The 57,671-nt window shown below is 40.9% G+C and carries 42 protein-coding genes, 2 tRNA genes, 2 pseudogenes and 1 riboswitch (1 of these 47 running past the window's edge); of the genes and pseudogenes, 9 read left to right on the top strand and 37 right to left on the bottom strand.

What is annotated here, in order from left to right; all coding sequences use genetic code 11:
- Positions 1 to 370 precede the first annotated feature (370 nt).
- From HFM85_RS12345 to HFM85_RS12425, 17 genes and pseudogenes are all read right to left on the bottom strand, one after another.
- Positions 371 to 742 carry a TnpV protein gene (locus tag HFM85_RS12345; RefSeq protein ID WP_173738477.1) on the bottom strand — a complete coding sequence of 124 codons (372 nt, stop codon included), beginning with the start codon at positions 740 to 742 and terminating at the stop codon, positions 371 to 373.
- A gap of 31 nt (positions 743 to 773) precedes the next feature.
- Positions 774 to 1,082 (bottom strand): annotated as a pseudogene (locus tag HFM85_RS12350) (hypothetical protein); the annotation flags it as partial.
- Between the two features lie 113 nt (positions 1,083 to 1,195).
- Positions 1,196 to 5,968, bottom strand: a complete 4,773-nt coding sequence (locus HFM85_RS12355; RefSeq protein WP_173738478.1) for an SMEK domain-containing protein — start codon at positions 5,966 to 5,968, stop codon at positions 1,196 to 1,198.
- A 40-nt stretch (positions 5,969 to 6,008) separates the two neighbouring features.
- Positions 6,009 to 7,115: pseudogene (locus HFM85_RS16705) on the bottom strand (PDDEXK nuclease domain-containing protein).
- 11 nt (positions 7,116 to 7,126) lie between these two features.
- Complete coding sequence (locus HFM85_RS12365) at positions 7,127 to 7,399, bottom strand: hypothetical protein (protein ID WP_173738479.1); 273 nt, start codon at positions 7,397 to 7,399, stop codon at positions 7,127 to 7,129.
- A gap of 89 nt (positions 7,400 to 7,488) precedes the next feature.
- The gene (locus HFM85_RS12370; RefSeq protein ID WP_173738480.1) at positions 7,489 to 9,549 is read right to left on the bottom strand and encodes a recombinase family protein; all 2,061 of its coding nucleotides are present in this window, start codon (positions 9,547 to 9,549) and stop codon (positions 7,489 to 7,491) included.
- Between the two features lie 253 nt (positions 9,550 to 9,802).
- Positions 9,803 to 10,366: a recombinase family protein gene (locus HFM85_RS12375; RefSeq protein WP_173738481.1), complete on the bottom strand. Its 564-nt coding sequence runs from the start codon at positions 10,364 to 10,366 to the stop codon at positions 9,803 to 9,805.
- 189 nt (positions 10,367 to 10,555) lie between these two features.
- Positions 10,556 to 12,313: a hypothetical protein gene (locus tag HFM85_RS12380; protein ID WP_173738482.1), complete on the bottom strand. Its 1,758-nt coding sequence runs from the start codon at positions 12,311 to 12,313 to the stop codon at positions 10,556 to 10,558.
- A gap of 182 nt (positions 12,314 to 12,495) precedes the next feature.
- The gene (locus HFM85_RS12385) at positions 12,496 to 12,831 is read right to left on the bottom strand and encodes a hypothetical protein (protein WP_173738483.1); all 336 of its coding nucleotides are present in this window, start codon (positions 12,829 to 12,831) and stop codon (positions 12,496 to 12,498) included.
- Positions 12,832 to 13,017: 186 nt separating this feature from the next.
- The gene (locus HFM85_RS12390; protein ID WP_173738484.1) at positions 13,018 to 14,124 is read right to left on the bottom strand and encodes a restriction endonuclease subunit S; all 1,107 of its coding nucleotides are present in this window, start codon (positions 14,122 to 14,124) and stop codon (positions 13,018 to 13,020) included.
- The gene (locus tag HFM85_RS12395; protein WP_173738485.1) at positions 14,114 to 16,039 is read right to left on the bottom strand and encodes an HsdM family class I SAM-dependent methyltransferase; all 1,926 of its coding nucleotides are present in this window, start codon (positions 16,037 to 16,039) and stop codon (positions 14,114 to 14,116) included. Before HFM85_RS12395 ends, HFM85_RS12390 begins: the two co-directional genes overlap by 11 nt.
- A 146-nt stretch (positions 16,040 to 16,185) precedes the next feature.
- Positions 16,186 to 16,482, bottom strand: coding sequence for a hypothetical protein (locus tag HFM85_RS12400; RefSeq protein ID WP_173738486.1), 297 nt, complete (start codon positions 16,480 to 16,482; stop codon positions 16,186 to 16,188).
- Positions 16,483 to 16,539: 57 nt separating this feature from the next.
- Positions 16,540 to 17,100, bottom strand: a complete 561-nt coding sequence (locus HFM85_RS12405; RefSeq protein WP_173738487.1) for a ParA family protein — start codon at positions 17,098 to 17,100, stop codon at positions 16,540 to 16,542.
- Between the two features lie 817 nt (positions 17,101 to 17,917).
- Complete coding sequence (locus HFM85_RS12410; protein WP_173738488.1) at positions 17,918 to 19,516, bottom strand: DNA primase family protein; 1,599 nt, start codon at positions 19,514 to 19,516, stop codon at positions 17,918 to 17,920.
- Positions 19,517 to 19,708: 192 nt separating this feature from the next.
- Positions 19,709 to 19,924, bottom strand: a complete 216-nt coding sequence (locus tag HFM85_RS12415) for an excisionase (RefSeq protein WP_173738489.1) — start codon at positions 19,922 to 19,924, stop codon at positions 19,709 to 19,711.
- Between the two features lie 235 nt (positions 19,925 to 20,159).
- Complete coding sequence (rlmD, locus tag HFM85_RS12420) at positions 20,160 to 21,809, bottom strand: 23S rRNA (uracil(1939)-C(5))-methyltransferase RlmD (RefSeq protein WP_173738490.1); 1,650 nt, start codon at positions 21,807 to 21,809, stop codon at positions 20,160 to 20,162.
- A gap of 3 nt (positions 21,810 to 21,812) precedes the next feature.
- Positions 21,813 to 22,760: a 3'-5' exoribonuclease YhaM family protein gene (locus HFM85_RS12425; RefSeq protein ID WP_173738491.1), complete on the bottom strand. Its 948-nt coding sequence runs from the start codon at positions 22,758 to 22,760 to the stop codon at positions 21,813 to 21,815.
- Between the two features lie 306 nt (positions 22,761 to 23,066).
- On the opposite strand from HFM85_RS12425, the gene HFM85_RS12430 reads away from it, so the two are divergent.
- The 3 genes from HFM85_RS12430 to HFM85_RS12440 are packed head-to-tail and all read left to right on the top strand — an operon-like array spanning position 23,067 to position 27,573.
- Positions 23,067 to 25,448: an endonuclease MutS2 gene (locus HFM85_RS12430; RefSeq protein WP_173738492.1), complete on the top strand. Its 2,382-nt coding sequence runs from the start codon at positions 23,067 to 23,069 to the stop codon at positions 25,446 to 25,448.
- A gap of 17 nt (positions 25,449 to 25,465) precedes the next feature.
- Complete coding sequence (locus tag HFM85_RS12435; RefSeq protein WP_119239529.1) at positions 25,466 to 26,164, top strand: response regulator transcription factor; 699 nt, start codon at positions 25,466 to 25,468, stop codon at positions 26,162 to 26,164.
- The gene (locus HFM85_RS12440; protein WP_173738493.1) at positions 26,164 to 27,573 is read left to right on the top strand and encodes a sensor histidine kinase; all 1,410 of its coding nucleotides are present in this window, start codon (positions 26,164 to 26,166) and stop codon (positions 27,571 to 27,573) included. The genes HFM85_RS12435 and HFM85_RS12440 overlap by 1 nt, the downstream gene beginning before the upstream one ends.
- Positions 27,574 to 27,701: 128 nt before the next feature.
- On the opposite strand, the gene trmL is transcribed toward HFM85_RS12440, so the two are convergent.
- From trmL to HFM85_RS12455, 3 genes are all read right to left on the bottom strand, one after another.
- Positions 27,702 to 28,202 (bottom strand): tRNA (uridine(34)/cytosine(34)/5-carboxymethylaminomethyluridine(34)-2'-O)-methyltransferase TrmL, encoded by a 501-nt coding sequence (gene trmL, locus HFM85_RS12445; protein WP_119239531.1) that lies wholly within the window; start codon positions 28,200 to 28,202, stop codon positions 27,702 to 27,704.
- Entirely contained in the window at positions 28,203 to 28,811 is a 609-nt protein-coding gene (locus HFM85_RS12450; protein WP_173738494.1) for an AIR synthase-related protein, read from the bottom strand.
- Positions 28,812 to 28,917: 106 nt separating this feature from the next.
- Complete coding sequence (locus HFM85_RS12455; protein WP_243097230.1) at positions 28,918 to 30,603, bottom strand: B12-binding domain-containing radical SAM protein; 1,686 nt, start codon at positions 30,601 to 30,603, stop codon at positions 28,918 to 28,920.
- Positions 30,604 to 30,869: 266 nt separating this feature from the next.
- On the opposite strand from HFM85_RS12455, the gene HFM85_RS12460 reads away from it, so the two are divergent.
- Positions 30,870 to 31,550: a Crp/Fnr family transcriptional regulator gene (locus tag HFM85_RS12460; protein ID WP_173738495.1), complete on the top strand. Its 681-nt coding sequence runs from the start codon at positions 30,870 to 30,872 to the stop codon at positions 31,548 to 31,550.
- Between the two features lie 7 nt (positions 31,551 to 31,557).
- Here HFM85_RS12460 and trxA read toward each other — a convergent pair whose 3' ends face one another.
- Together trxA and HFM85_RS12470 are read right to left on the bottom strand one after the other, a co-directional pair.
- On the bottom strand, positions 31,558 to 31,857 hold the full coding sequence (trxA, locus tag HFM85_RS12465; RefSeq protein ID WP_173738496.1) for a thioredoxin: 300 nt from the start codon (positions 31,855 to 31,857) through the stop codon (positions 31,558 to 31,560).
- Between the two features lie 105 nt (positions 31,858 to 31,962).
- Positions 31,963 to 32,880: an NAD(P)/FAD-dependent oxidoreductase gene (locus HFM85_RS12470; protein ID WP_334297459.1), complete on the bottom strand. Its 918-nt coding sequence runs from the start codon at positions 32,878 to 32,880 to the stop codon at positions 31,963 to 31,965.
- 283 nt (positions 32,881 to 33,163) lie between these two features.
- On the opposite strand from HFM85_RS12470, the gene HFM85_RS12475 reads away from it, so the two are divergent.
- Together HFM85_RS12475 and HFM85_RS12480 are read left to right on the top strand one after the other, a co-directional pair.
- Entirely contained in the window at positions 33,164 to 34,348 is a 1,185-nt protein-coding gene (locus HFM85_RS12475) for an iron-containing alcohol dehydrogenase (RefSeq protein WP_173738498.1), read from the top strand.
- A gap of 182 nt (positions 34,349 to 34,530) precedes the next feature.
- Positions 34,531 to 34,603 (top strand) — tRNA-Phe (locus HFM85_RS12480).
- 130 nt (positions 34,604 to 34,733) lie between these two features.
- Here the strand turns inward: HFM85_RS12480 and HFM85_RS12485 are convergent.
- Entirely contained in the window at positions 34,734 to 35,864 is a 1,131-nt protein-coding gene (locus HFM85_RS12485; RefSeq protein WP_243873886.1) for a 3D domain-containing protein, read from the bottom strand.
- Positions 35,865 to 35,975: 111 nt separating this feature from the next.
- Here HFM85_RS12485 and HFM85_RS12490 point away from each other — a divergent pair, with 111 nt between their 5' ends.
- Together HFM85_RS12490 and HFM85_RS12495 are read left to right on the top strand one after the other, a co-directional pair.
- Positions 35,976 to 36,665, top strand: a complete 690-nt coding sequence (locus HFM85_RS12490) for a lysozyme family protein (RefSeq protein ID WP_173738499.1) — start codon at positions 35,976 to 35,978, stop codon at positions 36,663 to 36,665.
- 171 nt (positions 36,666 to 36,836) lie between these two features.
- Positions 36,837 to 36,909, top strand: a tRNA-Gly gene (locus tag HFM85_RS12495).
- A gap of 288 nt (positions 36,910 to 37,197) precedes the next feature.
- Here the strand turns inward: HFM85_RS12495 and HFM85_RS12500 are convergent.
- The 11 genes from HFM85_RS12500 to HFM85_RS12550 form a co-directional block, all read right to left on the bottom strand.
- The gene (locus HFM85_RS12500; protein ID WP_173738500.1) at positions 37,198 to 38,382 is read right to left on the bottom strand and encodes a phosphoribosylaminoimidazolecarboxamide formyltransferase; all 1,185 of its coding nucleotides are present in this window, start codon (positions 38,380 to 38,382) and stop codon (positions 37,198 to 37,200) included.
- 61 nt (positions 38,383 to 38,443) lie between these two features.
- Entirely contained in the window at positions 38,444 to 39,157 is a 714-nt protein-coding gene (locus HFM85_RS12505; RefSeq protein WP_119239540.1) for an IMP cyclohydrolase, read from the bottom strand.
- A gap of 87 nt (positions 39,158 to 39,244) precedes the next feature.
- Positions 39,245 to 39,327: riboswitch (ZMP/ZTP riboswitch) on the bottom strand.
- A gap of 66 nt (positions 39,328 to 39,393) precedes the next feature.
- Positions 39,394 to 40,254 (bottom strand): peptidoglycan recognition protein family protein, encoded by an 861-nt coding sequence (locus HFM85_RS12510; RefSeq protein WP_243873887.1) that lies wholly within the window; start codon positions 40,252 to 40,254, stop codon positions 39,394 to 39,396.
- The gene (gene guaB, locus HFM85_RS12515; protein WP_119239541.1) at positions 40,247 to 41,701 is read right to left on the bottom strand and encodes an IMP dehydrogenase; all 1,455 of its coding nucleotides are present in this window, start codon (positions 41,699 to 41,701) and stop codon (positions 40,247 to 40,249) included. The genes HFM85_RS12510 and guaB overlap by 8 nt, the downstream gene beginning before the upstream one ends.
- Positions 41,702 to 41,768: 67 nt before the next feature.
- Positions 41,769 to 42,272 carry a DUF6106 family protein gene (locus tag HFM85_RS12520; RefSeq protein WP_173738501.1) on the bottom strand — a complete coding sequence of 168 codons (504 nt, stop codon included), beginning with the start codon at positions 42,270 to 42,272 and terminating at the stop codon, positions 41,769 to 41,771.
- Between the two features lie 115 nt (positions 42,273 to 42,387).
- Positions 42,388 to 44,007: a chaperonin GroEL gene (gene groL, locus HFM85_RS12525; protein WP_119239543.1), complete on the bottom strand. Its 1,620-nt coding sequence runs from the start codon at positions 44,005 to 44,007 to the stop codon at positions 42,388 to 42,390.
- 47 nt (positions 44,008 to 44,054) lie between these two features.
- The gene (groES, locus tag HFM85_RS12530) at positions 44,055 to 44,339 is read right to left on the bottom strand and encodes a co-chaperone GroES (protein WP_119239544.1); all 285 of its coding nucleotides are present in this window, start codon (positions 44,337 to 44,339) and stop codon (positions 44,055 to 44,057) included.
- Positions 44,340 to 44,637: 298 nt separating this feature from the next.
- Entirely contained in the window at positions 44,638 to 45,423 is a 786-nt protein-coding gene (gene codY, locus HFM85_RS12535; protein ID WP_021975897.1) for a GTP-sensing pleiotropic transcriptional regulator CodY, read from the bottom strand.
- Positions 45,424 to 45,570: 147 nt separating this feature from the next.
- Positions 45,571 to 47,643 carry a type I DNA topoisomerase gene (gene topA / locus HFM85_RS12540; protein WP_173738502.1) on the bottom strand — a complete coding sequence of 691 codons (2,073 nt, stop codon included), beginning with the start codon at positions 47,641 to 47,643 and terminating at the stop codon, positions 45,571 to 45,573.
- Positions 47,644 to 47,732: 89 nt separating this feature from the next.
- Positions 47,733 to 48,620, bottom strand: a complete 888-nt coding sequence (dprA, locus tag HFM85_RS12545; RefSeq protein ID WP_173738503.1) for a DNA-processing protein DprA — start codon at positions 48,618 to 48,620, stop codon at positions 47,733 to 47,735.
- A gap of 26 nt (positions 48,621 to 48,646) precedes the next feature.
- Entirely contained in the window at positions 48,647 to 50,176 is a 1,530-nt protein-coding gene (locus HFM85_RS12550) for a YifB family Mg chelatase-like AAA ATPase (protein WP_173738504.1), read from the bottom strand.
- A 195-nt stretch (positions 50,177 to 50,371) separates the two neighbouring features.
- Here HFM85_RS12550 and HFM85_RS12555 point away from each other — a divergent pair, with 195 nt between their 5' ends.
- The gene (locus HFM85_RS12555; RefSeq protein WP_119239547.1) at positions 50,372 to 50,587 is read left to right on the top strand and encodes a helix-turn-helix domain-containing protein; all 216 of its coding nucleotides are present in this window, start codon (positions 50,372 to 50,374) and stop codon (positions 50,585 to 50,587) included.
- 94 nt (positions 50,588 to 50,681) lie between these two features.
- On the opposite strand, the gene HFM85_RS12560 is transcribed toward HFM85_RS12555, so the two are convergent.
- The 3 genes in view from HFM85_RS12560 to HFM85_RS12570 are tightly spaced (at most 60 nt apart) and all read right to left on the bottom strand, a layout consistent with a single transcriptional unit that may run on beyond the window.
- Complete coding sequence (locus HFM85_RS12560; protein ID WP_173738505.1) at positions 50,682 to 51,377, bottom strand: hypothetical protein; 696 nt, start codon at positions 51,375 to 51,377, stop codon at positions 50,682 to 50,684.
- Positions 51,378 to 51,437: 60 nt separating this feature from the next.
- Positions 51,438 to 53,396, bottom strand: coding sequence for a fructose-1,6-bisphosphatase (locus tag HFM85_RS12565; RefSeq protein ID WP_173738506.1), 1,959 nt, complete (start codon positions 53,394 to 53,396; stop codon positions 51,438 to 51,440).
- Between the two features lie 60 nt (positions 53,397 to 53,456).
- A protein-coding gene (locus tag HFM85_RS12570) for a PolC-type DNA polymerase III (RefSeq protein WP_173738507.1) crosses the window boundary here: on the bottom strand, positions 53,457 to 57,671 show its 3' portion. It continues 276 nt past the right edge of the window; only the last 4,215 of its 4,491 coding nucleotides appear in the window; its start codon lies beyond the right edge, outside the window; it ends in the stop codon at positions 53,457 to 53,459.

The following is a 57,671-nucleotide window of genomic DNA, read 5'->3' on the forward strand; positions in this document are numbered from 1 at the left end:
AGTCTTACCAGACTGGATTCCCACCAGTTATATATTTGGCACCGAACTGGCGCACACCTCCTGCACACATATTATAATGGGAGTACGCATAAATCAATCGACTAGCAGTAGAATTGCAGAATATTAGCACAAATATATCAAATAATCTCCCCATTATAATTATTTCTGTGAAGTTATATTCGGATATTTTTTAAGCCATACTATGGAATAATTAAATCTGTGTAACTTATAACCATGGCAGAAAAAACAACCTTCCGGAACTTAGAAAAGGTCACCTGATATGGAATTGTAATTTGATTCTTCTTTGAACCCTTACAAATGCAGAAGCTGAACAAATAGGATTTTTCTTCCTACCTGTTCAGCTCTTTGTTTACCTGTAAATCAATTCATTTAACACAATCTCTTCCGCCATATTACGAATACCATTTATCGCTCTGACCCATTTCATCTGATCACGAACTTTCAATTCTTCCGTAATGCCCTGCCTATCCATCATCTGACGCACAAGAATATCCATTCTCTCCTGTGCTTCATCGTCCACAGTATTCAGATGTTCTGTCAGTCTGTCTTCCAGCATATACAGTGAATACATTGCCGGACGATACTCTTTCAGATATGTTTTCCGCATCATTCCATATTTCCCATAATGCGGTTCTTCATCTGTACTGACAAGATTCGGATAGTAAATTCCGTCTGCGCCAAGTGTGTAGGTTCCACCCATTTTTTCAAATGTACTTTTCATGTGTTATTCCTCCTTGAAATCAGCGATGTCCTTAGATCATCGCATAATATTTCAGGGCAGCCTTGATAGCATCTTCTTTCTCTTTCGGGCATTTCGGAACTCTTGCATTTTCTGATTTTGGAAGATTATAGTTTTCTCCCACTTCAATTCCACATTTGCGTTTTACCTGAGAAATATATAAACTTGAAACCTTCAAGCCAAATTCTTTCAGCACATAATCTTTGATTTCCTGATAGGTTGCTTTCAACTCGGCACTGGTGGCATCCAGCTCGTCCAGGTCTAAGTCGATCTCTATCGTGTCATCTGGTTTTTGTTGGGACAAAAGAACAACCGTCTCAACTGTATTACCACTTTCCCACAAAATCTAACCTTGACGATACCATCCACAAATATCATTTAGCGAACGTGCATCTCTTATTATATTTATTTCAGATGAATAATAACCTGCATCCATTAATGAATCCTAAACTCATCCAAAATAACAGCCGCCTGCTCATAATTTAAATTGATCAATATTTCAAGTATATCTTCATATGCTTCAATAAGTTCTTGATCCTGTTTAATTTTATCACTATATGTAATAAAGGATTTAAGGATAATCAACTGTACTATTGCTTCTTGTTCTCTTATTGATTTTTTAAATTTATTTACCTCAGATTTTGCATTTTGAAAGCTATTTCTAATAGAAATTAATATTTCTGGCAGCAATTCATCCATATGCATTTGGTAAATCGTTCTCAACAGTTCCTTTATGTGATATTTTCCATACTTTGTAAATTGCTTATTCAAAAATTGCTTATCTACGTATGAATAATTTGTTTTGATTTTACTCCAGTCTCCCGTGCAATATCTCGTTACAGAAAGCATAAGAGATTTATATAACTGTATTCGAACATACTCCTCATCAATGTCATTTACTTTTTTCTCAATATATAGAATTTTCTTTTTACATATATTTCTTCTTTTTGAGTCAACATATGAGTCAAAAAATTCACATAAAAAATTGCCAAAGATATCTTGATAGAACTCAATTGTATCTGTTGTAAATTTTGTAAAATCAATCTCTTCAAATAATATATCGATTGCCATTTTTGCATCATCTTGGGTTTGAATCATTTCCCGCTGAAACAGCTCTATGATTTCATGTTCTTGGTAAACATCAAAAATTTCGTGAGCATTATAATTTCTTTTAGTATATTTCCAAATATCAATCACACATAGCAAAATTTCATGAATAACTATTCTAAAAGATTCATTCGTAAAATTTAGGCCGCAATTTGCAACATAGCATATTGTAGATATATCATAGTTACTCATATCAAAAACATCTATCTCTAAAGATTCTTCCTGCAGCAGATACCTATCTATTATCTCCTCTTCGCGACTAGTATAACAATTTCCATCATCATCTTTGATATAACGATCTATTCCTGACAACTTAGGTTGCATATTAGGATTAAATATAAACTCCTTATCTTTCTTACTCACTTTCAAATAATTAGCATTATATTTTTGATGTTCCATCTGATCTTCAGATAATTTAATAATTGTATTAAATACCGCTTGTGCCAAAGTCTCGTGATTAGCTAAATATCTCTTCACGTATTTAGCCATTTCATCAATAACACCATGTTGCCCCTTATACATCAAACAATCCAACACAATTTTCTTTATTTTATTTTTTATCCCAATAGCAACGTCATTTTCCAATTGATTCAATAAAACTGGCATAAGTGCAATATCTGCCAAAAAGCTTCCATTAGAAAACAATTTCTCTATTCCGTTAATCCATATTGTGCAAAACTTTTCCCTTTTCTCATTTTCTAATTCTTGATGATTTATTGCACTAGCAATTAAAAGTATCAAAAGATTTTCATATTGAAATGCCATATCAGTATCCTTCATCAATTCTAAAATAACTTTAATTGCATCAAGAGTTGATGGCAAGTCAATCTGCCCAGACACCATATTATCATTACACTTTTTAATCGCCGCATTTAATCTCTGCTTAGGTTTATTGAATTCTTCTTGTCTTAGAACAATTTTTTCTGCTTCCCCTGATATTTGGGGTTCTAACATAATTATATTGTCGGTTATCTTGGTTGCTTTTGCACCACGCATATCCATTTTTTGAATCTGTAAATAGTCCTGTGCATTTTCTGCATCATTTTTTATAATTGAATATAAATAATCAAGAATTCCATAGCATTTATCCTGAACCATTGAATCAAAATATATCTGTGTATGAGATACATATTCTTGTATACTCAAATCACATTTTTTATCCAACTCATATCTATCTTTAAGCTCAGGTATCCCCATGGTCTTAAGAATTTGCCTTTCGAGCAACTCTTTTGTCGGATTTTTTTTGTACAACATATATCTTGTGGTATCCCAATGAACAAGTTCTATGCTTGTAGCCAAATCCAAAGCATAACCCGGTAATTCGTTTTCAAAGTGCATTCCTATACTCTCAATGATTGTAAGCAATACTATATTATTTGATTTTGAATAAATAGTTTCTTTGACATAATTTGCAAATGCAACAGTGAATTCATGATCCTTTTTACAAATCTCCAAACTGCTTATTATAGCCTCTTTAAGACAAAAAATAACATCTCCTATTAAGGTAGGTACATTGTGATCTCTACTCCCTGCAAGCCACATGTTTCCATTTCCCCAATATTCCTTTATTGCATTACTCTCACTAATTTTTACTTTGATTTTTATTACATATTCAGGATTATTAGTTGCATATTCTAATATTACCCTATTTATAAATTGAATTGCCCAATGAAATCCCACTTTAAAATTCAATCGAAACAGATTCCATAAAAATGCATTCTCGTACACTGTTCTATATAAATAATTATAATGTTCAGCTTTCTCACTTAATCCATATTCAAAACCCTTAGACAGTCTATCGGCTCTATAGAAATCAAATTCCTCTGCATCTACTTTTCCACGTAACCATAGTATATCAGCTATCGAACACAATTCGCTTGCTAATCCAGTTACCAAAGCAGGATAAGCATTCTTCAATGTCCATTCCATAATATCTTCTGACTTACGCATACTTTTTCTATTTCCATTAATATAATTATTAATCAATGTATTAAAAAACTTTTTTAACCACTCTTCTGAGTTATCTGCCATTCGATAAAGTGCTTCCAAGCAAGACGATATTTCATCTATGATTTTATAATAGTTTTCTTGCTCAGATTCCTGCAACGAATATTCCACATAATATTCCATCATAGCGCATGCATCTGAAGCAATAACTGCCACTTTATCTTCTTGTTTCGCATAATCCAAGCATAACTTAACTATATCATCTCTTCCGATTATATTTTTCTTATATATTTCTTCGTTTTTCAAAAGTCGAATAATACATGGTCTTCCATTACCAATTGGGGACAATTTCATTTGTGGTGATTCTTGTCTAATATGTAATAACTCACCTTCAAATGCGAACAAATTAATATTCTTCACAAAGTCGAACAACATGCCTTGTTCCAGAATCTCCGACCCTTGTTCTTCGAAATAATTATCACAAAACCTTGACTTAACAATTCCAATTTCTGTTTGCCTTTTCCAACTTTGCGGAATCTCATCAGAAAAAGTAAGGCTATATAAAAACTTATCTCTATTTACCTGTATAAACATTTTATTTGAAATCCAAATCTGATACCGTCTATACACACATCGCCCAAGATTTTCTATTTCATCATAGAAGGTCTTATACTTCCCTTTGCACAAATCAAAAGCTTTATCAAAATAATGTTCAAAGCAAATATCTTCGAAAATATCATATTTCAGTCTAATATAATCTCCTTGTTGAGCAATTACACCTTCTGAAAGCAATGCATGCATTATGTCTCTATCTATATCGTCCTTATGAATACCCAACATAAATTTTCTAGCTCTTTCAAACACAATCTTCTCAACAGTTTCAATAACTTTGTTACTGAGTATGCCATACATTCGAGATTTTTCCTCCAAACATATTATGTTTTTCCAAATATATTCTCTTAGAGAATTTTCATCACCTATATTATCAATATCCATCGAATTACTAACTATCAAGTTTATATAAAAGGGCGATTTTAATAAATCAACATATGAATTTGTTTTATACATTTTATGAATAATCGGATATTGCTTCATAAGCAATGCAAGTTCATCTTCTGTTATATCGCCAACTTCATAAATTTTTATTGAAAAATTTGTTTCCAGTTTAATAAAAGCATTTTTATCACTCGTTCTACAAGATGTTACTATGTACACATTTTGATATTCTGCCGCCATATCATACAAATACTGTAATAATTCAAATTTTGTTTCGGCACAGTCCGCAATAAACTCGAGAGCATCAATAAAGAATATTAATTTCTTTCCATTAATACACTCTAAAACGTCTTGGATACAGCAACCCCAAATGTCGTCAATATGACTTTCTTCCAAAAATCTTTCAGCACGAGCATATAAAACCAATTTTTCATTTTCAACATATTTTTTGCATAAAACAGATTTACCGCTACCAGCTCCACCTTGTATTGAAATATATCGCTCATTGTCTTTTGTTATTTTTTCAAGAAATTCATTTCTATCGATTTCATACTCTCCGTTAATCAATCCTTCAATATTTTTCAACCCTGAATTACTAAGTTCCAATGCACCTTTAAATTTTCTGATATTAATATTAAAGTTCTCATACTCATCCTTTAATACCTTGTATAATTTCTTCTGAAAATTAAGATCATTTTGTGCTTTAGTTATAATATCATTTGTAGTAATCAAATTATCTTTAATAGTAAATGAAATACTCCCAATTTGATTATCCCCACTATACTCTCTCACCTTATCAATACTATTATTACTAAGTACAAAAAATACAATATTCTTTAAGTCCGAGCATTTTTTATCTTTTGAATCCCTTATCTTTTCCAATGTAGTTTTTATTTTTGTTGGTACATCTTGTACAGTACTTACCTGCACTAAAAGTTCTCTGTTTTCTGATATCAAATCTACATATGGATAAGTTGCCGTCTCGTCATTCAGATTACTAAACTTCTGTCCGAACCATACATTACATACCTCAATCGCAAATAACTCAAACATTTTTGCAGCATCAAATAATCCGTTTTTATTTGCCATTTTGATTTTTTCATCATATGAAGACATATATTCAATTATGAAACCCATTCTTTCGTTTGAATTCAACATATATTCAATGCTCCTTATCCGTTAGTTTCTTTTAAAATATTTACCTGAGTTCATTCTCAATTTCTTCTATCGTTGGCATAGAAGCTCTATATTCCACAGGCAATAAATTTGACAACTTATACTCAGATATTCCTATCGGTTCTTTTGAACTATTTACCGCATATTTTGCAAGGATATTATTTTTGCTTTTGCATATAATCAGACCAATTGTTTTTGCATCAAAATCTGTCTTGACCAAATCATCCACAATATTCACATATGTACCAATCTGTCCAATGTCTTGACAACTGAACCACTATACTCGATGTAAAAGCTACTATTTTAACTTCAACAACAACGTAACAATGCAAATACAGATGATAAAATAAAAGATCTATTTTTTCCTCTGTTCCTTCAATCGGTATTGTATATTCTCTTCCAACAAAAGCAAACCCTTTTCCAAGTTCCATAAGAAATTTTGTGATGTTGTCCATCAATGCGTCTTTTAACTCTTTCTCACTATAATCTTCTCTGATTGCTACGAAGTCAAAATTATATGGATCCTTTGTTATTTCCTGTGCAAGGTCGCTTTGTGGTTCAGGCAATGCGTATTCAAAGTTTGAAATTGCATTTCCCTGACGCTCATATAAATCGGTATCAAGAAAATTTAAAAGTACTGCCCTTGACCAATTATTTAAAATCGTTTTCTTCACAAAAAATATTGATTTTTCCCTGTCCAATTTACATTTATCAATGATAGCTCTATGATGTCCCCACGGAATCGAAAACAATTCTTTATCCGATAAATCTCCCACAAGTTGTGGAACATTTATTGAATCCTCTTTGCTCTTCAATTCTTCCACAAATTGTGGAAGAATTGGATCACTGTACAATTCATAAAATTTCTTCATATATCTGAGATTCGAACTTGATAAGCCTTGAACCCCTGGCAAAATTGTTCTCATATCTTTACTTAAATTAACAAAAAATCCACTGCCCACTTACTTTCAGCCGACTTTTCTACAATATCTCTTCCTATAGACCAATAGAAACCAATCATTTCCTGATTAACAGAAACAGATGCCTTAATCTGTCTCTGTTTATAGCGTTTTCCTATGTCCTCAATCCACTTCCTATACTCTTCATCCATTTTTATAAGTTGATTCATGTAAACCCCTTTCAGAATTCTGTTTTTTCCCACATCTCTTTATAGGCATTGACATAAAAATTTATACATCCAGGATATGTGTATACAAATCTTCTGCACAACTTTTTATACAATTCCAGCATACTCGCATCATCTGCGAAATCTAATAAGTAATCGAGACAATGAGACAATTCTTCTGATACCTCTCTGTTGCACAATTCCTCCACTATGGGTAAGTATATTTCATATGCCTGCTGTCTAATCTTGTTGAGCTCAATTACCGCGCTAAATATATCATTTCCCATTCCATTTGACCTCCAAATAACTGATATAATTTCTTCAATAGTTATTATAATCAAAGCTCACAGTAAATAACATATAAATAACGCTCATATTAAATCACCCCAAAATGTTTTAATGCATCCTTTATCGCTTCTACTTTCTCCGCCGTCGGATGCCTTCTCGGCTGTTTCAACTCTTCTACCATATTAGGTGCATCATACATCGGCAATCCTAAATTTCTTTTTACCTCTGCGATATATGCCGTATGTACTTTGAAGCCATATTTTTCTTCAATATATTCTTGTATCATTTTATATGTAACCCTTGGAGCCGGCTGATATTGCTTTGCCCGCTCCGCAATTTTATCTAAAGGTACCTTTTCTTCACCTTCTCCAAATTCAACTTTCACATCTATATGGCTATCTGGTGACTTGTGGGACAAGAGCACGATGCTTTCAACATGTTCTTCATTGGATAGGGAATCATCATCGCCCTGCTGATATGATTCTAATGGCTCTATTTCAAGCGTATCAACGATTTCATCACCTATCTTCATAGGAATCTTGAACTGTACAGACTTGACCCATCTGCCGTCTTCCTGCTTCTCTGTGAATATCTCGATTTTCTCAATCATCATCTTTGCAAGAATCTTTTTCTGTTCATCCGTCAGACTGTCAATATTCTGTATAAACTCTTCTGCAATACGTTTATATACCTCTGCTGATAGATTTACACCTTGTGCATTATCAATCTTCATCTCAACGTTATACAGCAAATTATCTGTATTTGCTATCTGCTCATTGATTTCTGATAAATGTGCCCTGTATGACTTCATCAGGTCATCATATAAATCATCATCAATATCAAGGTCATTGATTCTGCGTAACTGCTTTTCCTTCTTTGCAAACAGCTTCTCACGCTCTTTCTCAATACGCTCCTTTTCTGCCTGCAAATCATCAATATTGCTGCGAGAACCCATCTTTTCTTCAAACATACCTTTGAGTTCTGAATTGTCTATCGTGAATTTCAATATCTGCATGATTTCTGTATTCACTTCATCCTGTCTGATATGCTTCTTGTAGTCGCATAAGTGCCCTGATACCATTTTTCTGTTCTTGCAGATGTAATACCACATATCTGTGTAAAATTCATCAGAACCCTTCTTTTTCTTGCGATTCACTACACCGTACATCGGTGCACCACAGACAGGACATCTCAGCAATCCAGATAATATATGTTCGTGCATCAGACTATGTGTCTTCTCACGCTTAAAAGCGTTCTTTGCACGTTTCACCTGTACCCTGTACCATGTGTCTTCGTCAATGATAGCTTCGTGCTGACCATCATACAGCTTGTAATCATCTTTATCCTGTTTCACCACATGGAACTCATTCCTTGTACCTTCGATTTTCTCCGTCTTCCTGCGTCCATACGCAATCTTTCCAGCGTACACAGGATTATCCAGAACGCCTTTTACAAAATGAGCACTTATCAGTGGCACTGTACCGTTCTGACGTACAGTCTTTGTATATCCGTTCTCATTGAGCCATTTTGCCACAGCTCCAACACCCATACCGCCTAAATACTTCTTGTATATCAATTTTATCAGCTCTGCTTCTGCGTCATTGATAACAAGCATCTTTGACTTCTGACCGTCCACAGGCACCAATTTATAGCCGTATGGTGCAAAACCACCGTTCCATAAACCGTCACGTGCTTTTTGCTGCCTTCCTGCCATCGTCTGCTCCTGTATGTTGGAACGCTCTATCTCTGCAACAGATGCCAGTACACTGATTATCAGTTTTCCTGATGCTCCTGCACTATCAATGCCATCTTCTACGCATAAAAGATTTACTCCGTAATCTTCCATGTATTGCAATGAATTAAGCGTATCAGCCGCATTACGTCCAAATCTCGACAATTTGAATACAAGCACATAATCAACATCATCCTTGCTACTCTTGATGTCTTGTAACATCTTTTTGAACTCTGGACGACCTGTAATATTCTTACCGCTTCGTCCCTCGTCACTGTATTCACCTACTACTTTCATACCTCTGTGAGCCGCTTCTCGTCTCAATCGCTCTTTCTGAGCTTCCAGACTGTATCCATCGACCTGAACTTCTGTGGAAACACGTGTGTATATATAACAATTCATCTTTTTCCTTGCCATGTCCCTACCCGCTTTCTTGATTTTCAATTTTCATCGTGCTTCCATTATATATCATTGATATATTTCTTTCAACATTTATCTACATGATTGCCAAGTATATTAAAAAAGTGAGCTTAACACCCACTTTTTACAATACATCATATTTGACACCGTATGACCTCACCACGCACGTTTTATATAAAAACACACAATCTTACGGAAAACACATTTCACACCCCTTCACGAGGTCATACAGTGCATAAAACGCTATATTTTACTTTTCCAACTGCTGATACTCTTTAATAAGCCTGTCAAGAGTTGGTCTTGAAATATTTAATTCCTCAGCCAGCTCTTTTTTCGTGTATTCTCTACGCAAATATCTATCATAATATTTGCCGAAATCTTTCACCCGTACAGCCTTACGACCTTTGTATGCTCCTCTCTGCTTTGCAAGAGCGATACCCTCACGCTGTCTTTCCAGAATGTTCTCACGCTCAAACTCATTGATTGCAGCAATCATTGTGAGCATCAATTTTCCTGTGGCAGTCGATGTATCAAGATTCTCTTTCAATGATACAAGATGTATATTCTTCTCTTTGAATCTCTCAACCAGTTCCAGCAAATCCTTTGTACTACGTGCAAGCCTGCTGAAATCTTTGACATACACTGTATCACCTTCACGAGCAAACTCTAATAATCGTTGCAGCTCTGGTCTGTTCATATCTTTTCCAGATACTTTTTCAACAAACCACTTTTCAATATCATATTTTTTCAATGCTTCGACCTGTCTGGCTTCGTTCTGGTCAGCCGAACTGACACGTACATATGCAATTTTCATCTTAAAATCTCCTTTCGTGTAAAAATAGAGAGTATTTATATTACTATTTGTAAATAAATTCGATTATAACTCTATTTTTACACATATTATCCAATAATACAACCCATCACAATAAATTTAAAATAGGGTACGCTCTATTTTTACACGTAATACAAGAAAAAACACTCCCATATAAGGGAGTGTCTTCCTTCACTTACTTCTATCAAATTCATCCTGTTGCTCATCTGTATCAAAATACACACCTTGCTTAATCTGTTCACGCTTCGTTCTAATTTCATCAACTTGCATCTGATATTTTTGATTCAAAGAATCAGAATTTCTATCAATAATACCAATAAACTTATTCGCATAACGTTGTCCTTCTGCGGTCATGGATTCTTTCAAAATATTCAGAACGTGTTTCGCAATATCAACAGGTGATTTATAAGATTCTGCATCTGCAATCAGTGTATCAATCGCATTTGCTTTTTTATCAAGCTCTGCATCTCTCTGATTGAGTTTTGTTTCTTTCGTTTCATTCTCAAGTTTCTGTTTTTCAACTTCCGCTTCTTTCGTCTCATTTACAAGTTTCTGAGCCTCAAGAGCATCTTCCTTGACCTGAAATGCAGCTTCATCCTCTTCCTGCTTCTTTTTCCTTTCATCCAAATCCAACTTAACATCGTCAAGAGCAGTTTCACGCAATGAAATAGTTTCTAATCGCAAATCCATTTCATCTTGTGATTTTTTCAGTTCCTCTTTTTCAGTTGCAAGATTCTCTTTTTCAGTCTTGATTTTCTGTTTATCTGCTTCAATGGATTTCACTTTTTTATCGAAAAGTGTTTGCAATTCATATAAATCATTTTCATCTTCTGCATCTAATAAAGTCTGCAATGCTTTCACTGTATCCTCTCGCACAAGCTTAATATTTTTCTGCTGTGCATCCAAACTTTTTTCTTTTCGCTCTAATGCAAAAGATTCTATTTGCTGTGCAATAACAGAATCAATAATTGAATCTGTATCTTCTCTATTTTTTTGAGCGTCTTCTTCATTCGCAAGTTTCTGTTTTTCATTTGCCTTCTTGACTTCTTCAACATCCTGTCTTTCAGCAGCCAACAATCTAAATTCTCCGACAGTAGAATGTTTTCTATGCTCACCTGAATCCGGTGCTCTTTGAATCGCTTCGTAACCATATTCAAGTGCATCCGCAACCATTTCTTCTGCAATGATTTCTTTAAATCTTTCATGTAACTGCGTGATTCCATATTCTTTGTCAGGAGTTTTTTCAAACCCCATTTGTTTCAATGCTGTTACACTTCCAACTCTCGCATCCATTCCTTTTTCATAGCCTGTTGCTCTCAAAACATATGCAATATGACCATGACCTGTTCCGCATGGTTCATCACCATGATAGTCAGCACGAATGACAACAAGATGTTCAGGGTCTAAGTTTGCAATTCTGTCAACGGCACGATGTAAAATTCTTTTAGTTCTTTCTGTATTTTCACTTTTGTTCAAGTGTGCAAGTGCGTATTCACTTGCTTCTTTTTCGTGACCGGACTTCTTTAACACTTTCCACTGTTCCATATCGAAATCAGTATCAGTTACACCATTGTCATCTTTGTTTCCAACCTGTAATACAGCTTCATGGATTGCTGTTTCTTGCATATCCCCTTTGCCATAGCAAAATGTTCCATCAACAATTCCATCATAATAGCTTTTTTGTCGTTCGGGCTTTGTAGATTCCATTCCCATTTTTCGAGAAGGTCTTGTCTGCTTCGCATTAAATTTATCAACTGATTCCTGAAAAATTGCATTGAACTTGTCTGCATCTGTTGTATTCTTGTCACCAATCCAATGTTCATTTCTATTTTCAAGAGCCTTATCTGCATTTGTTGGTGTAGTCAATCGCTGGTCATGCCACTCGGCTGGTCTGCCTTGCGATGATGATACTGTCATTACTTCTGCCATTGTATCTCACCCCTCTCTACCATTTTATTTGTTTCTACATTCTTCCCAATATTTGTACCATGTACAAATATTGCTCAATACAACCTTTGACGCTTCGCATCAAAGGCTTCCTTTCGCCAGTGGGGGCTGTCTGCCCCCATTCTGGACTTTCCCCCGACCCTGCGGGGCTTGCAAAAATGTTTTTACTGCTCCTGTCTAAAGAAAGGATTCGCACCATTTTCTCTTTCCTGTACATTCACATTTTCAACATGAACCTGCTGTTCATGATTTACATTTTGTGACTGTACAGGCTGTGCTGTCTGCTGTGCATTTCTCTCTTTTCTCTTTTCGAGAATATGCTGATACACTTCGTCTTCACGTTCATCAACTTCTTTCCAGAAATTGATTTCCTTTTTCTGACGTTTCACAGCAACATCACGTTTTGCTTTCAACTTTGCTTCAAATTCTTCATAGACTTTTCTTTCGTCTTCACTCAAAAACTCTAACAATTCATTTTCTTTTTTACTACGTTTACTCATAAAAAATTACCTCAACTTTCTATCTGAAATTTTTAATTTTATTTATTCCATACTTGAAATATAACACATAAAAATCATTTTTCCTATCCCAGGTTATGATTTTGTTTTTATCGTGTTCACCTTTTGAAAAGTGCAAAAAAAGAACAGGTGATGTACAGCATCTATACACCATCTGTTCTTTTAAATTTACAATCTATCACCATACGGTAACGACTTAATATAGTCTTCCATGAACTGCCAATCTGGTACATACCCATCTTCTGAATATGTATGTTCATCATCAATAAAGATTGTTCCGTCTGCATTATGTTTAACAGGTAACGTGAATCCAAAATCTGTTCTGATATGCGTATTTAATTCTCTACCAAATGGAAAATATTTATATTTACTTTCATTCATAATAAGACAAGAAATAAATAATTTTGCAGCATCAGAGACTTCATCTTCAAACTCCAAAACAGATACATTCTGTGAAGTATAAAATGCTTCATTTTGTAAATACGAAGACCCTAAACTTCCACCTAATGCAACTGTAACACATCCTGCTTTATACGGTTCTACATCATCCACAATATCAACTTTTCCAGCCACACCATTATCATCTGCGGAACGACCTACAAAATTTATTTCTGGATTATCCATTGTCATCGCCGACCAATCCATTTTATTTCCCATTGTAATATCACAAATATTTTTTAAGTAAAAATATTTCCATTCTCCAACATCAAACTTCAATGTATTTTCAACTTTATTTTGTGTCGTCAACGGCTTATGCTTTAATGATTTTATATAATCTTCCATGAACTTCCAATCTGGCACATACCCATCATCAGAATATTTTTTATCTGCATCAATAAATGGTGTTCCATCTGCGTTATGCTGGATAGGAAGATTGATTTTTGTATCAGCCAAATGAGTTTTCCATTTTCTCCCAAATGAATATTTTGGTCTTTCTTGCGAATATATAGTCGCTAAAAACAAACCTGTATATTGATTCAAATTATCATTATATCCTGCAACAATATCTGTTGTTCCTATAAAATCCACATCCATATAATTTGCATATCCTACAGAACCTTGTCCGTTGCAAATGAATATAATACAATTACCCTTTGTCATCAAGCTTTCATCTTTAACACAATGCAGCATAACTCCATTGTCATCTTTTTTTGCCCCTACATAAAAACATTCATTTCCATCTTCAAGCATTTGTTGATTTGCTTTACCATTTTGCATATCATAAAACAATTTTGATGTTTTAAACTCTTTCCAATCGTCAACATTAAGATTCATAAATCTTGCCCTCCTTCATTAAGTATGCAAGATAATTATTCAATGTCTGTTGAAAATCTTCTTCACAAAGTTTTGTGTAATCAGTTTTCATATATGCTTCGCAAAGCCATTCATCTTTTCCAGATACTTCTGCTGTTGCTGATAAACCATCCACTGTTTTATGATTACGGAATAAACGAAGCCATTCTTCTTCAATAACTTTCCATTTACTATTTCCATCATCATCAAACTGTTCCACACGTCCAAGATTTTTCTTTTTCTTGAACCCATCTTCTTTATAATAGCCAAAAAATGTTTCCTTCATAGTTCCATCAGCTTTAATATGCGGTTCACCTAACGTAAACACCATACAACACGCAGAAACCGAAGCTCCCGGATAAAAAACTTCATTTGGCAATGTAAATACCGCTTCTAATGTATTATTTTCTAACATTGATATTTTTTCATTTTGAATAATAGCTTTTGTTCCTATTGCTGTTGCAACAGGAAGTAATACAGCCATTTTCACAGTCTTACGTGGTTGACCATCTTCTTCTCTTTTGTCATTCATTTCCTTGATTACATCAGACAAATAATGAATAAACACCAATCCCTTTGTTGGGTCTTCCTTACCATCTTTTGCTTTTCCCCAATCTTTTTTATATTTATCTGGTATTCCAATAGGTTTTGCATTATACGGTGGATTCATAAGAATAATATCTGGGTCTGCATCTTTAATAAAATCCTTACAATCAAAGCAGCTTCCGAATTTGATATTACTGTTTCCGTCTCCATGAATCAGCATATTTGTTGTAGAAAGACCATAGGCTTTTTCTTCCACTTCAATGCCATAAATGTGTTCTTCTTTCACCTTACACATAAGGTCTTTTGCTTCTTCCTCACGTTTACCACGTCTACAATCAGCAAGCTCTTTTACCATTGCTTGTACAAGGAAAGAACCACTTCCACAAGTCGCATCCAGCACACGCTTTGTTCTATCTACACCTGTAACACGACACATAAACTCTGTAATATGGTCAGGCGTAAATGCCTGATTCTTGTCTGCTTTTCCTGTGTATTTATTAAATGCAATAAAGAACATATTCAGAATATCCTGCCCTTCTGAGCTATCAGTATCAATATATCTGTATATATCCAACATGATTTTTTCAAGAATATCTACCCAATCAGTTGTTTTCAAAGCTCTAACTTTCTGATTTCCCAGAACATTCTTTTGAAGCAACTCAACCTTTTTAGCCTTATTATCCGAACCATCCAATAAATCAGATAACACACCTTCAATAGCACCTCTGATGCCTTTTGGTGTCATCAGATTCCAGAACTCTTTCATTGAATCGACAAATTCTTTTGTAATCAAAACAGCACCTTTCTTTTTCACAAGGTCTTTAATATACAAAAGGCTTGTTCCTACAAACTGACTGCGAAGATTCTCGTCAATATCTTTTTTATGTAAAAGCTCATTCAATGAATATGTATTTCTAAGCACCGTTTCTCGGTCATTAGATTTATTGATTCTGAACAACCTTACATAATGAGCCATTCTATCCAGCATAGCTTCATCTTTCAATACGTGTTCATCATCAACGAATGACTTCCACACCTTAATTTTATCGTTATTTGTATTAGCAAGAATACAAATAGCTTTCTTGCCCGGATGAATTGCACGTTCTTCTTCCAGATACTCACGCAACTGTTTTTCATCATCATCAACATAGTTCTGCTTCGTCTCAATCAAAACTACTACATCGTCCATTTCAAATCGAATATCCAATTTGAAATGTGATACAGGATGACCAACCTTTGCTTCTAACTGTGCTTTTCCACCTGCTGCCTGAACATAGCTATATTCTCCGGCTTCTATATTGCTTGTCAGAAATTCCTTTCCAACAGTTTCAACCATATCATGTCTAAGCATAATAGCTGTCTCTCCTTTGTTCTTCCTCTTTATTTTGTGGATATATGGATAACTCTCAGAGTTACCCACATACCCACAAAATCTGCTACTACGGCTACTAATTCCGTAATTATATATTTACATATTTATATATTTATATAAATATGTTATTTGCAATTTTCATCAATCCACTGCATGAACAATTCACTTACAGTCGTATGATTCTGCATTGCATACAGCTTAATCTTGTCTCTATGATTTGCTGTAATTGCAAGTGTCATTGTTGCTCTTGGATTGTTCTTTGTATATTTCGCAGGTCTGCCTACACGTGATGTCTTTTCATCATCTTCCGCTTTTGCAACATACGCTGTACCGCTACTTGCAGCCGCTTTCTTTGCAGCCTGTTCTTTTTCGCTTTTATTTGCAAGTCCGCCCAATAATGCAGACATATCTTTCTTTGCCACAATCATTCCACCTTTCATAATTATGTACTTTTGTATTTATATAATTATAACATACAACTATTCCTGTGGCAATCCAATCTGTAAGCGAATTTCATTCATTGTCTTACGTGTCAACAACGCTGCATTAGAGCGTGGTGCATAATCTACAACCGACTTTCCATACATACCAGCTTTCGCAAATTCTTCTGATTGCGGAATAATTGATACATGACGACCGTTCCTTACAGTCTTGAACCAGTCTTCAAATGCTGCTGCCGCATTGAATCTATTCCAAGCATTGAAAATGAACATTGTATCACTTGATTTTCCATTCTGTTCAATCAGCTCTAACATTGTCTGCAACGTTGGAATATCTTTGTATGTTGTTCTTGTAGGAATGATAATCAGGTCTGCACCCTGAATCAGCTCACCAAGATTATCAGAGATATATCCCGGCGTGTCTACAATGGCATAATCAGCATCATCAATCACTTTAGGCTCATGAATGATACCGCCCTGACCATCCAAATCATACAAAGAATATTTTACGCCTGTTCTATCGAAACTAAATGCAAGCTCATCAGCAACCAATGTCTTACCACAACCGCCTTTTTGATTCGCAATTAAAATTGTCTTCATAATCATTCTCCTTTGCTGTATTTTGTAATTACATAATTATTTATTTACATAATTATATCATTATGTAATTATAAATTCAAGAGTGTTTCAGAAATTTTCAGCCTTGATACAGGAAAAATAGCAGAAAATCATGGAAAATAAGCATGGGAAATTTATGTCACATATTTTGGTCATAAATTGGGCAATTTATGGTGTATAAATTGGACATCGTAAAAAAATGGGGAAAATTTTGCGATTTTACAGAGAAAACAGGGTACAGAAAAAAGCGTGACACAAGCTGAAAAACGTGACACAAACGTGGAACAAGCTGTATTGTACATCAGTCATACAACAGAGCATTTTTAACCCAAAATCGTGTGTCACGAAAGAAAAAACGTGACACAGCTTAAAACATACATCAGGGCTAACACAGAGCAAATTTGTGTCACTGTTCCACGCTTTTCTCATATTCTTTATAGAACAACACCCAAAATACACTCAAAAATCATAAAATGTAGTATTTATCGGTATTACAGACAATTTACACATAATATCAAAATGATACAAAGTAATACAGTGGAAATATATGATAACTTAGTATCAAAATGATACATTGAAAAACGTTGATAAATCAAGGTTTTTGGTATTTTCTGTTTTTTCTCACGTTTGACTTAAAAAAACGTGGAACAGTGACACAAATATGATGAATCATAGTACTGGCGTGTATTACAGGTGTGTCACGAAAAATAAAAACGTGACACAAACGTGGAACCGTGACACACTTATGTAAAAAACTTCAAAAAAAATATAGTGGCACATTCACTGTACCACTATCTTTCTATGCTCTTACAATTCCTCTGTAATATGTCTTTAACGCTGGATGACAAATTTTATTAACATCTCCACCTTTGTAATTCGGATTGTACCAGTCTTCCAGCTTATAATCCCAAATCAAAGGTTCTGGTTTGTCCATTGTATTTCCTGGTCTATATTTTTTCGTCTTATCTTCACACATCCATTCAGGATATTCAGACAAGATATTCAAAACATCTCTAATAAATACCTGTGATGACTTTGTATCTTTATCACCAACATTTCTCTTGTACCATGCTTTATATAAATCATACAGGAATGTAAACGGAACCAAGTCCCATGTAAGCTGTTCCATGATTTCATCCATAAACTGTCTTACAGGGTCATTGAATGACTTATACTCAGCCAGTGCGTTCTTACAAGCCTGTGGTGTAGAAAGTTCGTAATAATTCATATTCAGAACCTTATACAGAATATATTCCAGCACTTCTTTTCTCTTGAGATAATCCTGTTTGATGTACTTTCTTTCTGCTCCTGTAAAACACTTCGTAAACGGAATAAACAGCTGTCTACGGAAGAAAGAATCACTCTTATCTTTCACACGTGGCATTTCGTTCAGACACTGTACCATAAAACCTTTAAACTGATATGGAATTGGTGTCTTGAACTTACGGTTAATCTGAATCACATCACCTGTAACAATCGCCTTTAAATTCGCAGCTTTATCAATATATGTACCTACATCGTTTTCATCCACAATGATTGCAACAGAATACAGCATAGGTTCCAACATGAAATCCTTTCCCATGTTAGACAGTGAAATTGAACAATGTGAACCATCTCCCAACAAATTACGGAACATAGAGCACAATGTACCTTTACCATTGTTACCCGATTCACTGTAAAACCATGCAGCCTTACCCCATGGTACGTTAGGTCTTACAACAGCTCCTGTTACTTCCCAAAGTGTATTGACAATCTCAGGGTCATCAGACAGCTCATTCATCCAACTTTCTACATCCCAGTCTGTACCATCATCATCATTATGGATAGTGATGTTCTGAGCCATCGAGTTGTAATCAATCCTTGATTTACTCATAAAGACTAAATCTGGTGTAAATGGTAAGAGCTGCTTTGTATCATAATCGAAAATACCATTGTTGACAGCAATTAAATTTGGCTCTCTGCAAGGCTGTACACGTGGTGCAAAACTTCTGATATTATTAAACACCTCATCCAGTTCTCTTAACGTAGTACCATAATAATACTCTCGTGCAAGTTTGAAAAATGCCTTATCATCAGTAACATAAATACCTTCATCTTTTCCTTCTGTCTGATAAAGACCGAGCAATGTCAAATCTGCATCGCAATTTGTGCTACCTGTTTCAATAGCTACAACTGGATGTAATGCAACGATAATATCTCCAATCTGAGCCGGAATCAATCTGTCAGGAACCTTCCATTTTGCATCTCGCTGTACTACTGAATTGTGAATATCAAACTGATTTTTAATATTCAACAAAATACTGGCAGCAACTTCCTTCGGTTCAGGTAAATTCGATTTATCTACCGATGCTAAATATTCATGTGTAACTTCTCTAATAATTGAATCTCTTGTGTCCATAAATTAACACGTCCTTTCTTAATTAAAACTTTATTTCATGATTTCATGAAATTTTGCAACGTTTTTCTTGAAGTTCGTGCCAATTTATGCTAAGATTAACTCATAAATCAAAGGAATATAGAAGTTTTGGTACGAACTTCTTGATAGCAACAGTGATTCCCGTCACAGTTGCTATTTTTTTATTCTATTTTTTTAAATATAACCTTTTTCTTCAATCCACTGTTCAAAAGCTGCTCTATCAATCATAACTTTCCCTTGCTTTCCAACAGTGATATAGGCTGTAAATTCCCCATCCTTCTTAATCTGTTTCATTCTATTTAAGCCAATTCCCATGTACTGACCCATCTCTTTCATGGACAAATATTTTCTTTCAGAATATGGTAAAGGATTATTTGCTGTTCTTGACATATCTTAAAGACCTCCTATTTTTTGCTGTATTTACAAGCATCTTACCTGTTTAGGCTAAGTTTAGCATATAAAATTTTGCATTGCAAGATATTCCTACACAAGAGAAACACGTTTTTCGCAAATCTGTTCATTTATCAGGCTTTTTAGCTCAAAAAAATTTTTTTCACACATACAAAAAAAGAGAAGACAGAAACAATCTCCATCTTCTCTCATAATTTTTATACTGTATTACAATTTATATCATCCTGAAATGCTTAAATGCTTCCATAATCAGCTCACGCTTTTCATCAGGACATTGTGGCACCTTGTGCCCTTCTGCACCTGTATTATAGTTCTCTCGCTTCTCAAATCCGCATGAATCTTTCACCTGTGCAATATACAGATTCGATACAGAAACATTATACTGTTCCTTTATCCATGATTTTATCTCTGCATACGTTGCTGAACCCTTTGTATTACGCATATATTCGTTATCTTTAGGCTCATAATCAACATACTCATATTCAATATTTCTATCATCGACCATTTTCCTACCCAAAAGGACTACCGTCTCCACATGTGTGCTCTGCGGAAACATATCAGTAGTAGATACCCGTTTCAACTCATACTCCTCTGCACAAAGTATCTTCAGATCCCTGGCCAATGTCGCACTGTCGCAGCTTACATATACAACTCTCTCCGGTTTCATCTTAAGTATCGTATTCAACAGTGCTTCATCACAGCCCTTTCGCGGCGGATCTACCACGATAACATCTGCGTAGATACCGTTCTTGTCATATTCTCTCGGCAATACTTCTTCTGCCTTTCCAACAAAGAACTCCACATTCTCAATTCCGTTGATCTTCGCATTTTCTCTTGCGTTGTCAATGGCCTGTGGAACGATCTCCACACCGCGGACAAATTTTGCTCTCTGTGCCAGGAACAGAGAGATGGTTCCGATTCCGCAGTACAAATCCCAGACAGTTTCATTTCCGGTAAGGCCTGCATATTCCAGAGCTTTTCCATACAGTTTTTCGGTCTGGATAGGATTGACCTGGAAAAAGGACAGCGGAGAAATCTGATATGATACATTTCCAATACTGTCCGTTATATAGGACTGTCCCCAGAGAAGGCGAAGCTGGTTTCCCAGAATCACATTATTACGTTTCTTATTTACATTAATAGTAATACTGGTCATTCCCGGAATTTCACAAAGAGACTCCACCAGAGCTTTTTCCGCAGGAAGCTTATCTCCATTGAGAATCAGGCAGACCATGATCTGATCTGTATGGAATCCATAGCGAATCATAATGTGACGCACAAGGCCTTTGCCAGTGGTCTCATCATAAGGCTGAATATGATACTTTTCCATATGTCCAATTACACAGTCCAAAACATCTTTATTCTGTTTTACACCCAAGATACAATCCCGGTTCTCAATAATAGAATGCGTTCTTCCTGCGTAAAAACCGGTAATGATCTTTCCGTCTTTATTTTTTCCTACGGGGAACTGAGCTTTGTTGCGGTAATGGTATGGTTCTTCCATTCCCATGATCGGTTCCATTTCAAGATCTTTAAAACCTCCGATCCGCTCCAGATGACCGCGAACCTTTTTCTCCTTAAATTTCAGCTGTTCTTCATAAGACAGTGCCTGGATCTGGCAGCCGCCACATTGACGTGCTATGGAGCAGGCTGGTTTCACACGGTATGGGGACGGTGTGATCACCTCCATCAGACGGCCATAGCCGTAGTTCTTTTTTGCCTTGATGATCTTAGCTTTGATCCTGTCACCGATCACGGCATCTTTCACAAAAACGGTGAAGCCATCGGCTTTCCCGATACCTTCACCGTCAACTCCGCAATCTTCTATATCCAGGGTTAATATATCATTTTTACGGAATTCCATTAATTAAATATCTCCTGTTCTTCTTAAATTGGACTCAAAAAAACGGTTGTAGCCAAGCCATTCTTTTTTTCCTTTGTCTGCATGGAAGATCTCTGTCAGCGTCTCCATTCTTGCATCTGTATTATCTGCAAGATTCAAAGCAACTGCCTCTGCAAGTGCAGGTTTTTTCGGAGATCCGTACTCCAGCTCACCATGATGGGCAAGGATACAATGGATCACCTGATTCTCAATCTTCTCCGGAAAATCCGGAATTTCTTTTACCAGGTCGTGTACCATCTGTGCTCCAATCATAATATGTCCCAGAAGCTGTCCCTCATCTGTATAATCATTCATCGGAAAAGCAGAAAGCTCCCTGGTTTTTCCAACATCATGAAGAAGTGCTGTTGTGATCAGAAGATCTCTATTCAACAGAGGATACGCATTCGCCATATAGTCGCAGAGACGTGTCACTCCAAGAGTATGCTCCATCAGACCGCCGATGAATCCGTGATGCACAGTTTTCGCTGCTGAATGTCCCTCGAACACTTTCATAAATTCCTTATCTTCTACAAAAAGCTTCTTCAGAAGCTGGGAAAGATACGGATTCTTCACACTGTCGATCAATGCATGAAGCTGGCTCTGCATATCGTCCACGCTGTTCTCGCTGACCGGAAGATAGTCTGCCGGGTCATATTCACCCTCTCCTGCCTTGCGCGCTCTCTTGATATTCAGCTGCATAGCACCTGCAAAGCTTGTCACATCTCCCATGATCTCAATATAATCTAGGGCATCAAAATCATCGATTCCCAGGGAATTCGGATCCCAGATCTTACCATCGATCACACCTGTTTTATCCTGAAGGATCAGATTCTCATAGGGCTTGCCGTTCTTGGTGGTAGCCGGCTGTTTCTGTTTGCAGAGATAGATCCCGTTTACTCTGTCTCCCTCATGTAACTCATTTAAAAAACGCATAAAATCTTTGCCTTTCTATTCACACTTTATTTTTTTACACTATTCAGAGCAGCTATCCTTTACGCTCATAGCCTTACTCCAAAACACACTTTTTAACCATAAGCCGGTAATTCCTTCCGGTTCGCTCCGCAAGTCATATCATGCTTCCGGCGCATTTTGGCTTTATTTAGTATCATAACACATTTTACTTTCCTTTGCTACGGAAATCATGTAAAATAGGAAACGAAGTGTTTTTTTGTATACCCTGTATCACACAGAAAAACACGGAATCAACAGAAGTAACAAAAAGGAGTAACAATAGCAACAATGAACAAAAAAGCATACAAAGCACTTGAATACTATAAAATCATAGATCTGCTCACAGACAAGGCCTCTTCCCCAATGGGAAAAGATCTCTGCAGGAAGCTTACCCCTTCCACGGATATCGAAGAGATCCGTTCCATGCAGCTGCAGACTCACGATGCACTTGCCCGCCTCTTTAAAAAAGGCAGCATTTCCTTTGGCAGTGTCAAAGATATCCGCGGCACCCTGAAGCGTCTTACTATAGGCAGTTCCTTAAATGCGCCGGAACTTCTCTCTGTGTGCAGCCTTCTGGAAAATACCGGCCGTGTAAAAGCTTATTCCAGAAGCGACCGCGATGACGGAATGACCGATTCCCTTGACGGCATGTTCTCAGCCCTAGAACCATTGACACCGCTTAGCACGGAGATCCGACGCTGTATCCTTTCCGAAGATGAGATCAGTGACGATGCCAGCAGCACTCTCCGTCAGATCCGCCGCAGCATCAAGATCACCAACGACCGCATCCATTCCCAGCTTTCCTCTCTGGTTGCAGGAAGCGCAAGGAATTATCTTCAGGATTCTGTTATCACCATGCGAGATGGTCGCTACTGTATCCCGGTAAAAGCTGAGTACAAAGGCCAGGTTCCAGGTATGATACACGATCAGTCAGCAACAGGTTCCACTCTTTTCATTGAACCCATGGCCGTTGTCAAACTGAACAATGACATCCGTGAACTGGAGCTGAAAGAACAGAAAGAGATCGAAGTGATCCTTGCAGACTTAAGCCAGAAGGTAGCCGCAGAACTGGAAGCAATCCATGCAGACCTTTCCATCATGGTCCAGCTGGACTTTATTTTTGCCAGAGCTGCTCTTGCCATGGATATGAATGCCAGCGAACCCATCTTTAATACCGAAGGACGCATCCGTCTCCGTCAGGCCCGCCACCCGCTTATTGACAAAAAGAAAGCCGTTCCCATTGACATTCGCCTTGGAGATGAATTTGACCTCCTTGTTGTCACAGGACCGAACACCGGCGGTAAAACTGTCTCCCTGAAAACCGTGGGTCTTCTCACTCTCATGGGTCAGGCAGGTCTTCATATCCCGGCACTGGACCGCTCCGAACTTGCACTTTTCCGCGAAGTTTACGCAGATATCGGTGATGAGCAGAGCATCGAGCAGTCATTAAGCACCTTCTCCTCACACATGACAAACGTAGTCTCCTTCCTCAAGTCCGCAGATCAGGACTCCCTTGTCCTCTTTGATGAGCTTGGCGCAGGAACAGACCCGACAGAAGGTGCAGCACTGGCCATTGCAATTCTTTCCCATCTTCATGAACAGGGAATCCGCACCATGGCCACCACCCATTACAGCGAACTGAAAATTTACGCGCTTTCCACTCCAGGCGTAGAAAATGCCTGCTGCGAATTTGATGTGGAAACCTTACGTCCAACCTATCGCCTTCTCATCGGTGTCCCTGGAAAAAGTAATGCTTTCGCCATTTCTTCCAAACTGGGACTTCCTGATTTTATCATTGATAAGGCAAAAGAGCAGATCAGTGAGCAGGATGAATCCTTCGAGGATGTTCTGACTTCTCTGGAGCAGAGCCGTGTCACCATTGAAAATGAGCGCGCAGAGATCGCCCGCTATAAAGAACAGGTAGCTGAACTTAAGAAATCCCTCCAGGAAAAAGAAGAAAAACTGGATGAACGCAAAGAACGCATCCTCCGTGAAGCCAACGAACAGGCACACGCGATTCTCCGCGATACCAAAGAATACGCAGATCAGACCATGAAGCTTTTCCATAAATTCCAGAAAGATCACGTGGATACAGCCTCTGTGGAAAAAGAACGACAGAACTTGAAGAAGCGTATGTCAAAAGCAGAAAAAGGCATGTCTTCCAAACAGCAGAAACAGAAACCAACGAAGCTGCTGAAGCCATCCGATCTTTCTCTTGGAGATACTGTAAAAGTCTTAAGCCTGAATCTCAAGGGAACAGTTTCCAGCCATCCGGATTCCAAAGGATATCTCTTTGTACAGATGGGCATCATCCGTTCCAAAGTACATATCTCTGACCTGGAGCTTGTGGATGAACCTGTGATCACCACCCCGTCCATGCAGCGTACAGGCGCAGGAAAAATCCGCATGTCAAAAGCAGCCAGCATTTCCACTGAGATCAATCTCCTGGGAAAAACCGTTGACGAAGCTGTTGCAGAACTGGACAAATATCTGGATGATGCTTACATTGCACATATGAAGTCTGTCCGCATTGTGCATGGCAAAGGTACCGGCGCGCTGCGCAAAGGTGTCCACAATTACCTGAAACGCCAGAAACATGTAGCTTCCTTCCGTCTCGGTGAATTCGGAGAAGGCGATGCCGGTGTAACCATCGTAGAATTCAAGAAATAAAAAAGGAGCTGAAACTAATGGCTACAAAACAGAAAATCCTCATTGTTGACGATGACAATAATATTGCAGAGCTGGTAGCTCTCTACCTTACAAAAGAATGCTTTGAGACTAAAATCGTAAATGATGGCGAGGAAGCCCTGAAGCAGTTCCATATTTTTCACCCGGATCTGATCCTTCTGGATCTGATGCTTCCGGGAATCGACGGATATCAGGTATGTCGTGAGATCCGCCATACCTCCGATGTACCGATCATCATGCTCTCCGCAAAAGGAGAGACTTTTGACAAAGTTCTCGGCCTTGAGCTTGGAGCTGACGACTACATTATCAAACCATTTGATTCCAAGGAACTGGTGGCACGTGTCCGCGCAGTGCTCCGCAGATTCCATGTGAAATCTCCATCTTCTGCTCCGAAAGAAAAATGTGTTTCCTACCCGGATCTGGTGATCAACCTCACCAATTATTCAGTAACATATATGGGACACCAGATAGATATGCCTCCAAAAGAACTGGAACTTCTTTATTTCCTGGCTTCTTCTCCGAATCAGGTTTTTACAAGGGAGCAGCTTCTGGATCATATCTGGGGATATGAATACATCGGCGACACCCGCACCGTAGACGTACATATCAAACGTCTCCGCGAAAAGATCAAGGATAATCCAAACTGGTCACTTTCCACAGTCTGGGGCATCGGCTACAAATTCGAGGTAAAGGCCTGATGAAACAGCATCTTTACCGCAAATTGCTGATACTCTATTTTGCCATCGGAGGAATCTGCTTTCTGCTGCTTTCCTCCGGAGGATCTTACCTTGTAGAAAAAAAGCTGGAAAAAACTACCGGTGCTTCTCTTTACCGCACAGCCAGCCATATCGCATCCCAGGAGGAGATCCGGCAGGCTGTAAAAAATCCGGACAATGATCAGATTTCCCTGGCTCTGAATTCTGCAGCTGCTTTTCAGAATGCAGACTTCTGGATCATGGATACAGATGGAACTGTTCTTATCAATACCAGTAAGAATACTTCTGATTCCGTTGAGATTACTGTTAAAAATTTCCGGCCTTCCGATTACAAAGATACCGATTATTCTTCCGGTACCTTTTATGGGGCATTTAAAGAAACGCATTTAAGCACTGTTGTCCCTGTCAAAGATACAGATCAGATCATCGGATATCTTGCAATCCATTATCCAATGAAAAACCTCTACGAAAGCCGCAGCAATATCGTAGAGGTCATGATCGTAATCTTTATTGTTATTTATGCACTGTTTTTCAGCTTCCTGCTGGTCTATTTCTTCCGGGTACATAAACCTTTAAAGGAAATCCTGAAAGGTGCTCTGGAATTTGCCAACGGAAATCTTTCCTATACGATCCCTGTAGATTCTGAAGATGAGATGGGATATCTCTCCCACTCCCTCAACTACATGGCAGACAAGCTGAACAAAAACGGCGAGTACCAGAGACAGTTTATCTCTAATGTGTCCCACGATTTCCGTTCTCCGCTGACCTCCATCAAAGGTTACGTGGAAGCCATGCTGGATGGCACTATCCCGCCGGAAATGCAGGAGCGTTATCTTAAAATTATCGCTTTTGAATCCACCCGCCTGGAGAAACTTACCAGAAGTCTTCTTACCTTAAATGAGCTGGATGTGAAAAAGCGAATGATGCACATGCGCCGCTTTGATATTAATGAAACCATCCGGACCACTGCTGCATCTTTTGAGGGCACCTGCTCAGAACGGAATATCCGGCTGGAACTTCCCCTTGCAGGAAAAGAACTCTTTGTCCGTGCGGATATGGAACAGATCCAGCAGGTACTGTACAATTTACTGGACAACGCCGTAAAATTCAGCAATGATAATTCATCTATCACACTGGAAACCACTGTCAACCATGGAAAAGTTTTTGTCTCTGTAAAAGACCACGGAACCGGAATCCCCAAAGAGAGTCTTTCCAAAATATGGGACCGCTTTTACAAAATCGATGCCTCCCGCGGAAAAGACCGCAAAGGAACCGGCCTTGGACTTGCAATTGTAAAAGAGATCATCAATGCACATAAGCAGAACATTAATGTGATCAGTACAGTAGGTGTTGGAACTGAATTTATCTTTACACTTGAAAAGGCCAAATAAGCAGAAAACCTCTGATTCAAATAACTGTAAAATATACTTTTTTACATTTTTACAGTTCATTCGAAACAGAGGTTTTTTGTTTCCCTGCACTCTATTATTTCTATAAGATTCTCACAAGTCCGCTTTATCTACTTCCATTCATAATTCCGAAGATGACCTTCCAGATTCATATGTGCAAAATTATGCTGACGCAGTGCCTCGTAAAGCACAATAGCAACAGAATTACTTAAGTTCAATGATCGGATATCCCCGATCATCGGAATCCGCACACATGTCTCCTGATTATTCACCAGGATATTCTCCGGAATACCTGCACTTTCTTTTCCAAACATAATAAAGCAGTCATCCTCATACTGCACATCTGTATAAGTCTGGGGAGCTTTGGTTGTTGCGTAATAAATCTTCGCTCCCGGATTCTTTTTAAGAAAATCCTCATAATCCAGATATCTTGTCACATCCAGATGCTCCCAGTAATCCATACCTGCACGCTTGATAGCCTTCTCATTGAGCCGGAATCCAAGCGGCTCGATCAGGTGCAGCCTGGTTCCTGTTGCCACACAGGTTCTTCCGATATTTCCTGTATTCGCCGGTATCTCCGGCTCATGGAGTACAATGTTTAAAACTCCCATTTATTTTCCTCTTTTCTGCATAACATCATTTCCCGGCCGTTCCAGATATCTTGCATTTCCGCCACTGTAAAGAAGCCTGTCATTTCCGGAATTCGTCTGTCCGATCACAGCGGCCATGATTCCTTCTCTTCTCAGCTCCTGCACAAAAGCATCTCCGCCCTGGATTCCCAGAAGCACGCTTCCTCCTGACATAAGCTTATAAGGATTCACATCAAATATCTCACAGATTTCTATGGTCTCCTGCCGGATCGGCACACTGCGAAGGTCCACTTCAAGTCCCACACCGGAAGCCTCTGCCATCTTCCAGAGAGCAGCCAGAAAACCGCCCTCACCCATGAGATATCTGGCACTGGCTCCTGCTTTCGCTGCCATTTCCCAGACTTTATTGTTCTCTTCTTTCATTCCTGTGCCGTAAACTTCCGGAAGTCTTCTGGCATCCTCCAGAAACCGTTCTGCAAAAACCGCTCTCAGTCTGTTACGATTATTTTCCGTGATCCACGCTGTTCCCTCTGCTGCCACAGGCCCTGCCACGATCAGCTCATCGCCGGGATTAAGCCTCCCATCAATTTCTGCCCGCAAAGCCTCTAGGGCTTTTTCCCCAAGTTTCATAAATAACCATCCTTAGTAAATGATCAGCGAAAGTACAGTCGGAACTACCATTGCAAGTACCAGAATAACTGCGATGATCGCTGTGATCACTTTTCTTTTTTTTGGATCAAACATTCCCATAATTTTTATTCACCTCGTCTGTGATATCTGTTAATCTCGCGTTGTTTGTCAGTGGATCTCTGTCTGTATAATCAAAAAGCGTGATCTTTCCATCCCGGAATACTTCGATGTGTGCTGTTTTCGGAATCTTCTTCTCTTTGCGGTAAGCCCAGATCATACGCTCATATGGTTTCTGATCCGATGCAAAAGCTGGCCTGCTCTTCAGATTCTCTCTGAGATAAAGATCCAGAAGCATAACATCCGAAAGCTTCTCCAGAGGGATCTCACTGTGTTCTCCGGCAAATTCCATAAGGATCTCATAGCGTCTCATCCTGGAATGAGAGATCTCAGAATAACCTCTCTTCTCATAAAATCTGCCAAGTACCTCATACATCCGGAACGGATCTTCGAAATATCTTTCCAGAAATACAAGAGTATTTTTGAACTGACCACTATTATAATACACTTCCACCATACTTTCCACCATTTTCAGTCTTAAAATTTCGCCGTAAGTAAGCCACGCTGTAGAAAGCACCTCATATGGCTCCCTGTCTTTATAAAGAATTTTGTACTCTTCCGTCATCTCCATCATATGGGAACCCTTGAGTACTTTCAGGAAGCCAAGCTGAAACTGTTCCGGATGCAGAGCATATACATCGCAGAAAGATTTATGAAAACTCTCATATCCCTCATAAGGAAGCCCTGCAATAAGATCCAGGTGCTGATGAATATTGCCAAAACTGTGAATCTGATCTACGATCCCTTTCAGTTTCTGAAAATCCATAGTCCTGCGAATGGCCCTGATCGTCTGCGGATTGGTAGACTGCACCCCGATTTCCAGCTGGATCAGTCCCGGACGCATGGTTTTCATCAGTGCAAGTTCTTCTTCCCGCAAAAGATCTGCTGAGATCTCAAAATGGAAATTGGTGACTCCATTATCATGTTCTGTGATATAACGCCAGATCGTCATTGCATGATCATGCTTGCAGTTAAATGTACGATCTACAAATTTCACCTGCGGGACCTTATTATCAATAAAAAACTGCAGCTCTTTTTTTACAATTTCAATATCACGGAATCGAAGTTTCTTATCAATAGACGAAAGACAGTAACTGCAGGAAAAGGGGCAGCCTCTGCTGCTTTCATAATAAATGATCCTGTTTTTGAACTCTTTAAGATCCTGATATGCAAAAGGAACTTTACTGAGATCCATCAGTTCTCTCCATCCTGTGTGTACGATATCCGGGACTTTGTCCTCATTTCGGAAAGCCACTCCTCTGATTTCTTTCAGATTTTCCGGTTTTCCTTCTATATAATGGCCTGCCAGTTCCTGAAAAGTCTCTTCGCCTTCTCCGACCATTACACCAGAAAAAGCAGGATTACTTCTCAAAAACTTCTCCGCGTCATAAGACACCTCCGGACCTCCTGCCCAGAAATCTGCATCTGGAAGGATCTTCATCAGATCCGGAACCAGTTCTTTTACAAAAGACACATTCCAGATATAGCAGGAAAAGCAAATGACATCCGGCTGTTCCAGATAGATATCTTTCAGGATCTCATCCCTGATCTGATTGATCGTATATTCCTTGATTACAACCTGCGGACTGTATTTACCAGAACAGGATTTTAAGTTGTACACCGCCAGATTGGAATGGATATATTTCGCATTGCATGCTGCAAGTAATATCTTCAAATTTATGTTCTCCTCGTCTCTGCTGAAACATGCATCTGTCAAGCAGACAAGATCATCTGCATTCGGTTAAAATGGGCATGTTAAGCTTTTTTTCATTTTTACACTCTGATAGATTATACCGTTCCTGTTTCCATATGTAAATAGTTATGCCTCACATTACTATTGCGTTTCCTACCAAATCAGAGTAAAATCACAGTAATTGCCAACACCTCAATTCAGCATGGTACACAGCTGAAAATATCATTTCATAAGGAGAGTGCTATTTAATGGACAGAAACAGTTGTCTGAATTATTTTCAGGCTTTTCCTTTCTGGGAACATATGACTGCTGAAGATCAGAATTTTCTTCTTGATAATATCCGGGAACTTCATTATCCTGCCGGTGCTGCCGTGCAGTCTGAGGAACGCCAGTGCCTGGGAACTCTTTTTCTCCTGAATGGAGTTCTCCGTGTTTATCTGCTTTCCGCTCAGGGAAAAGAGGCCACTCTGTACCGTTTAAGGGACAATGATATCTGTACCCTCTCTGCTTCCTGCATGCTTTCTGCCATTACTTTTGATGTTCAGATCGATGCAGAGACAGACTGTGACCTACTGCTCCTCCCGGCTGTGCCTTTTTCCAGACTGATAAAGAACAATATCTATCTGGAAAACTTCATCTACAAACTGACAACCGAACATTTTTCTGATGTGATATCCGGAATTGAACGAACTTTTTTTCTTACACTTCCTCAGCGCATTGCCGCATTTCTTCTGGATGAAGCTGCTGACACCGGATCTGATGAACTCAGTCTCACCCAGGAAGCAATTGCCCGGTCTATTGGAAGTGCAAGAGAGGCTGTCAGCCGCAGCCTGAAAAAAATGAACAAAGACGGCTCCATCCAGATCTCGCGGGGATCGATCCGCATTCTGGATAAGAGCCGTCTCTATAAAATGATGAATACTTATTGATCTTTCCTTACTGAAGTGCTGCCTCAAGTTCTGCTTTCGCTGTCAGTCCTACATAACGTGCAGCCTCCTTGCCACCTTTAAATACCAGCAGTGTAGGAATACTCATAATCTTATACTGCTGTGCAAGGGACGGTTCTTTATCTACGTCTACTTTACCAACTTCATATCCTGCTTCTGCAAGCTCCTCAATGATCGGTGCCTGACGTCTGCACGGTCCGCACCAGGTTGCCCAGAAATCTACCAGTACTGGTTTCTCTACATTTAATACCTCTGTCTCAAAATTGTCTGTTGTAAAAACTTTTGCCATGATAAAATTCCTCCTTATGATTTAATCAGCCCACTGTGGGCTTTCTGTAACTGTTATAATTGTTATCATTTTCTGCGTTTCTTCCTTTTTTATACTGTCCCTTGCTTACGCCTGGGATTTCAAAAGCTTCCGCACATACTGACAGGCGGAAAGTCCTGCCTGCGCTCCGTCATGTACAGCCTTGGCTACCTGAAGAAGTCCTCCTGTACAGTCTCCTGCTGCATACAGTCCCGGAACTGTTGTCTCCATCTCCTCATTCACACGGATGTTTCCCTTTTCGTTAAGCTCTGCTCCGATCTGACGGGCCATCTCTGAACTTCCTGCAGTCCCAAGTGCCACAAAAACACCTTCTGCTGGTTCGAATGACGAAACTTCCTCTCCAGCTTCCTGCAGGCTCACATCACCTTTCAGGCGGATTCCGGAAACACGCTCATCTCCTTCGATTGCCTGGATCTTCATAGTATTGACATCAATGGAATTCTCCCTTGAAAATTCCGGTTTCTTTCCATCTGTAAAGATCGTTACATGAGATGCTGTATGGGAAAGCTCTTCTGCTTCATGAAGAGCGAAATCACTGTTTCCCAGAACTGCCACTTCCTTATCGCGGTAAAAGAACGCATCGCATACTGCGCAGTAGCTGACGCCTTTTCCCTCAAATTCTTTTACACCTGGGATCTTTGCGGACGCTCTCTTGCTTCCTGTTGCAAGGATCACGCTACGAGCTTCAAAATCTCCTTCTGTTGTCTTCACTTCAAAAGTATCAAAACCACCCATTCCAACAACCTGGGCATCCAGGATACGAACGCCAAGCGCTCTGGCCTGGTCAAGACCTCTCTCAAAAAGGTCTTTTCCGGAAAGTGGTTTCTCCAGTCCGTAATAATTCTCGATCTTCTCTGCTTTTTCCAGAGAGCCGATTCCTGTATTTATGATCAATGGGTCCATGTTGCCTCTTGCTGCATAGAGAGCTGCTGAGATTCCTGCCGGACCTGCACCTACAATAATGATATTTTCCAATTCAGACACCTTCTTTCTTCTGCTTCGTTATGATCTGCTTTATAATATACGCTCTGCATCTGCCTGTTTCTGTGATCAAGTCACTTTTTCTCACATGGATCATTATATCACATCTTTGAAAAAAATATCTATTTTGTTTTATACCCCACCTTCAAAATGCCCTGAAATCTTGCACCCACCATTCTTCTATGCTATTATTATAACAGTTTTGCTTATGCAGGATCATTACATTATGAATTCACTGTATTTCACTGTATTTTAAATAAATAACCAAAAAGGGAGATCTACTTATATGAGAAGTTTTGAATATTTTACCCCCACAAAAGTTATCTTTGGAAAAGATACTCATCTTCAGATCGGCACACTTTTAAAAGACCAGCACTGTAAAAAAGTACTGATCCACTACGGTGGACACAGTGCTGTAAAATCTGGTCTGATCGATGAGATCAGATCAGTTCTGGATGAATCAGGCATTTCTTACGTCACCCTGGGCGGTGTCGTTCCCAATCCACGTCTCTCCAAGGTAAGGGAAGGCATTGAGCTTTGCAAAAAAGAAAACGTTGATTTTCTTCTTGCAGTAGGCGGTGGCAGCGTTATTGACTCCTGTAAAGCTATCGGCTATGGACTGGCTAACCCGGATACTGATGTGTGGAATTTTTTTCTCCGCACAGAAACACCGAAAGCCTGTCTGCCAGTAGGTGTCATTCTTACCATCGCAGCTTCCGGAAGTGAGATGAGCAATTCCTGCGTCATCACGAATGAAGAAGGCTGGCTGAAGCGAAGCACTGCACGCAATGATCTGTGCAGACCGCGTTTTGCCATTTTGAATCCGCGCCTTACATATACACTTCCTCAGTATCAGACTGAAAGCGGCTGTGTGGATATTCTGATGCACACCATGGAACGGTATTTCGTAAATATTGAGACAATGGAGATCACCGACAGTATCAGCGAATCTCTCATGCAGACAGTGATCTATAATGCCCGCATCCTGATGAAGGAGCCGGATAATTACACTGCAAGAGCTGAAATTATGTGGGCCGGGAGCCTTTCCCACAATGGACTTACCGGTTGCGGAACAGGTGGCGGTGATTGGGCCTGCCATCAGCTGGAGCATGAACTTGGAGGAGCTTACGATGTAGCACACGGTGCCGGACTTGCTGCACTGTGGGGAAGCTGGGCTCGTTATGTTTATGATGCAAATCCGGAACGTTTTGCACAGTTTGCTACGAATGTATTCGAGATTCCGTGCAGTCTTGATTTCAGTAAAACTGCTCTTGCAGGTATTGAGGCAATGGAAGATTTCTTCCGTTCTATCAATATGCCGACCAGCCTGCATGAACTTGGTCTTGACCTTACAGAAAAAGGAATCCACGATCTGGCATTCAAATGCAGCTTTGAAGATACCCGTACCATCGGCATATTCAGGCAGTTAAATATGAAAGATATAGAAAAGATCTATCTGGCTGCCAGATAACTGATCTCCTGTTTTCCAGATCAGATAGATATTGGCAACCTGCAGGGAGCTTCCCTTATTCAATTAACTATTGCAGATGTTTTTTGAAAAATCCGATTTTTATAAAAATATCTGCATTTTTATTTTTTCCTTGCAATTTGTACATAAATGTGTTAAAGTAACAAAGTACTCGAAAGAGAAATGCCCAGATAGCTCAGTTGGTAGAGCAGAGGACTGAAAATCCTCGTGTCGCTGGTTCGATTCCGGCTCTGGGCATTATTTTTTTATCCGTAAAAAGGATTTCCATGTGCAAGATCCTTTTCCAATTACAAAAACTCTGGCAGCAGATGGATATGTATGTATCTTCTGCTGCCAGAGTTTTTATTTTCGGCCCTCTTTTTTTCTTTTACTGAAGCAGATAAACTTCTGTATAAAATACGCCTTTCTGCTCTGCCTCTGAATGTGTTGCCACATAGACATCAATACAGTTGGTACGAATCGCACCACCACAATCCTCCGCAACATACACCTGTCCGTTGATGACCACTTTAGAACCATATGGAATCTGACTTGGGTCTACAGCTATCGTTCTATTAGTTGTGGCCGTTACACCAGTAGAGGTAATTCCATTAGCCCATGGTCCGCAGCAAATACTGCACGGACAGTAATGGGTGATCCTGAAGGTTCCCAGCGGCTTCAATGTTGCATCGGAGGCAGCTGATACCGGTGTTCCGATCTGCACACCGCTGGCCGTTGTACCTGAACCACCTGTGGAAGTTACCCCATCCACTGCATCTGCAAAAATCCCCTCACCGGAGCTCTTGGTAAGAGAACCTGCCTTGGTTTTCTTCTCCTGCTCGGCCTTAGCCACTTCAGTCTCCTGATACCCTTCCAGGCAGCTGGTCGGAATATAGCCTGTCTGTTCTGTACCATTATCATCTGTGTACACAATACGGCTCCAGATATCATCTACCGTACCTGTTCTTTTCAGTTCATCATCCTCAAGTACTTCACCTACAACTTCGCCGTCTTTTCGTCCAGGATAATCGAAAATGTCACTGTCCGATGCTACTGTGACTGTGTCTGTAAATTTATTTACAGTTTCTGTGTCACTGAGTACGCTGTCCTGAACATAACCGCTGATCTTATCTTCTCCATCTTTCTGGAAAGTAACCTTGCTCCATCCATTGTCACAAACTGCAACCCGCTCCAGTTTTGTTCCAAGAAGCACGGAACGGAGCTCTGTGCCGCTTTCCCCCGGATTGGATCTGATTGCTGTGTTTTTCGCTGTAACATAGAGTGTGTCACTTTTTGCCAAAGCATTTACTGTATTTCCCGCCCCGTCATCAACCTGAAACTGCTGGGCTGTTTTTTTCTCCTGTGTATATGTATTCAGTGTTGCTTCATATCCTGAAATCTCTGCGGATACTGATGCAGGGAACAGCATGTAAGCACACAAAATAACTGCAAGAAGCCTTTTTCGCATATAAAATCCTGCCTCCTTTTCCGGCATTCTGCTGTTTGTCCCGACTATCATAGCATATCGGCTCCTATTTTGCAATTTTACAGAGCTGTCTTCAGAAAGATTTAATAAAAAGATCACATTTCTTAACTGGTCAAATCCGCTCACACCGGGTAGAATATATTTATGAATACAAAAAGACCAAAACCAAAATTAACCAAAAAACAACGCCACCTTCTCCGTGTACGCCAGGTGCGCAGACAGAAATTTTTTCTCTTCTGTATCTTCCTTTTGATCATACTCAGTCTCATTGTATGGTTTGTACACTTCCCGGGAACCAGAGAAAATACTTATCAGATCAATGCTTCCTGTGAATCTTACCGCGAAGAAGTTACTGATATAGCGGTGCAATATGATATGTCGGATTACGTAGATCTGATCCTTGCAGTTATGATGCAGGAAAGCTCCGGACAGGGAACCGATCCCATGCAGTCCTCAGAAGGTGCTTATAATACACAGTATCCACAGGAGCCCAATGGAATCACAAATTCTTCTTATTCTATTACCTGCGGAATCCAGGAACTGAAATATGCCCTTGAAAAAGCCGGTTGTACAGGCCCTTCCGATCTTACCCATATCCGCCTTGCACTTCAGGCCTATAATTTCGGTGCAGATTCCTACTTCTCCTACCTGGAGAAAAATGGGGAAACGGTCTGGACTACAGAAAGTGCCCAGGCTTTTGCACAGATGGCAAGCGGAGGAAGAAAACGTAATGAGGATGATCCCCTCCATGATCCCGCAGGTCCATGGGATTACGGTGATCAGTACTATCCGGATCATGTACTGCGGTATTATCCCATTGCTGATGAATCATAGAATATTTTATGAAAAAACTTTACCATCTGCTTCATGATGTCCTGCCGAAACGACAACAACAAGTTTTGTATAAATTTTTCAAAAAAATCCAAAAAAATATTTGACATATACAAAAATCTATGATATCATATGTCTTGTCGATGAGGAAAACACTTCATCTTCAAGACATATGCGATAGTGGCGTAGTTGGTAACGCGCGACCTTGCCAAGGTCGAGACCGCGGGTTCGAGCCCCGTCTATCGCTCTTGAGAACTCTGAGAGAATTCAGAGTTCTTTTTTTATGCCATATAATCAAACATTCACTACTTTTACGATACTCTTACTTCAGACAATATTCCCCTTAATTATCCAACTTCTCTTTATCCACTTGAAGGTTACTTAATTCAGTTATAAAAAATCCCGGATTCAGAACTTTACACTTTCCAAATCCGGGATATTTTTAACGTATTTTCTGTTACAGAAATCGAATATCTGTTGCTGTTCACTCTATGACCAGCTACATTTTTTTCTTTCTATGATCTTTCCCTATATCTTAGTGATGGAACAGTCTGATTCCAGTAAATGCCATAACCATTCCATATTTATTGCAGGTATCAATAACAGCATCATCACGGACAGATCCGCCTGGCTCTGCAATATATTTCACTCCACTCTTATGCGCACGCTCAATGTTATCACTGAACGGGAAGAAAGCATCAGATCCAAGAGTTACATCTGTAAGTCCATCCAGCCATGCTCTCTTCTCTTCCTTTGTAAATACTTCCGGCTTCTCTGTAAAAGTTTTCTCCCATGCACCGTCAGCCAGAACATCCATATACTCCTCACCGATATAAACATCAATGGCATTGTCTCTCTCTGCACGTGTGATCGTATCTTTAAATGGAAGATTCAGAACCTTCGGGCACTGGCGGAGGTACCAGTTATCTGCTTTCTGACCGGCAAGACGTGTACAGTGAACACGGGACTGCTGTCCTGCACCAACACCGATCGCCTGTCCGTCTTTTACAAAGCATACAGAATTGGACTGTGTATATTTCAGAACGATCAGGGAAACTTTAAGGTCTCTTTTAGCTTCCTCGGTAAGTTCCTTATTCTCCGTAACAATATTGGAGATCAGCTCATCATCAATAGCAAGTTCCTGACGGCCCTGCTCAAAAGTAACACCAAATACCTGTTTGTGTTCCAGCGGTTCCGGAACATAATTCTCATCAATCTGGATCACATTGTAGTTGCCCTTTTTCTTCTGTTTCAGGATCTCAAGCGCTTCCTCTGTATATCCCGGTGCAATAACTCCGTCAGAAACCTCTCTCTTGATCAGCATTGCTGTATCCTTGTCACATACATCAGAAAGAGAAATAAAATCACCGAAGGATGACATACGGTCTGCACCTCTCGCTCTTGCATAAGCACATGCAAGCGGTGAAAAATTCTTCCAGTCCATATCATCTACCCAGTAAATCTTGGCCAGTGTCTCATTCAGTGGAAGTCCGATGGACGCACCTGCAGGAGATACATGCTTGAAAGAAGTTGCTGCAGGAAGTCCGGTTGCTTTCTTAAGATCACGCACAAGCTGCCAGCCATTAAAAGCATCCAGGAAATTGATGTATCCAGGTCTTCCGGAAAGTACCTGGATAGGAAGTTCACTTCCGTCTGCCATGTAAATCTTAGATGGTTTCTGATTCGGGTTGCATCCATATTTTAACTGTAATTCTTTCATAAAAAAAATCCTCCGTTCTGTGTGATACTGATAATTTCATCGCAGCTGTATACTCAGCTTGTTATTTATTCTTATTCACGATCCTTGACTCATATTTTCCGGTTTCAATGTCAATGAAACGAACAAAGAGAGAAACTTTATTATCCTGATTCAGGCTCTCCCAGAGAAGGTTTGTAAAGTCATCAATATCATTCGGGATTTCTACAGGCTTCGGCTCTCCCTCAAAACTCGGAAGTGGATTTCCATCGCATTTATAAGTATGGATAAAACGTCCCTGTCCTGCAGCTGCATTCTCATAGGCGAATGTATAACGAAGACAGGAATCCGGATTACCGTTATTGCTCTTTAAAATAGACATTGCATAGTTGAATCTGCCATTCTCTACGTGCAGAACACCGGAAATACGAGGTGTATAGTTCGGTGCGTCTGGCTCAAATTCTCTGGTTCGGAGGGACTGCTCAAAAGTAAGCTGTCTGTCCATTCCCTCATAAATGGTATCTGTCTGGTCGCCGTTTGTTACGATCGTCTTGTTTCCAAGGACACGTACCGGTGCGTAGATGATAAGGCTCGGGTCTGTAAGCTTGGACGGATCAAATGCCTGTGTGCGGATTCCCTCTCCATCCTCAACAAAAATACGATTTCTGCTGTTCTCGCTTCTTCCCATGATAAAATATGCAGTAACAGCATGCTTTCCGTCTGCGGAACGTCCGATCACGATTCCTCTTCCTGGGTAGGAATTTTCTTTCAGTTCTTTTTCAAGTGAAAATGTAGTCATTTTTCACAGTCCTCCTTATCTAATATACGGCCCGGGGATCATTCCAGGTATCAGCAGGTAACAAAAAACCGCCTGGACACCCCATTAACAGGCTGCCCAGGCGGTCGGCTTCTTAAATACACTGCACTCCCTGTAGGTAATCCTACTCTCCGCCAGTCATGCAGCTTCTGTTGTTATACTACAATACTTCTTCTGAATTTTCAAGTCCTAATTTTCTGAAATTGTTTTCAATTTTTTTATTTTCCCTGCAATTCATAATCCGTCTGGATCTGTGCTGCAATGTCAGACTTCATCCGGAACCATGCATCCGGGTTTTCCACATAATATTTGGGACAGTCTTTTCCTGTAACATCGTAATGCCGAATCACCTGATCCGTATCCAGCCCAAAACGGGTACAGAGCCACGCCGTCAGCTTCACTGCCGAACTATATGTTGCATCATTAAACTGTCCCGTCTCATCCGGATGGCAGCATTCAATGGATATGGTATCCACATTTCTGGCATTAGTAGCATAGGACATTTCTGAAGTAGGAATACACTGCACCACTTCCCCATCCAGTCCTACCACAAAATGACTGCTGACTTTATTATCCTGCGTTGTGGCAAGATTCTCAAAATAATTCCGGTTGGATATAGCTGTTGAACCTGGATTCGCTGTATAGTGAATCGCTATATAATTCACCTGTTCAATAGGAATCTGAGGCCTGGAATAAGAATTTGGCGTAAGAAGTTCCACATCAATATACGGAGCACCTTCTGCCTGCCATTGTTCCTGCCCACCGCCCTCACTGCTTTGCTGTGACCAGCTCTGTTGATCTATTTCAAGTCCGCTCTGCTCTATCCTCATCTCAAAAAATCCATATCCAAGGGCACACACAGCCAGTACAACGATCACAATTACCACTGCCAGCACAATATGTTTTAAAATATTCTGCGGTTTCTTTTTTCGGGAAGATTTTTTTCTTCTGCCAGCTCTGTCCGATATTCCAGAAATATTTTTTCCTGAAGAAGTTCCCTTTACGGAAACAGGCCGTCCATTATGGGACGGCCTGGGTGACTTCTTAACTGTCTTGCCTGCTTTTCCTTTATTATTCATCTACACTGTAGTTTGGAGCCTCTTTTGTGATGTGGATATCATGTGGATGTGACTCCTTAAGGGATGCAGCGGAAATCTTGATGAATCTGCCTGTTGTCTTAAGCTTCTCAATATTCTCTGCTCCGCAGTAGCCCATACCGGATCTTAAACCGCCGATCAGCTGGAATACAGTATCCTCAACATGTCCCTTATATGCAACTCGTCCCTCAACACCTTCCGGAACAAGCTTCTTGGCATTTTCCTGGAAATAACGATCCTTGCTGCCGTTCTCCATAGCGGCAATAGATCCCATTCCACGATATACTTTATATTTTCTTCCCTGGTAGAGTTCGAATGTTCCCGGACTCTCATCGCATCCTGCGAACATACTTCCCATCATGCAGACATTGGCGCCAGCTGCAATAGCCTTGGTAATATCTCCGGAATACTTGATACCGCCATCTGCGATAATCGGAATTCCGTAACGGTCTGCAACTTCATAGCAATCCATAACTGCTGTTACCTGTGGAACACCGATACCTGCAACAACACGTGTTGTACAGATAGATCCAGGTCCGATACCAACCTTAACTGCGTCTACACCAGCCTCGATCAGAGCCTTGGTAGCTGCACCTGTTGCAACATTACCTGCAATAACCTGAAGTTCCGGATATGCAGCCTTGATCTCGCGGACTGCTTTTAAGATATTCTCGGAATGACCATGTGCGGAATCGATAACGATAACATCCACGTTAGCCTTAACAAGTGCATCCACACGTGCAAGTACATTAGCTGTGATACCAACTGCTGCGCCACAGAGAAGACGTCCCTGTGCATCCTTAGCTGCCAGAGGATATTTAATCTGTTTCTCGATATCCTTGATGGTAATGAGTCCCTTTAAATTAAAGTCATCATCTACAATGGGTAATTTCTCCTTACGAGATTTCGCGAGAATCTTCTTGGCATCCTCAAGTGTGATTCCTTCCTTGGCTGTGATCAGTCCCTCAGAAGTCATGCACTCCTTGATCTTTCTGCTGAAGTCTGTCTCAAACTTAAGATCACGGTTTGTGATGATGCCTACAAGCTTTCTGCCTTCTGTGATCGGAACACCGGAAATACGGTATTTCGCCATCAGATCATTGGCATCTTTCAGTGTATGTTCTGCTGAAAGATAAAATGGATCTGTAATAACACCGTTCTCAGAACGTTTAACCTTATCAACCTCTTCTGCCTGTGCCTCGATGGACATGTTCTTATGAATGATACCGATACCACCCTGTCTAGCCATGGCGATAGCCATTCTGTGCTCTGTAACTGTGTCCATACCCGCACTCATCATGGGGATATTCAGCTTTACTTTCTTGGTTAAATACGTTGAAACATCTACCTGATTCGGAATTACTTTAGAATAAGCCGGAACCAGCAGGACGTCATCAAACGTAATGCCATCACCAATAATAGTACCCATTGCATTTCCTCCCTTTTGTAAGATATTTTAAATTTGTGAACTAGTGTAACAAAAAACAAGTTTCATGTCAATCCAAAAAAACTTTACTTGGTGCAGAATTTTTCATGGTGTTTGCAAGGGCATCATCCAGTTCCAGGATCACTTTACAGGTTTCACCGCCATCTCTGGTAATCATTGCATAGCGTTTATGATCCTCAATGCCGGAAGAAAAATCCATTGTTTTCATCTTCTGATTACCATTGTAATAGTCCATTCTGTGGGAATTAAGAGGAGCTACAATATCTGCTTCCGCAAGCTGGAGAGATTTCACTCTTTTTCTCTTGGACTTTGACATGATCATATCGATATCCAGTTCACCGTTAACAAACAGATACTCGTATTCCAGATCTGTTTTCGGTATCACAAAATAGCATGCAACGCCAAGAGCGATAGCCGGAACCAGAAGAAGACCATTGAGAATAAGCCCCCCAAGGACCATGATCACAGTCAGGGCTATGAGGCCATACTTTACAACAAGATCCTTCCCTGTCTGTTTCTTCTTTACCAGAAGTTCTGAATATAAGTCACTCATTTGCTTCTTCCTTTCGTAATTTACTGATTTTTTTAAATTATAACATAAAAAGAGAGCCGCGTCCATGACGCAGGCCCTCTTATTTTGTGAATATTTTCACCTGCTTAGCTGATTATTACATCATTCCCATTCCCGGGTTTGCTGCCGGAGCAGGAGTATCTTCTTTGATCGTGGAAACTACAGCCTCTGTTGTAAGGAGTGTAGATGCAACGCTTGTTGCGTTCTGAAGAGCACTTCTTGTAACTTTGGCCGGATCAAGGATTCCGTTCTCAACCATGTTTACATATTTTTCATTCAGGGCATCGAAACCTGTACCAACCTCAGACTCTCTTACTTTGTTGATGATAACAGCGCCTTCCAGTCCTGCATTTGCAGCGATATGGAACAGCGGAGCCTCAAGAGCTTTCAGGATTACGTAAGCACCTGTCTTCTCATCTCCCTCAAGTGTTGCTGCAAGTTTTGCAACTTCTTTAGAAGCATGGATGTAAGCAGATCCACCTCCTGCGATGATACCTTCCTCGACAGCTGCTTTTGTTGCTGCAAGAGCATCCTCAAGACGAAGTTTTGCTTCTTTCATCTCTGTCTCAGTAGCAGCACCAACACGGATAACAGCTACGCCGCCAGCCAGTTTTGCAAGTCTCTCCTGAAGTTTCTCTTTATCGAACTCGGATTTTGTCTCCTCGATCTGTGCACGGATCTGCGCAACACGTTTTGCGATAGCGTCTTTGTCTCCAAGACCATCAACGATAACTGTGTTCTCTTTTGCAACTTTAACGGATTTAGCACGTCCAAGCTGCTCCATCTTAGCTTCCTTCAGGTCAAGACCAAGCTCATCGGAGATTACCTGACCACCTGTAAGGATTGCGATATCCTGAAGCATTTCTTTTCTTCTGTCGCCATATCCAGGAGCTTTGACAGCTACTACCTGGAATGTTCCTCTCAGTTTGTTTACGATCAGAGTTGTAAGAGCCTCGCCCTCAACATCCTCAGCGATGATAAGGAGTTTCGCACCAGCCTGAACAACCTGCTCAAGAAGCGGAAGGATCTCCTGGATGTTGCTGATTTTCTTATCTGTGATCAGGATGTACGGATCATCAAGAGTTGCCTCCATCTTCTCCATATCTGTTGACATGTATGCGGAAATGTATCCACGGTCAAACTGCATTCCTTCTACAAGATCAAGCTCTGTATGCATGGTCTTGGACTCCTCAACAGTGATAACACCGTCTTTGGAAACTTTCTCCATAGCGTCTGCAACAAGCTGTCCTACCTGCTCGTCACTTGCAGAGATTGCCGCTACATTAGCGATCTGTTCTTTGCCGTTGATCGTCTGGCTCATATTTTTGATTGCTTCTACTGCAACATCTGTTGCTTTCTTCATTCCTTTTCTGAGGATGATCGGGTTGGCACCTGCTGCCAGGTTTTTCATTCCCTCATGTACCATTGCCTGAGCAAGTACAGTAGCTGTTGTTGTACCATCACCTGCTACATCGTTAGTCTTGGATGCAACTTCTTTGATGATCTGAGCACCCATGTTCTCAAATCCATCCTCAAGCTCGATCTCTTTTGCAATGGAAACACCATCGTTAGTGATAAGCGGAGCACCGAAAGATTTATCAAGTACTACATTTCTTCCTTTCGGTCCAAGTGTTACTCTTACTGTATCTGCAAGTTTATTTACGCCAGCTTCCAGTGCTGCTCTGGCTTCTGCGCCATATTTAATCTCTTTTGCCATGATATAATGACCTCCTGTTTATATTGATATACGATAAGATGTTTATATTATTTAATAACTGCCAGGATATCTTCCTGTTTTACAATGATATAATCAGTTCCGTCCATCTTAACTTCTGTTCCTGCATATTTGGAGTAGATAACTGTATTTCCAACTTCTACTTCCATCTTAACTTCTTTACCGTTTACAATTCCACCAGGGCCAACTGCAATAACTTCTGCCTGCTGTGGTTTCTCCTGTGCCTGTCCTGGAAGTACAATTCCGGAAGCTGTTGTTTCTTCTGCTTCAACCTGTTTTAATACTACTCTGTCACCTAAAGGTACTAACTTCATGATCTATGTTCCTCCTTATCAGTTTCGATTTCGCTTGCTAGCACTCACTTTCTACGAGTGCTAATCACTATGGCTATATTAGTGAATTTTCATATTTTTCGCAACTCTTTTAAGATATGATAATTCTAATATATGCTCTTATTTTCTCATTTATTCTCTTGTTTTCTCATTTTTTCTTAATTTCAGTATTTATTTTAATTTTTTCAGCACATTCGATGTAAAAAAAGAGGCTATCCGGATAACGGACAGTCTCTTTCGTTACGTTCTTTATTATATAGCTCACAAACCAAGCGTATGCTTATGCTTTCTTATTTCTCTGTGCCTTAATCTCCTCCAGCTCATCGAAAATCACTTCATTAAGAACCTTAATGTAAGTTCCTTTCATGCCGGAAGAACGGGACTCGATCACGCCTGCACTCTCGAATTTACGCAGTGCATTAACGATTACGGATCTTGTAATACCCACTCTGTCAGCAATCTTGCTGGCAACAAGGATTCCCTCATCTCCATCCAGCTCGTCAAAAATATGGATGATAGCCTCAAGTTCTGAGAAGGACAGTGTACTGAATGCAGACTTCACGATCTGCTGCTTTCTGTCTTCTTCTGCATTCTCATCATGAACCGCACGCATCATCTCCAGGCCAACAACAGTTGTGCCATATTCACTGACGATGATATCTTCAATATCATAAGGGTGATCATTACGGTACATAAATAATGTTCCCAGTCTCTCACCTGCAATATCTATCGGATTCACGATTCCCTGATAATTTCCGGGTACATGCTCGAAACCAAGTGTCTGGAGATTGACATTCTCCTTTGTGGAAAGAACGCCGAGAAATCTCTCGTTCAATAACGGATCAATATGTCCTCCGATCTTATCGTCAATCAGCTCTGTGATCTCATCCACGCCAGGACAAATACTGACTCCCAGAACCTTACCTTTCTTGCTGAGTACCAGGATGTTGGAACTTAAGGTTTCCATGAGCACCTGGCAAATGTCGTTAAACACTACCTTGCTTGAACTGCTGTTATGCAGAAGCTTGTTGATTTTTCTAGTTTTATCTAGCAACTGAACGCTCATTTTTTCCTCCTTTCACTTTCGTACCTTGAAAGAAATCGTTTTTCTAGTCTAATATTACACGTTATTCTGGAAATTTACAAGACATTTTTATATTTTTTTCATTTTTAACGGGCTTTTCTGAAAATTGGTTGAAAAGCATCTATTCAATCAATCTTCATCTTTTGGCTTTTGTTCTACATATCCGCAGGTTTCCTGGCTGCAAACCAGCTTATTTCCCTTTTCGAGCATATAATTGCCACATTTCGGACATTTCTTTGCAGAAGGTTTCTGCCAGGACATGAAATCACATTCCGGATTATTCTCACATCCGTAATATTTTCTGCCTTTTTTCGTTTTTTTCATGACAATTTCGCCACCGCATTTCGGACATGCAACGCCGATTTTCTCATAATATGGTTTCGTATTACGGCAGTCCGGGAATCCAGGGCATGCAAGGAATCTTCCATGAGGTCCGTATTTGATCACCATGTTGCGTCCGCAGTTATCACAGATCACATCTGTGACTTCATCCTGGATATCAACTTTTTCCAGTTCTTTCTCTGCCTCATCCACATCGTGTTTCAGATCCGGATAAAAGTTTCGCACAACCGTCTTCCACTGTACAGTTCCTGCCTCAACACAATCCAGAAGTCCCTCCATGGTAGCTGTAAAGTTTACATCAACAATACTTGGGAACGCCTGCTTCATAATGTTGTTAACTACCTCTCCAAGCTCTGTTACATAAAGATTCTTCTGTTCCTTGGATACATATCTTCTGCTGATGATCGTTGTGATCGTCGGCGCATAGGTGCTCGGGCGTCCGATTCCCAGCTCCTCCATAGTCTTTACAAGGGAAGCTTCTGTGTAATGTGCCGGCGGCTGTGTAAAATGCTGCTCTGGCTTCAGCTCTTTCAGCTTCAGCTCCATGCCTTTCTCAAGACTCTGGCTCAACACATTGCCTTTCTTATCGTCTCCCTCTTCTGTGTATACAGACATAAAACCATCAAATGCGACCTTGGATGCCGCAACTGTAAATGTATACTCATCTGCTCCGATCTTAACGGATGTTGTATCATAGCGAGCCGGTGCCATTCTGCTTGCCGCAAAACGTCTCCAGATAAGCTGATACAACCTGAACTGATCTCTTGTCAGGGATTCCTTCACAAGAACCGGAGTTCTGGCAATATCAGTAGGACGGATTGCCTCGTGTGCATCCTGGATTTTCTGACCATTCTTAACTGCTTTCTCTATCTTGGAAACATAATCCTTACCATACTGTTCGGAAATATAATTTCTTGCTGCTGCATCTGCTTCCTCGGAAATACGGGTGGAATCTGTACGAAGGTAAGAGATAAGACCGACCGTACCGCTGCCTTTAACATCAACACCCTCATACAACTGCTGTGCAAGACGCATTGTTTTCTGTGTGGAAAAATTCAGTGTCTTGGCTGCTTCCTGCTGCAAAGTACTGGTTGTAAAAGGAAGCGGGGCATTCTTGATACGCTCGCCCTTTTTTACCTCTGTGATCTCGTATCTGCAATTTTCCAGTTTCTTCAGGATCTCTTCCATTTCCTGACGGTTTTTGATAAGAAGCTTTTTATCTGTTCCGTAGAACCTGGCTGTCAGAGGCTTCTTCTCGCCCTTAACCTGGAACTCGCCTTCCAGACTCCAGTACTCCTCCGGAATAAACGCATTGATCTCATCTTCCCTGTCGCAGATAATTCGAAGCGCTACAGACTGTACACGGCCTGCGCTTAATCCTCTCTTTACCTTCGCCCAGAGAAGCGGACTGATGGTATAACCTACCATACGGTCCAGCATACGTCTGGCCTGCTGTGCATCCACAAGATTCATGTCAAGCTCTCTGGCCTGCTTGATGGAAGCCTTGACTGCTGTTTTTGTTACTTCATTAAATGTGATTCGATGCATCTTTGCAGGATCTGTTTTCAGTGCCTGCATCAGGTGCCAGGAGATTGCTTCTCCCTCACGGTCGGGGTCAGTTGCAAGATAAATCTTATCTGCTTTCTTTGCTTCTTTACGAAGTTTCGCAAGAAGTTCTCCCTTACCTCTTATTGTAATATACTTGGGTTCAAAATCATTCTCTACGTCAATACCAAACTGGCTTTTCGGAAAATCCCTCACGTGACCGTTTGATGCTTCGACTGTATAATTCGCCCCCAAAAATTTTTTTACAGTTTTCATTTTAGCAGGTGACTCTACTATCACCAGATTCTTGGCCATTTTACCTCTCCTAATCTCATTCTGCCCCCTGTCCTGTGCTGCAGTGATTTTTCAAAATGCTGTAAGCAGAATGCAGAACAGATCGGCTGTTATTCAAGTCTGATATAATGCTGTGTTCCGGTTTCCCTGACAAGTCCCATCAGCGTGAGCTGTGCCAGAATCCCGGCTGTTTTTCCCGGCGAAAAGCCGGTTTCTGTGATAATCTGATCCAGATTTTTGGGTCGTAAATCGAGACAACTATACACCAAATCCAAATCTGTTGCAAGTCCTAACTTGGTTTTTCCTTTTAAAATTGTCTTTTTTTTCACAGACAGACCCCATTCATCCAGAAGCACTTCCGGGGAATATGCAATGCCTGCTCCATCGTAGATCAGCTTGTGGCAGCCTCGGCTCAGCGCATCATTTACTGCACCCGGAACTGCATATACAGTCTTTCCCTGTTCCAGTGCACAGGCAGCTGTGATAAGAGAACCGCTTTTTTCCTTTGCTTCCACAACAACCACTACATCTGCCAGTCCACTGATGATCCGGTTCCTTGCCGGAAAATGATAGGCCCTACCCGGTGTCCCCGGAAGGTATTCACTGATGATTCCACCATTCTTCTCCGGAATCCGCCTGTAAATACTGCGGCTGGAAGAAGGATAGCAGATATCCACTCCGTTTCCCAGCACTGCAAAAGTAGGTGTCCCGCCTTCCAATGCACCTTTATGTCCTTCTGCATCGATCCCTGCTGCCATGCCGCTGATTACCTGCACACCGTTCTCGCTTAAAAACCTTCCATAATTAAATGCCTGGATCCTGCCGTAGGGACTGCACATTCTGGCACCTACAATAGCTGCTGTAGGTCTGTTATCATCAGGAAGTCTTCCAATATAATATAACATATCCGGCATGCCACTTAGAGAACGCAGCCTTTCCGGATAAATGGTACTGCTTTTTTCCACAGAATTGATGGCTGTTTTCGGTTTTTCTTCCATTATAAGGTACCTCCTTTTCCTGTATTTTATGACCAGTATTTTTTATCATAGACACGGTACGTCAATGCTTCGCAGATATGGTCCTGCCGGATCTTTTCAGAATTTTCCATATCTGCAGCTGTCCGTGCAACTTTCAGGATCTTATGGTAAGCCCTGGTACTGAACTGAAACTGTGTATATGCCTGCTCCAGAAGTGTTTCTGCCTCACTTGTCATAACACAATATTTCTCCACACTTCTCCCATCCAGTTCCCCGTTGAAGGAAAACTCTTCGTTCTTATAACGTTCACGTTGGATTTCCTGGGTTCTTTCCACTCTCCGGCGTATGGACATGGAACTTTCCCCTCTCTTTTTCTTCTTCATCTCCGTAAAACGGATGGCCGGAACTTCGGTACAGATGTCAATCCTTTCCAGCAGAGGCTGGCTGATTTTTCCAAGATAATGGGTTATCTCACCATGACTACATCTGCACCGGTTCATATCCGGATAAAAGCCACAGGGACAGGGGTTCATGGCTGCTGCCAGCATAAAGCTGGCCGGAAATGTGTACGTTCCCGCAGCTCTTGACAAATGGATTTCCTTATCTTCCAGAGGCTGCCTCAAAATCTCCAGGCTCTTCCTGGAAAATTCAGGCATCTCATCCAGAAAAAGCACTCCCCGGTGTGCAAGAGTAATCTCGCCCGGACCGGGAATCCGTCCGCCTCCTGCCAGGGCCTGGGCAGAACTGGTATGATGCGGACTTCGAAACGGCCGTTTTCGGATCAGAGGATCTTTCTCTGTGAGCAGTCCTGCCACACTGTATACTTTCGTAATTTCCAGGCTCTCCTCAAAAGTCAGCCGGGGCATAATGGTTGGCAATCTTCTGGCCAGCATCGTCTTTCCGGAACCCGGCGGTCCGATAAACAATATATTATGAAAACCGCTGACTGCTATCTCGGCAGCCCGTCTGGCCCCTTCCTGTCCGCACACATCTGCAAAATCTGCTCCACCTTCCTCCATTCTTTCTTCTGTTTCCGGTTCCCGCCTGCTTTCATTCTCATATTTCTCCGGAGCCTGCAGACAGCGTATCATATCTTTCAGCGTTCTCACCCCAAATACCCGCATATCCCGGATCAGTTTTCCCTCCTGAATATTCTCCTGTGGAATAATGCAAAAGCGAAGCCCCAGTTCTCTGGCACGGATCACCCTGGGCAGGATACCTGAAACACCGTGGATTTCCCCATTAAGACTGATTTCCCCCACTACCATGACCTGCTCCAGAAGCTTTGGTTCCAGGATCTCTGCTGCTGCCAGAACTGCTGCAGCTACAGGAAGATCAAACCCGGCCCCTTCTTTCTTCATATCTGCAGGGGCAAAATTAACAGTTACTCTCTTAGGCGGCAGACTGAGCCTGTTGTTCTTAAATGCAGTGCGCACACGTTCCTGTGCTTCCCGCACCTGTGCTGACGGAAATCCTACCATAGTAAAGGAAGGCAGACCATCACTGACATCTGCCTCAACCTGGATCTCCCGCACCTCCATGCCAAAAATCGCCGCTGATAAAACACTTGCAAACAAACGAATCCTTTCTGCGATAAATTTCGTTCCCGATCGACAAAATCCTCGTCTTTTTAATAGTTAAAGGGAAAAATTCAGATAGACATTTTCTGAATTAAAGAAGATAATAAATTTAGTATAGTCCATTTTGCTCTCTTTTGCAAGAGTGCAATTCGTTCTGTTTTATACTTTCTATAGAAAGAAGAGGTGAGCACAATGAAATTTCAGCGTATCCAGGATTTACGTACAGACGCAGATCTGTCACAGAGAGAATTAAGTGAGATTCTTCATATCAGTCAGCGTTCTTATTCCCATTATGAAACGGGATCTCGTAGTATTCCAATTGAAATGCTTATCCGGCTGGCAAATTATTATGACACCAGCATTGACTATCTCGTTGGTCGCACAGACCGAAAAAAAATGGTCAAATAAAGAAATCCCCGGACTTAGGAACAGTTCCGGGAATTCCTGTATCAGGATTCCCGCACTTCCGCAGATCCGGGGATTCTTTATTTCGTGTTATTTATTATTCCGCATAATATGTTTCTTCCTCACCGTAGGGAATTCCATATACATTATCGCTGCTCTCATCATAGGAAGATTCCTGCTCTGCTGCCGGTGTACTTTCCATCGGTTCTTCCCTTGTCATAATAGACTCTGTTTTCGGATAAGTCTTAGAACCATCCGCTCTCTTATAAGTCTTGACCTTCACATAAAGCTTTCCGCTTTTATCAAAAACAAATTCTCCTTTGGCCTTGTTTCCCTCGGAATCTTTCAGATAAAACTGTGTAGCATTTCCCGCCACCTCTGCAGTTACATCTGCCTCCGCAAAAAGAGAACTGTTCTTCCCATTAACTCTTTTATAAGTGAAAGAAACCGAATCCAGACTGATCTCATAAATATTGATCGTTGTCAGGCCGTCTGTACTGTACCAGGTTCCCCGATAACTCTCCGGATCAAATGACGGAAGAATGGTGGGAATCGGAGTCACAGAAGGAGTCGGCGTCGCTGTCGGTATCGGTGTCGCTGTAGCCATCGGCGTTGCCGTTACCTCCGGAATACTCTCCAGTGCAGCAATCGCCGCCTGTTTTCGCTGTTCTTTTGCAACTTTATTTCTGTGGGAAACCAGCAGCATCCCTCCAAGTCCTGCCAGAATAAACAAAATGATCAACAGGATCAGAGCCGTTTTCAGACGCTGTTTTTTTCTTTTGTTTTTACTCATCTGCATCACCTCTGTTTACTATAGCATATTAAGAAACTTCTCTGTATTTCTCTCTTTTTCCTATTTTTTCTCTTTAATAATACCTTTTCTGTATACCTCCAGAAGCTGGATCAGTTCTCCAATCCTTTCCTTCAGTGCTGTACCCGTATCTGTATCACCCACCAGAGTACGTTTGTTGTTATAATGAACAGCCACTCTGTTTGACACAATATCCTGCTCTTTCTCCACTGCTTCTTCCGCGGAAGTAAATGGCTCATGAGCAGACAAAATCAGTCCATAGGAGTTATAAACCAGCGTGTAGCCTGCAATTCCTGTGACCTTCTGATAAGGTCTGGAAAAACCACCGTCAATTACAAGAACTTTTCCATTACATTTCACAGGACTCTCTCCCTCACTCTGGTGAACTGGCACATGGCCATTGATGATATGTCCTTTTTCCGGTTCCAGGCCAAACTCGCGAAGAAGGTTATCAACCACTTCTTCATTTTCCAGAAGATGGTAATACGCATTTTTTTTCTCTTTATGTGTAGCCTTGTCCGCAATAAAATACCTCTCAAAAGTAGTCATCTTATCTTTACCGAATAATGGAGAATTCGGTGCAGCCCAGATATACCACATGATATCTCTGCCTTTTCGCTGTTCATCCTCATTCATTGAGAAAAAAGCTCTCCGCACATAAGTCTCCAGAACATCGTACAGCTCTTTTCCCTTATAAGTTTTGCCGTAGATCTGCACTTCTTTCAGGCTTCCATCCTCATTAAGAGGAATGCTTCCATGGAATAAAAGATTTCCATTATATGTCTTATAAAGACCGCCTTTATCAAGAAGAAGACGTACATGATTCTGCAGTTTCTCACAGTTACGGAATGCCAGGTCCAGACGTTCCATTACATCTTTTTCTTCTGCTGTAAGCTCATACGGCTTCTTCCAATCAATTGTCGGGAAATATGTATCTGTAAGCGGATATTCTTTTCCGTCAGGGAGTGTGATCGTTCCCTTCTTCGGATCAATTCTGTGTAGCAGGCAGCGTTCTTCCATATGGAATTCTTTGTGCCTGCGGATCAGCTGACCCTCCAGCTTAAACTGGATCACAGCAATCGCCTTGTGCATTTTGCGCCCAAGTTCTTCCTCCAGAATGCTGTAATTATTGGCATCACCTTTCATCTCAAAAGCTTTACATGAATCATCTTTATATGCTTCCATTGCAAAAGTAGCCAGAGGCATGAGATTGATCCCATATCCATCCTCCAGAATGTCCATGTTACGGTAACGGATACTGTTTCGTATTACTGTCGCAATGCAGGCTTTCTGTCCTGTGGCTGCGCCCATCCAGACTACATCATGATTTCCCCACTGGATATCCAGGGAATGATATTTCATCAGACGATCCATAATGAAATGCGGACCAGGACCTCGATCATAAATATCACCAAGCACATGAAGGTGATCCACAACAAGACGCTGGATCAGTTCAGCCAGGGCAATGATAAAATTCTCTGCTCTGCCGATCTCAATAATGGTGTTGACGATGGCATCATAATAAGCTTCTTTATCAAGAACTTCTGCTTTTTCTGTGATCAGCTCCTCAATCACATAGGCATAATCTGCCGGAAGGGCTTTTCGCACTTTGGAACGGGTGTATTTGGATGCTGTTGTCTTGCACACTTCGATCAGACGGTAGAGGGTGATCTTATACCAGTTTTCCATATCCTCCTCGTTTTTTTTCACAACTTCCATTTTTTCTTTCGGATAATAGATCAGAGTTGCCAGCGACCGCTTATCGCTGTTGCTTAATGTATGACCAAATACATCGTCGATCTTTTTGCGCACTGCGCCGGAACCGTTGCGGAGAACATGAGAAAAAGCATCATATTCTCCGTGGATGTCCGACATGAAATGTTCCGTACCTTTCGGAAGATTCAGTATGGACTGCAGATTGATGATTTCAGTTGATGCCTTTGCAATAGTAGGATACAGCTCTGCAAGCCGCTGCAGATATCTTAATTCTTCTTTCTTCATATTGCCTCCTGGAATTATATTTTATAATGTGCCTTGACCAGCTATCATATCAGTCAGATGTTAAGTAAAGTCAAATAATGACATCTGATTGGACTGCGGAATATCACCGAACAGATTCAGATCATCCATCAGGTCAATAACTGTTTTGCTGACTTTTGTACGGTCGCGGAAATCGTCCTTGGAAAGAAATTTTCCCCTGGCAGCTGCATCCACTACAGCATCAGCCGCCTTATCGCCCAGACCGTCTATGGTATCCAGCGCGGGCATCAGCTTATCTCCCATGATCTGGAAACGGTGCGCTTTTGCCTTGTAAAGATCAATGGGTACGAAATCAAAACCTCTGGCATACATCTCCTGCACGATTCTCATATCCTTCAGAGTATCCTGCTCCTTCTTGGATGCCTCGTCACCCTTCTTGCGGATCTCTGCCATGTAATATTCCAGACGTTCTTTTCCCATGCACATCAGTTCATAGGAAAACGATGTTGCACGGATACTGAAAAATGCCGCATAGTAAGCAAGAGGTTGGAACACTTTGTACCAGGCAATACGGTAAGCCATCATAACATAGGCAGCTGCATGTGCCTTCGGGAACATGTACTTGATCAGCTTGCAGGACCAGATATACCATTCCGGAACGTCGTGTTCTTTCATAGTCTGGATCCATTCATCTCGAAGACCTTTACCTTTACGGACGCTCTCCATAATAGTAAACGCCAGACCACTCTCCACACCTTTTCCAATCAGATAGATCATAATATCATCTCGGGTACAGATTGCTGTGGAAATGGTCGCTGTACCATTCTGAATCAGCACCTGTGCATTACCCAGCCAAACGTCAGTACCATGTGAAAGACCTGCAATACGTACCAGATCAGAAAAATATTTCGGCTTGGTATCAATAAGCATCTGCATGGCGAAATCTGTACCAAACTCCGGAATTCCAAGACAGCCAAGCTTACAGCCTCCAATATCCTCCGGGCTGATTCCCAGTGCCTGGGTTCCCGCAAACAGAGACATGACATCTCGCTGATCCAGGGGAACAGTCCTTGCGCTAATACCTGTCAGGTCTTCAAGCATACGGATCATGGTCGGATCATCATGTCCCAGTATATCCAGTTTCAGAAGGTTTCCGTCAATGGAATGATAATCAAAATGTGTGGTAATGATATCGCTGTTCACATCATTGGCAGGATGCTGCACAGGTGTAAACTTCTCTATCTCCTCACCCATTGGAAGTACGATGATACCTCCAGGGTGCTGGCCTGTGGTACGGCGGACTCCAGTACACCCCTGTACGATTCTGTTAATTTCACAGTATCGCTTATGCTGACCACGTTCCTCATAGTAGTTTTTCACATAACCGAAGGCAGTTTTTTCCGCAAGGGTACCAATGGTTCCTGCCTTGAAGGTCTGGCCCTTTCCAAAAATAACCTCTGTGTATCTGTGGGCATTGGCCTGATACTCTCCTGAGAAGTTCAGGTCAATATCCGGCTCCTTGTCACCTTTGAATCCAAGGAACGTCTCGAACGGGATATCAAAACCTTCTTTATTCATCTTAGTTCCGCATTTCGGGCAGACCTTATCCGGCATATCACAGCCTGCCATGCCTGCATATTCTTTTACCTCAGGAGAATCGAAATCACTGTATTTGCAGTCCGGGTTCGGGCAGAGATAATGCGGCGGCAGAGGATTAACCTCTGTAATACCGGACATGGTAGCTGCCAGGGACGAGCCAACCGATCCTCGGGAACCAACCAGATATCCGTCCTCATTGGACTTCCACACAAGTTTCTGGGCAATGATATACATCACCGCATAACCATTGGAAATAATGGAGTTCAGCTCCCTATCAAGACGGTCCTCTACAATCTTTGGAAGAGGATCTCCGTACATTTCATGTGCTTTTGTAAAGCAGATATTCTTCAGGTCCTGCTCGGAATTCTCAATGACAGGCGGGAATTTATCCGGATGGATGGGCGAGATCTTTTCGATCATATCCGCGATCTTGTTGGTATTGGTGATAACCACTTCTTCCGCCTTCTCACTTCCAAGATAGGAAAATTCCTCCAGCATCTCCTCCGTTGTACGGAGATAAAGAGGTGCCTGGTTATCTGCATCGGAAAAGCCGTTTCCGGCCATAATGATACGTCTGTAAACCTCATCCTGCGGATCCATAAAATGCACATCACAGGTTGCAACCACCGGTTTCTTAAACTGCTCTCCAAGCTTGACGATCTTTTGGTTGATCTCTTTTAAATCTTCCTCTGAATTGATCATATCGTGCTTCTCATCCGCAAGCATAAACGCATTGTTCCCAAGTGGCTGAATTTCCAGATAATCATAGAAATTCACAAGTCTTGCAATCTCCTGATCCGGTGCATTACGAAGCAGGGCCTGATAAAGCTCTCCGGCCTCGCAGGCACTTCCCACAAGAAGTCCTTCTCTGTATTTCTCCAGTACACTTTTGGGGACTCTTGGGCGTCTGTGATAGTACTTTAAATGGGACTGGCTTACCAGTTTATAGAGATTGATCCTGCCTGTCTCATTTTTTGCAAAAACAATGGCATGGTAAGTCGGAAGCTTCCGGATGGTATCAGGTGACACAGCACCCTGACTGTTCATCTCATCCACATCAAAAATATCTCTTTCTGCAAGCATCTTCACAAACCGCACAAAAATCTCTGCAGTACATGCAGCATCATCTACAGCCCTGTGGTGATGATCCAGGGAAACACCAACTGCCTTGGCTACCGTATCCAGCTTAAAACGGTTCAGCGCAGGAAGAAGGAATCTGGCCATACCTACAGTATCCACATAGGTAAAATCATCCGGGATTCCCTGACGTTTACAGTTTTCTATGATAAAGCTCATATCAAATTCCGCATTATGGGCCACCATCACACAGCCCTCACAAAACTCCAGAAATTTCGGCAGTACTTCTTCAATGGCAGGCGCATCGATCACCATAGAATCATTGATGCTGGTCAGCTGCTCAATACGGAACGGAATTGGCACTCCCGGATTAACAAAGGTGGAAAAACGGTCTGTGATCTCACCTTTTTTTACTTTTACAGCACCGATTTCAATGATCTTACAGGTCAGAGCCGAGAAACCAGTTGTCTCAATATCAAAAACAACAAAATCCCCATCCAGTCTCTGTCCTTTGGAATTTGTAACCATACCCTTCAGATCATCAACCAGATAAGCTTCCATGCCATAGAGTACCTTGAAATCAGACTCTTTCGGCACACATCCTCCCCAGGCATCAAAGCAATGGTTCGCCTCCGGGAAAGACTGTACAACCCCATGGTCTGTGATGGCAATTGCCTTATGCCCCCACTCATAGGCTCGTTTTACCAGTGCTTTGGCATCTGTGACACCATCCATATCACTCATCTTGGTATGGCAGTGCAGCTCCACTCTCTTCTGCGGACTGGTGTCTGTTCTTGCTGTTGTAAAATTTGCTATTTTTTTGATTCCTGTAATATTTCCGATAGTCAGCTCACTGTCAAATCGGTCAATAGTCGTAACGCCCTTCAGTTTCAGGAAAGCTCCCTTCTTAACGCTCTCTGTCACTTCCGGAACCTGTTCATTACGCAGGAACATCTTTACCACAATACTGTCTGTAAAATCTGTCACAGGAAAAATGAGAATAGTCTTTTCATTTCGGATCTCACGTTTCTCCACATCCATAACCTGACAGCGGATGATCACCTCACCCATCTCACCGGTAATGCTCTCCAGAGAGATCGGTTCTCCATCGAAATCTCTGCCGTAAACAACATCCGGATTACTGTCTCTCCGGAATCCGAAACCGCCGCGGAAGTCGCCCTTCTGGCCTTTCTGCTGCTTCTTGTCAAAAGATTTCTTCTCATTTGATTTTTCATTCTTTTTATCCCCGGAAGCCTTCTTTGTCTTTTCTTTGGATACTTCCTCTGCTTCCGGCGCGCTCTCTTCCCCATTTGAAAGCTTCACATGCTTCAGGACATTTTCCACTTCCTGCCTGATCTGCAGGGCAGCATTTTTCCTGTATTTGCTCTCTTTCGCTTCTATGAAATCCAGCTCTACCTTGAGATCCATTCCGCACCGCTCACAGAAAACCTTATGAAAATATTCCACGAGGATCTCACTTTTCTGGCGGGAGATCACAGTATCAGGAAGTTCCATATGCATGGTATCTTTTCCTGTAAAAGTAATCTTTGCCCTTCGAAACAGATTGTACTCCAGCATATTATAATTCCGAAGCTCCACTTCCATACTGGAACGGTAGCT

Origin of the sequence: Blautia schinkii, assembly GCF_013304825.1 — a bacterium.
Lineage (GTDB): Bacteria > Bacillota > Clostridia > Lachnospirales > Lachnospiraceae > Blautia_A > Blautia_A schinkii_B.

Excerpts from the sequence above, each read along its gene's own strand:
- HFM85_RS12490 (WP_173738499.1), top strand. The coding sequence starts at position 35,976 with ATGAATACAAAAAGACCAAAACCAAAATTAACCAAAAAACAACGCCAC.
- HFM85_RS12560 (WP_173738505.1), bottom strand. The coding sequence starts at position 51,377 with ATGAGTAAAAACAAAAGAAAAAAACAGCGTCTGAAAACGGCTCTGATC.
- topA (WP_173738502.1), bottom strand. The coding sequence starts at position 47,643 with ATGGCCAAGAATCTGGTGATAGTAGAGTCACCTGCTAAAATGAAAACT.
- HFM85_RS12380 (WP_173738482.1), bottom strand. The coding sequence starts at position 12,313 with ATGGCAGAAGTAATGACAGTATCATCATCGCAAGGCAGACCAGCCGAG.
- HFM85_RS12405 (WP_173738487.1), bottom strand. The coding sequence starts at position 17,100 with ATGAAGACAATTTTAATTGCGAATCAAAAAGGCGGTTGTGGTAAGACA.
- dprA (WP_173738503.1), bottom strand. The coding sequence starts at position 48,620 with ATGGAAGAAAAACCGAAAACAGCCATCAATTCTGTGGAAAAAAGCAGT.
- HFM85_RS12555 (WP_119239547.1), top strand. The coding sequence starts at position 50,372 with ATGAAATTTCAGCGTATCCAGGATTTACGTACAGACGCAGATCTGTCA.
- HFM85_RS12510 (WP_243873887.1), bottom strand. The coding sequence starts at position 40,254 with ATGAATAATAAAGGAAAAGCAGGCAAGACAGTTAAGAAGTCACCCAGG.
- HFM85_RS12565 (WP_173738506.1), bottom strand. The coding sequence starts at position 53,396 with ATGAAGAAAGAAGAATTAAGATATCTGCAGCGGCTTGCAGAGCTGTAT.
- HFM85_RS12450 (WP_173738494.1), bottom strand. The coding sequence starts at position 28,811 with ATGAAACTTGGGGAAAAAGCCCTAGAGGCTTTGCGGGCAGAAATTGAT.
- HFM85_RS12415 (WP_173738489.1), bottom strand. The coding sequence starts at position 19,924 with ATGTCAAGAACAGCAAATAATCCTTTACCATATTCTGAAAGAAAATAT.
- HFM85_RS12505 (WP_119239540.1), bottom strand. The coding sequence starts at position 39,157 with ATGACTACATTTTCACTTGAAAAAGAACTGAAAGAAAATTCCTACCCA.
- HFM85_RS12370 (WP_173738480.1), bottom strand. The coding sequence starts at position 9,549 with ATGGCAAGGAAAAAGATGAATTGTTATATATACACACGTGTTTCCACA.
- HFM85_RS12385 (WP_173738483.1), bottom strand. The coding sequence starts at position 12,831 with ATGAGTAAACGTAGTAAAAAAGAAAATGAATTGTTAGAGTTTTTGAGT.
- HFM85_RS12395 (WP_173738485.1), bottom strand. The coding sequence starts at position 16,039 with ATGCTTAGACATGATATGGTTGAAACTGTTGGAAAGGAATTTCTGACA.
- codY (WP_021975897.1), bottom strand. The coding sequence starts at position 45,423 with ATGAGCGTTCAGTTGCTAGATAAAACTAGAAAAATCAACAAGCTTCTG.
- HFM85_RS12410 (WP_173738488.1), bottom strand. The coding sequence starts at position 19,516 with ATGGACACAAGAGATTCAATTATTAGAGAAGTTACACATGAATATTTA.
- trxA (WP_173738496.1), bottom strand. The coding sequence starts at position 31,857 with ATGGCAAAAGTTTTTACAACAGACAATTTTGAGACAGAGGTATTAAAT.
- HFM85_RS12430 (WP_173738492.1), top strand. The coding sequence starts at position 23,067 with ATGAACAAAAAAGCATACAAAGCACTTGAATACTATAAAATCATAGAT.
- HFM85_RS12500 (WP_173738500.1), bottom strand. The coding sequence starts at position 38,382 with ATGAAAGAATTACAGTTAAAATATGGATGCAACCCGAATCAGAAACCA.
- groES (WP_119239544.1), bottom strand. The coding sequence starts at position 44,339 with ATGAAGTTAGTACCTTTAGGTGACAGAGTAGTATTAAAACAGGTTGAA.
- HFM85_RS12375 (WP_173738481.1), bottom strand. The coding sequence starts at position 10,366 with ATGAAAATTGCATATGTACGTGTCAGTTCGGCTGACCAGAACGAAGCC.
- HFM85_RS12440 (WP_173738493.1), top strand. The coding sequence starts at position 26,164 with ATGAAACAGCATCTTTACCGCAAATTGCTGATACTCTATTTTGCCATC.
- trmL (WP_119239531.1), bottom strand. The coding sequence starts at position 28,202 with ATGGGAGTTTTAAACATTGTACTCCATGAGCCGGAGATACCGGCGAAT.
- groL (WP_119239543.1), bottom strand. The coding sequence starts at position 44,007 with ATGGCAAAAGAGATTAAATATGGCGCAGAAGCCAGAGCAGCACTGGAA.
- HFM85_RS12355 (WP_173738478.1), bottom strand. The coding sequence starts at position 5,968 with ATGTTGAATTCAAACGAAAGAATGGGTTTCATAATTGAATATATGTCT.
- HFM85_RS12520 (WP_173738501.1), bottom strand. The coding sequence starts at position 42,272 with ATGAGTGACTTATATTCAGAACTTCTGGTAAAGAAGAAACAGACAGGG.
- HFM85_RS12460 (WP_173738495.1), top strand. The coding sequence starts at position 30,870 with ATGGACAGAAACAGTTGTCTGAATTATTTTCAGGCTTTTCCTTTCTGG.
- HFM85_RS12425 (WP_173738491.1), bottom strand. The coding sequence starts at position 22,760 with ATGCGTTTTTTAAATGAGTTACATGAGGGAGACAGAGTAAACGGGATC.
- HFM85_RS12435 (WP_119239529.1), top strand. The coding sequence starts at position 25,466 with ATGGCTACAAAACAGAAAATCCTCATTGTTGACGATGACAATAATATT.
- HFM85_RS12390 (WP_173738484.1), bottom strand. The coding sequence starts at position 14,124 with ATGAATCTTAATGTTGACGATTGGAAAGAGTTTAAAACATCAAAATTG.
- guaB (WP_119239541.1), bottom strand. The coding sequence starts at position 41,701 with ATGGGTACTATTATTGGTGATGGCATTACGTTTGATGACGTCCTGCTG.
- HFM85_RS12485 (WP_243873886.1), bottom strand. The coding sequence starts at position 35,864 with ATGATAGTCGGGACAAACAGCAGAATGCCGGAAAAGGAGGCAGGATTT.
- HFM85_RS12365 (WP_173738479.1), bottom strand. The coding sequence starts at position 7,399 with ATGGGAAATGATATATTTAGCGCGGTAATTGAGCTCAACAAGATTAGA.
- HFM85_RS12475 (WP_173738498.1), top strand. The coding sequence starts at position 33,164 with ATGAGAAGTTTTGAATATTTTACCCCCACAAAAGTTATCTTTGGAAAA.
- HFM85_RS12345 (WP_173738477.1), bottom strand. The coding sequence starts at position 742 with ATGAAAAGTACATTTGAAAAAATGGGTGGAACCTACACACTTGGCGCA.
- rlmD (WP_173738490.1), bottom strand. The coding sequence starts at position 21,809 with ATGGAATTCCGTAAAAATGATATATTAACCCTGGATATAGAAGATTGC.